Here is a 53,641-nt window from a genome sequence, read left to right on the forward strand (position 1 = left end):
CCCGAACGTCGGCGGCGACAAGACCGGCTTCTTCACCATGCCCAAGGCCAAGATCGCGGCGGCGCAGCTCGGCGGGCAGGGCATCTCGGTCGTGAAGTACTCCGACAAGAAGGACCTCGCGCTCGAATACATCAAGTGGTTCGCGCAGCCGGCGGTGCAGCAGAAGTGGTGGGACGCGGGCGGCTTCTCGTGCCACAACGCGGTGCTCTCCAAGCCCGGCTTCGACAAGAGCACCTCGTACGCGCCGGTGTTCCTCGACTCGATGAAGATCGTCAAGGACTTCTGGCAGGAACCGAGCTACGCGCAGTTGCTGCTGGCGATGCAGAAGCGCACGCATGACTACGTCGTGGCCGGCAAGGGCACGCCGCAGGAAGCGCTCGACGGCCTGCTCAAGGACTGGACCGAAGTGTTCAAGGAAGACGGGAAGATCAAGCCCTGATGCGCGGCGCCGTGCCATGTCCTTCGTCCACGTCGACAACACCGTGATGCGCGGTGCGGAGAGCGAGAGCCGCCGGCTGCCCGGCCAGGGGCTCTCTGACCGCGCGCTGGCATGGCTCTTCGTCGGCCCGACGATCCTGCTGCTGCTGGCGTTCAACATCTTTCCGCTGATCTGGACGATCTGGCTGTCGTTCACCAACTTCCGCGCCAACCGGCCGGGCGCGGACCTGCTGTGGGTGGGCATCAGCAACTACTCGCGGGTGCTCAACGACGAATCGATCTGGGAGAACATGCGCGCCACCGCGCATTTCCTCACCTGGTCGATCACGCTGCAGCTCCTGCTGGGCTTCGGCCTGGCGCTGATGCTGAACCGGCGCTTTCGCACGCACAGCTTCTGGAGCACCGCGATCCTGCTGCCGATGATGCTGGCGCCGGCCGTGGTCGGCACCTTCTGGAAGTACTTCTTCGAGCCGCAGTACGGCATCTTCAACTACATCGTCAACTTCTTCCGCGCGCCCCTCGGGCTGGCGGGCAGCTTCACGATGCTGGGGGACACGACGCTTTCGCCGTGGGCCATCGTGCTGGTCGACACCTGGATGTGGACGCCCTACGTGATGCTGTTGCTGCTGGCCGGGCTGCGGTCCATCCCGCCCTATCTGTACGAGGCCGCCGAGATCGATCGCGCGAGCGAATGGACCAAGTTCTGGCGCATCACCTTGCCGATGGTGATGCCCTTCATCATCCTCGCGGTGCTGTTCCGCGTGATCGAGAACTTCAAGATGTTCGACCTCGTGGACAACCTCACCAATGGCGGCCCGGGTTCCGTCACCGAGCTCGCATCGATCAAGCTCAAGCGCGAGGCTTTCGAGAAGTGGCGCACGGGCTACAGCTCGGCGCTGGCCATCATCCTCTTCGTGTCGATCTACGGGCTCTCGCTCGTGACGGTGCGATTCCTCGACCGGGTGAAGCAGAGATGAAAAGCGCCGTCCACTCACCGCTCGACCCGACGCCGCGCGCGAAGGCGTTCGCCGGTTTCGTTGTCGTCGCCTACGCCTTGATCTCGCTGATCCCGCTGGTGTGGATTCTCATGACCAGCTTCCGCACGCCGCAGGACTCGATCGCCTATCCGCCCCGCGTCATCACGCAGCCCTCGCTGATCGGCTACGTCAACCTGTTCACCACGCGCTCGCGCGTGAGTTCGCAGGAACTGGCCGCACTGCCGCCGCCCGCGACCTGGTACGAAGGCCTGGTGCGCGAGCAGCAGATGATCCTCGCGGGGCCTTCGCGCTTCTCGGACCGCTACCTGAACTCGGTGCTGATCGGCTTCGGATCGACGCTGCTGTCGGTGGTGCTGGGCACGCTGGCGGCCTATGCCTTCTCGCGCTTCAGGGTGCCGGGCAAGGACGACCTGCTCTTCTTCATCCTCTCGACGCGGATGATGCCGCCCATCGCGGTGGCGATACCGATCTACCTGATGTACCGCGCGGTCGGCTTCTCCGACACGCACCTGGGGTTGATCCTGCTCTACACGGTCGTCAACCTGTCGCTCGCGGTGTGGCTGCTCAAGGGCTTCATGGACGAGATCCCGCGCGAGTACGAGGAGGCGGCCATGGTCGACGGCTACACGCGCTTCCAGGCCTTCATCAAGGTGGTGCTGCCGCAGGCGGCCACCGGCATCGCGACCACGGCGATCTTCTGCCTGATCTTCGCGTGGAACGAATATGCCTTCGCGCTGCTCCTCACCAGCGGCACCGCGCAGACATCGCCGCCCTTCATCCCGACCATCATCGGCGAGGGCGGGCTCGACTGGCCGGCGATGGCGGCCGGCACCACGCTGTTCCTGCTGCCGGTGCTGGTCTTCACCATCCTGCTGCGCAAGCACCTGCTGCGCGGCATCACCTTCGGAGCGATCCGCAAATGAAGCCGTCGACAAGAAGCTGGCTGCGCCGCTCGCGCTGGGAACCCGCGAGCATGGTGCTCATCGGGCTCGGCCTGTTCATGCTGATGCAGCCGTGGTCGCTCGATGTCTACAGCTACTCCTTCGCCGTGCTGCTCGCCGGGGTGGCGGGCTACACCGTCGCCGGCAAGCTGCCCTGAGAGAAGCGCATGGCCGAGATCCGCATCGAGAAACTGCACAAGCGCTTCAGCGATTTCGTCGCCGTGCGCGATTCGACGCTGACGCTGGAGGACGGCAGGTTCGTCGTGCTGCTCGGCCCCTCGGGCTGCGGCAAGACGACCACGCTGCGCATGCTGGCGGGGCTCGAGTTCCCGACCTCGGGGTCGATCACGCTGGCGGGCCAGGACGTGACCTACCTGCGCCCGCGCGAGCGCGACATCGCGATGGTGTTCCAGCTTTTCGCGCTCTACCCGCACCTGGGGGTGCGCGGCAACCTGGAGTTCCCGCTGCGCAACGAAGGGCTGAAGCGTGCCGAGATCGACCGGCGCGTGGCCGATGCGGCGTCGATCCTGCGCATCGAGCATCTGCTCGGCGCGCGCGTCGGCGGGCTCTCCGGGGGCGATCGCCAGCGCGTTGCGCTCGGCCGCGCCATCGTGCGCCAGCCGCAGGCCTTCCTGATGGATGAGCCGCTGGGCACGCTCGACGCCGAGTTCCGCGAACTGATGTGCGTGGAACTGCGCAAGCTGCACGAGCGCCTGAAGACCACCACCGTCTTCGTCACCCACGACCAGAACGAGGCGATGGCACTGGCCGATCACATCGTCGTGATGAACCAGGGAGAGATCCTGCAGGCCGACGAGCCCGGCGCGATCTACAACTTTCCGAGCTGCATGTTCGTTGCGCGCTTCATCGGGCGGCCGCCGATGAACTTTGTGCGCATCGATGGCGCGGTGAAGGCGGGCGACCGATCGGTGTCACTGGCCGGCGCCTCGGTGGCGGTGCCGCGCGTCGAAGCCGAGGCTGCCGGGGCGGTGCTGGGCGTGCGGCCGGAACACGTCAGCGTCGGCGTGGAAGGCGACGGGCTCCCGGCCGAGGTGAGGCACGTGGAGTACTTCGGCTCGCACTGGGTTGCCGAGTTGGCGACCGCAGCAGGCGTGCTGAAAGCGGTGATCGACAAGTCGCAGCGCCTGGTGCCCGGCGACCGCGTGGCGATCGGGTTCAACGCCGAGCGGCTGGTGCTCTTCGATGCCGCGACCGAACAACTGCTCCCCAGCGCGACGACGCGCCTGCACCAGGAGGCGAAGCGCCATGGCCAGCATTGAGCTTGCGGGCATCAGCCGCTCCTTCGGCGACGTCAGGGCGGTCGCGGACCTGAGCCTTGACGTTGCGGACGGCGAATTCCTCGTGCTGCTCGGGCCGAGCGGCGCGGGCAAGACCACCACGCTGCGGCTCATCGCGGGGCTGGAGCGGCCCGATGCGGGGCGCATCCGCATGGACGGGCGCGACATCACCGACAGCCTGCCGGCCAGCCGCGACTGCGCCTTCGTCTTCCAGCAGTACTCGCTCTATCCGCACCTCACGGTGTTCGACAACCTTGCGTTCCCGCTGCGTTCGCCGTTGCGGCGCAGCGAGCCGGAGGAGGTCAGGCGCCGCGTGAACGAGGTCGCCGCGATGCTGCATATCGAGGGCAAGCTGACGCGCCGTGCGACCGAGCTCTCCGGTGGCGAGATGCAGCGCGTGGCGATCGGCCGCGCGCTGGTGCGGCGCCCGCGCGTCTTCCTGATGGACGAGCCGCTGTCGTCCCTCGACGCCCAGCTTCGCGAAGAACTGAGGGTCGAGTTGCGTCGCCTGCAGCGCAGTACCGGTGCGACCGTCGTCTACGTGACCCACGACCACGTCGAAGCCACCACCATGGCCGACCGGATCGGCATCCTGGAGCGCGGCGTGCTGCAGCAGGTGGGGACGCCGCTGGAGGTGTACGGCGATCCGCGCACCTTGCCGGTGGCGCAGCGTTTGGGCTCACCCGCCATCAACGTGCTGCCGGCGCAATGGTTTGCCGGTCGCGCGCCCGCCGGTACCGCGCATGTCGCGATCCGGCCGGAGGACGTGCGGCTGTCGCCCGACGGCGAAGCGCCGGGCTTCCAGGTCATCGAGTGCTCGCTCGTCAAGCACCAGCTCGTGGCCGAGCGGCAGGGCGTGGAGGTGCACGCCCGCGTGATGCTCGACGAGCCGCTCGCGCCGGGCTCGCAGGCGCGCTTCGGCTTTCCGGCCGAGCACTGTCTTTTCTTCGACGCGGCGGGACGCCGCATTGGAATGCCATGAACACGCAACACATCATCGGGGCGCTGGAGGCCGTGCAGGCGTCCATCCTCGCCAACGAAAGCCAGATCGAGTCGCTGGACCGCGCCATCGGCGACGGCGACCACTTCATCAACGTGCGCCGCGGCTGCGACGTGCTGATGGCGATGCGCGACGAACTGACGCCGCTGCCGCCGGCGATGGCCTTCACGAAGATCGGCATGAAGCTGCTGTCGACCATCGGTGGCGCGTCCGGCCCGCTGATATCGAGCTTCTTCATCGCCATGGGAAAGAACTTGAACGGGGTCGCGGAGCCCGATCGCCAGCAGTTCGCCGTCGCATTCGCGGCCGGCGTGGAGGCGATCAAGAGCCGTGGCAAGGCCGACGTGGGCGAGAAGACGATGCTCGATGTGCTGATCCCCGTATCGAGGCTGCTGCTGCGGCTGGCCGAGGAGGGCGCTCCGCTGCCCGAGCTGTGCGAGCAGCTCACCGCGGAAGCGCACCGGAACATGCTCGCCACGCGCGACATGACGGCCACCAAGGGCCGCGCGTCCTTTCTGGGCGAACGTGCGCTCGGCCACATCGACCCTGGATCGAAGACCTGCGAAGTCGCCATCACCGCGGTGTGCGAGACGCTCAAGGAGACCGCATGAAGAAGTTCGTCAATGACGTGGATGCCATGCTGCGCGAGTCGCTCGGCGGCATGGTGGAGGCGCATCCGCAGTTGCTGCGCGTCGAGTTCGAGCCGACCTTCGTCGCGCGGTACGAAGCCGCTGCGGGCAAGGTGGCCTTGATCTCCGGGGGCGGCTCCGGCCATGAGCCCCTGCATGCGGGCTTCGTCGGGCGCGGGATGCTCGATGCGGCCTGTCCGGGGCAGGTCTTCACCAGCCCTACGCCCGACCAGATGCTGGCCGCCGCGGCCGCGACCGAATCGGGCAAGGGCGTGCTGTTCATCGTGAAGAACTACGCCGGCGATGGCATGAACTTCCAGATGGCGAGCGAGATGCTGGAGACGGAGAACGCCACCGTGCTCGTCAACGACGACGTGGCCGTCGAGAACTCCACGCACACGACGGGCCGACGCGGCGTCGCGGGGACGCTGGTGGTCGAGAAGGCGGTCGGCGCCGCCGCCGAGCAAGGCGCAACGCTCGCCGAATGCAAGCTGCTGGGCGATCGCGTGAACGCGGCGACAGCGTCGATGGGCGTGGCCTTCACGAGCTGCACGGTGCCGGCGGCGGGACGCCCGACCTTCGACATCGGCCCCGACGAGATCGAGATCGGCGTCGGCATCCACGGCGAGCCCGGCCGCCGCCGTGCGACGCACATGCCGGCCAACGACATCGTGCGGCTGCTGATGGATGCGATCCTGGGCGACCTGAAGCCGAAGTCGGGTCGCGAGGTGCTGCTGCACGTCAACGGCTTCGGTGGAACGCCGCTGATGGAGCTCTACCTGGTGCATCACGCGGCCAGCGCGCGGTTGAAGACAGACGGGCTGGTGCCGGTGCGATCGCTGGTCGGCAACTACACGACCTCGCTCGACATGGCCGGCGCGTCGCTGACGGTGACCTTGCTCGACGACGAGCTGAAGACCTTGTGGGACGCGCCTGTGCATACGGCGGCACTGCGCTGGTAAGTCAGGCGCGTGCTTCGAACGAAGCATTTGGTCTGACTTGCACGGCATCGATCGGTCGCGTAACGTCCTGTAACTTCACGTTCGCTTCTCGACGCCGTCTTCATGATCACCACACGCCGCTTCATCCAGTCCATCGCTGCCACGCTCTGCGCGTCGGGTGCCTGGGCGCAGGATGCATCGCGCGCCCGGGCTCCGCGTAATACGTCGGCGCAGGGGTCCTGGCCCACCCAACCCGTTCGCATGCTCGTCGGATTCCCGGCGGGCGCATCGCCGGATCTCGCTGCGCGGGCCATTGCGGGGCCGCTCGCCAAGCTGCTGGGCCAGCCGGTTGTCGTCGAGAACCGGCCCGGCGCCAGCGGCAACCTCGCCGCGGACCAGGTCGCGAAGGCGCAGGACGATCACACCATCGGCGCGCTGATCAACGGCAATCTCACGATTGCGAAGCTGCTCAATCCCAACACGCCTTTCGATCCGGAGAAGGACTTCGCGCCCATCAGTCTCATCGGCACGGCGCCGCTCGTGTTGGCGGTGTCGGGCGACGCCGCGGGCGCCAATCCGGCCGAACTGCTGCTTTGGGCGCGCAACCTCAACGACGCGGGCAAGTACGGGACGCCAGGCGTGGGGACCGTCGGCCATCTCGGCATGGAACTGCTCAAGAGCCGCACCAACATCACCGCGCGGCATGTGCCGTTTCCGGGCAACCCGCAGGTCATCAACGCCATGCTCGCCGGGCAGATCCAGCTTGCGCTGTTGCCACCAGGTCTCGCGAAGCCGCATGTGAAATCGGGCAAGTTGAAGGCGGTGGGCGTGACTTCGCCGATGCGCAGTCCCTTGTTCGACGAACTGCCGACGCTGCGCGAAGCGAATGTGCGGGGCGCCGACCTGGAGATCTGGACGGCGCTGGCTGCGCCTTCGAGCTTGCCTCCGGCGGCGGTGGTCCGGCTCAATGCTGCGTTGGGGGAAGTGGTTCGCCTCGCGGAGGTTCAACAGAGCCTGCTGGCGGCCGGTTGGCAGGCGCAGGCCGGAACGCCGCAGGCGCTGGGCTATCGCATGCGCAATGACACGTCGCAACTCGGCGGCGTGATCCTCATGCGCGGTATCCGCTCGGCAGTTTGAGCCCCCCGGCTTTTCACTTCGCTTCGCTGCGTGTAACTCCAGCCCCCGAGGGGGAGGCGCGGCGCGCCTTGGGGCGGCCCGGCGGCGGCCGCATCCGCATAGCGCCCCGGCCGGCGACGACCGCGTCTTGAGCCCCCGCTAGAGCAGGCGTGAGATTTCGTTGGCTGAGGCGAGCAATGCCGGGAGCATGGTTTCCTGCATCACCTTGGCGCTGGTCCGGTTGGCCTGGCCGCTGATGTTGAGCGCGGCGACGGCGCGGCCGGAGCGGTCGACGATCGGGGCGGCGATGGAGACGAGTCCTTCTTCCAGTTCCTGGTTGACGAGGCACCAGCCTTGCCGCCGCGCCTGCGTCACCTTGGCGAAGAGGACGTCCAGATCGGTCACCGTGTGCTTGGTGAGGGCTTCGCGCGGCGACGCGGCGAGTCGTGCGCGGATCTCGTCGTCCTTCAGGTCGGACAGCAGCAGGCGGCCCATCGACGTGCAGTACGCCGGAAGGCGCGAGCCCACGCCGAGGCTGATGCGCATGATCTTGTGGGTCGGTACACGCAGTACGTAGACGATGTCCGTGGCGTCGAGGACCGCGGCGGAGCAGGACTCTTGCACCTGCTGCACGAGCGCTTCCATGACCGGCTCGGCACGGTTCCAGATCGGCATCGACGAGAGATAGGCGAAGCCCAGGTCGAGGATGCGCGGGGTCAGGCTGAAATGCTTGCCGTCGCTCTCGACATAGCCCAAAGTCTGGAGCGTGAGCAGGATGCGGCGAGCGCCGGCCCGCGTGAGGTCGCTGGCGACCGCGACCTCGCTGAGGGTCTGTCGCGGGGCGCTCGCGCTGAACGACCGGATCACTTGCAGGCCGCGCGCGAAGGACTGGACGTAGCTGTCGCCGGGCGCGGGTGAAACGTGTTGTTTCCTGTGGGTTGCCATGGGGGGTGATCTTCTCTAGAATTCATTATACGAACAACTGTTCGGCATGCGAACAAAATCGCAAGCAACATTTCAGTCGGACAATCTGCGAGCCAAGGCGTTCGGCTTTTCTTTCCTTCCCGGAGACAGATTTCATGATCAACAAGATCGCTCGTTCGGTCGCAGATGCCATGGCCGGCATCCAGGATGGCGCCACGGTGCTGATCGGCGGCTTCGGCACCGCCGGTATTCCCAACGAACTCATCGACGGCCTGATCGAACAGGGCGCCAAGGACCTCACCGTTGTCAACAACAACGCGGGCAATGCGGAGGCGGGCCTCGCGGCGCTTCTCAAGGCCGGACGCGTGCGCAAGATCATCTGCAGCTTTCCGCGCCAGGCCGACAGCTATGTGTTCGACGAGCTGTATCGCACCGGCAAGCTCGAGCTCGAGCTGGTGCCCCAGGGCAACCTGGCCGAGCGCATCCGCGCGGCGGGTGCCGGCGTCGGCGCCTTCTTCTGCCCGACCGGCTTCGGCACGCAGCTGGCGGGCGATCGCGAAACGCGCGAGATCGACGGCAAGCAGTACGTGCTGGAGTACCCGATCCGCGGCGACGTCGCGCTGATCAAGGCCGAGAAGGGCGACCGCTGGGGCAACCTCACCTACCGCAAGGCGGCGCGCAACTTCGGTCCGGTGATGGCGATGGCGTCCGACCGCACGATCGCCACCGTGCACGAGATCGTCGAACTCGGCGACATGGACCCCGAGACCATCGTGACCCCCGGCATCTTCGTCAACAGGATCGTCAAGATCGAGCGCGTCGCCACGCAGGCCGGCGGCTTCAAGAAGGCAGCATGACCATGAGCAACTACCAACGCCGCACCAAGGACCAGCTCGCCGCACGCGTCGCGCAGGACATCTTCGACGGGGCCGTCGTCAATCTCGGAATCGGCCAGCCCACGCTGGTGGCCAACCACCTGCCGGCCGGCCGCGAAGTGATCCTGCACAGCGAGAACGGCATTCTCGGCATGGGCCCCGCGCCGGCCGAAGGCCAGGAGGACTACGACCTCATCAACGCCGGCAAGCAGCCGGTCACGCTGCTGCCCGGCGGCGCGTTCTTCCACCATGCCGACAGCTTCGCGATGATGCGCGGCGGCCACCTCGACATCTGCGTGCTCGGCGCCTTCCAGGTTTCCGCCACGGGCGACCTCGCCAACTGGAGCACGGGTGAGGCAGGCGCGATTCCCGCCGTCGGCGGTGCGATGGACCTGGCCATCGGCGCCAAGCAGACCTGGGTCATGATGGATCTGCTCACCAAGAAGGGCGAAAGCAAGATCGTCGCCGAATGCACCTATCCGCTGACCGGCATCGGCTGCGTGAAGCGGGTGTATTCCGATCTCGCGACCATCGAATGCACGCCTTCGGGCCTGAAGCTCATCGACAAGGTCGAGGGCCTCGAACACGCCGAACTCGAAAAACTGGTCGGCCTGCCGATCGCCATCTGACAACGGAACCGAGACACACACCATGACCAACGAAGCCTTCATCTGCGACGCCGTTCGCACTCCCTTCGGCCGCTACGGCGGTTCGCTCTCCAGCGTGCGCGCCGACGACCTAGGCGCGGTGCCGCTCAAGGCGCTCATGGAACGCAACAAGAAGGTCGACTGGCAGGCCGTCACCGATGTGCTCTTCGGCTGCGCCAACCAGGCCGGCGAAGACAACCGCAACGTGGCCCGCATGTCCGCACTGCTCGCAGGCCTTCCGCTCGAAGTCGGCGGCGGCACCATCAACCGCCTGTGCGGTTCGGGCCTGGATGCGGTCGGCACCGCGGCACGCGCCATCAAGGCGGGCGAGAGCGGCCTGATGATCGCCGGCGGCGTCGAAAGCATGAGCCGCGCGCCCTTCGTGATGCCCAAGGCCGAAAGCGCCTTCAGCCGCAACAACGCGGTGTACGACACCACCATCGGCTGGCGCTTCGTCAACAAGCTCATGAAGGCGCAGTACGGTGTCGACTCGATGCCGGAGACGGCCGAGAACGTCGCGACCGACTACAAGATCGAGCGCGAGGCGCAGGACCGCATGGCGCTCGCTTCGCAGCAGCGCGCCGTGGCCGCGCAGAAGTCGGGCTTCTTCGATGCCGAGATCGTGCCCGTCACGGTGGCGCAGAAGAAGGGCGATCCGATCGTCGTCTCCAAGGACGAGCATCCCCGCGACACCAGCCTCGAAGCGCTCGCCAAGCTCAAGGGCGTGGTCCGTCCCGACGGCACGGTGACGGCGGGCAACGCCAGCGGCGTGAACGACGGTGCCGCTGCGCTGCTGCTGGCCGACGAGGCCAGCGCGGCCCGGCACGGCCTGACGCCGCGCGCCCGTGTGGTGGGCATGGCGACGGCCGGCGTGCCGCCGCGCATCATGGGCATCGGCCCGGCACCCGCGACCGAGAAGGTGCTGAAACTCACCGGTCTCAAGCTCGACCAGATCGACGTGATCGAACTGAACGAAGCCTTCGCGGCACAGGGCCTCGCCGTGCTGCGCCTGCTCGGCCTGAAGGACGACGACGCGCGCGTCAACATCAATGGGGGCGCGATCGCGCTGGGCCACCCGCTGGGTGCCAGCGGCGCGCGTCTTGCGACCACGGCCATCAACCAGCTGCACAAGGGCGGCGGTCGCTATGCGCTGTGCACGATGTGCATCGGCGTGGGGCAGGGCATCGCGGTCATCCTCGAGCGCGTCTGATCTCAATGACTTTCAGATCGCTATCGTCGCGTCGCCAACTCGGTCTTTCCGCCTTTGCACTGGCGGCCAGTGTCTTGCTGCCGGTCACGGCCAGCGCACAGCAATTCCCGACCAAGCCGATCCGCATCGTCGTGCCGTTCACCCCCGGTGGGGGCAACGACGTGTTCGCGCGCCAGATGGCCAAGAGCCTCGGCGAGCTTCGCAAGCAGGGCGTCGTGGTCGAGAACAAGCCCGGTGCGGGCGGCAATCTCGGCACCGAGTACGTGGTGAGAAGCGCGCCGGACGGCACGACGTTGCTGCTGGGGCATTCGGGCACTGTGTCTATCAACCCCGCGCTCTACAGCCACCTCAAGTACGACACGCAGAAGGACCTCGTGCCGGTGGCAATGTTCGCGTCGTCGGCCTTGCTGCTGGTCGTCCCGGCAAGCTCGCCGGTGAAGACGGTGGCCGATCTCGTGGCCGCCGCGAAGGCGGCGTCCGGAACCTTCAACTACGCATCCAGCGGGAGCGGCACCGGCGGTCATCTCACCGGCGAGATGCTGGGCCAGAGGAGCGGCGTGAAGATCAACCACATTCCCTACAAGGGCACGGCGCCTGCGTTGACCGATCTGGTGGGCGGCCAGGTACAGATGATGTTCAGCGTCATCCCGCCCGCGTTGGCGCTGGTCAAGAGCGGGCGCCTCCGGGCGGTGGCTGTCACTGGCAGCACGCGGCTGCCGTCGTTGCCGGACGTGCCGACCGTGGCCGAATCCGGCGTGCCGGGCCTCGCGAAGTTCGAGAGCACCTTGACCTACGGCATCCTCGCGCCGCGCGGTACGCCCGAAGCGTTCGTCAAGGAGCTGTCGGGCCAGATGCTCAAGGTCGCGGCGACCGAAGAGTTCCAGTCGAGGCTCGGCGTCGAAGGCGCAGTACCTCTCCTGGGCGGGAGCGCCGAGTACGCGGCGCTGATCCGCAAGGAGAGCGCCCAGTGGGCCGAGATCATCAAGGCCTCCGGTGCCACCGTGGAGTGAGCTTTATCTTGCTTCCGATGTGGCACCTTGCCACACGAGGGTCGCTGCGGCGAGGTCTTCGAGCGCACTGCCGACGGCCTTGAAGACGGTGCGTTCCGAAGGCGAGAGCCTGCCGGATCGATCGCCCCGGCAGAGCTGCGCCAGCGTCGCCTGAATACCGTCCGGCGTGAGCGCATTCGCGGCGAATGCATCGAGCAGGTCTCCTGCTTTGGTCGGCGCCTCTTCGGTGTCGACAAACACACGCGCATCGGCGAAACAGGAGGGATGAGCCTCCTTCATCGCAGGAGTGAAGCTGCCGATCAAGTCGAGATGCGATCCCGGTGCGAGCCACTCGCCGCGAACCAGCGGTGCGGTGGCGAGCGTGGCGCAACTCACGATGTCGGCGGTACGCACGGCTGCGGCCAAGTCTTCTACGGCCTCCGCATCCCAACCCGCGTGTTGCCATTGGGTTGCCAGCACCCGCGCGCCTTCGGGCCTGTGGTTCCAGACGTGGACTTTGCGGATCGCCCGCACGCTCGCATGTGCGGCAGGCAACAGCCGTGCGATGCGTCCTGTGCCCAGCACCAACAGCCGCTTCGCATCCGGGTGCGCCAGGAACGACGCACCCAGCGCCGAAGCCGCCGCGGTACGCCACGCGGTGATCTCGTTGCCATCGCACTGGGCCAGCGGCACGCCAGTGTGAGCGTCGTAGAGCACATAGGTCGCGTGCAACCCGGGCAGGCCGCGAGCGCCGTTGCCCGGGAAGATGTTGATGGTCTTGATGCCGAGGTAACCGGCATCGCTCCACGCGGGCATGATCAGCACGGTGCCCCGGTCTTTGCCGGATTCGACGGAATGGACGTGGCGCGGCGGCACGGTCGCTTCGCCCGCAAAGGCCTCGCGCAGGGCCGGCACGAGACGCTCGAATTTCAGGTGCGCGCGGGTCTGGTCTGCGTCGAAGATCTTCATGCGTGGACAATGTAGCTCTCCCGCAGCCGCATCCCGCTCCGTTTTGAATCTCCCCATCATCACCGACCCGCACTTCTATGCGGTCGCCATCCCTGCCGTGCTCATGCTCGGCGTCAGCAAAAGTGGTTTCGGCGCCGGCTTCGGCTCCCTCGCCGTTCCGCTGCTCGCGTTGGCCGTCACCGTGCCGCAAGCGGCGGCGATCCTGATGCCGGTGCTGCTGCTGATGGACCTGCTGGGGCTCGCCGCGTTCCGGCGCGACTTCGATCGCCGGCTTCTCCTGTTTCTCATTCCCTGTGGTCTTGTCGGTACGGTGATCGGCACCTTGTTGTTCAGGGCGCTGCCGGCGCACACGGTGGCAGGGATCGTCGGCGTGTTCACGCTGGCCTTTCTTGCGCAGCGGCTGCTGTTTCCCCCAAAGCCCGACGGCCCGCTGCCGTCGAAGGCGACCGGCGCCGTGCTGACGACGATCAGCGGCTTCACCAGCTTCATCGCGCATGCGGGCGGGCCGCCGGTCAATGCCTACGTCATTCCGCTGCGGCTCGCACCCGTCCCCTACACGGCGACGATGGCGTACTTCTTCTTCGTGGTGAACCTGAGCAAGTGGGTGCCGTATGCGTGGCTGGGCCTGCTGGACTGGCGGAACATGGCGACGTCCCTCGTGCTCCTGCCGATTGCGCCGCTGGGCGTATGGGTCGGCATCCGCATCGCTCGTCGCATCGATCCCGTCTGGTTCTATCGTTTCGTCTACCTCGGCATGCTGTTGACGGGCCTCAAGCTCAGCTGGGATGGATTCGTTGCCTGAGCTCGGGGCGATGTAATGCAAATATCTACGATTGCCGTGCCCCTTGCGGGTGTGCAGAATTTCGGCATGTCCGTACCGTCGACGACACCCGCAACTCTCGAGGACGAAGAGCTCCAAAGCCTCGCGTCGGAGTGGCGCATTCGCGCCATGCGGGGTGACCAACTCGCCCATCGCATGGCCCAGGCGCTCGAAGCGGAGCAGCGCCGCCGCATCCGCGACACCGGCTTGCAGACCCTTGCACCGGCAGCTTCGCCGGGACCCTCGCCATGGTGGAAGTTTTGGTGAACGTGATTTCCATCGATTTCGGGATCGGCCTGGCCCTGCTGAGTCTCTTCGGCGCGACTTTTCTTTCCAACCTGCTGGCACGTCGACGCGACAAGGCCCGCGAGTTCGATCCGCTCACGCGCGAGGCGCGGGACCTCCTGTTGCGGGAGCGCGCGGCGCCGGTTCCGCTGTGTCCCACGCTCCGTCCCGAACACTGGGCCCGTCTGGAGGCCGCGCAGCCCAACTGGCGCCGCAAGGGCTTCGATGCCGCGCGCGCCCGCTACAACGAGGCGCGCAACGCGTTCTCGCGCCACGACTTCAACGGCGAGCTCTACTACCCGGACCCGAACCTCATCGTCGGCGCTGCGCACGAAGTGCTGGTGCTGACCGAGCGCTTCTAGCTCGTTCGCCAATCCTGTCGCTAGTGATAGATCTTCTGCAGCAGGCGGATCAGCGTTTCGCGCTCGCGTGAGGTGAGCCGCGCGCTGGCATCCGCTTCGAGTTGCACCACTGTCAGCTCCGCCTCGCGCACCAGTTCCTCTCCGGCCGGCGTCAGGTGCAGGCCGATCGCGCGACCGTCATGCGGGTGGGGGCGGCGCTCGATCAGTCCGCGTCCGTCCATGGCGGCGATCAGGCTCACGAGGTTGGGCGGCAGGATGTCCAGCGTGGAGCAGAGTTGGCGGGACGTGGCGCCCGGGTTGTGCGCCAGCAGCGACAGCACCGAGAAGTCGACCTGCTTGAGGCCGTACGCGGCCATGCGTTCCGAGAACACCTCGCTGATGATCAGCCAGGCCCTGCGGGCGTTGTAGCCGACCAGCGTTTCGAGCACTCGGGTGTCGAGCCGCTCGGAACGGGGCGCCTGTGCATGGGCGGCGGGAATGGTCTTCTTGCGGGAAACTGCCATGCCCCCGAGCGTAACTGTGTTCGGGCGCGCCGGCAGCCCCTCAAACGGAGGATTGCGCGACGACGGCCTCGCAGGCCCGCTTGACGATGCCGAGCCGCATCTCGAACTCCGGCAAGGCCCAGCGCCGGAAGGCCGCGGCGGGCACCGACCATCGCGGGTTTCCGGGCGCCGCGTGTTCGATGCGCGCCCAGGCCCAGGCGAGCAGGGTGATCATCACCACGCGCAGGTAGTCGTCGGCGACCTCATACGGCAGCGCCGTATCGGCTTGCGCGGCCACGGCGATCGTGGTGGTGAGATAGCGCAGTTGCGCCAGTCGGCGCTGCACGTCGGCGTCGATGTCGCGCGAGGCGTCGAGTTCGTCCCGCAGCTCGATCAGCACGCCCGACATGCCGGCGCCGCCATCGGCCAGCACCTTGCGCACCAGCAGGTCGATGGCCTGGATCTCGTTCGTGCCCTCGTAGATCATCGTCACGCGCGAATCGCGCACGACCTGCTCGATGCCCGATTCGCGCACGTACCCATGGCCGCCGAAGACCTGCAAGCACTCGCTCGCACCCAGGAAAGCCTGCTGCGAGCAGGCGGCCTTCAACACGGGCGTGATGAGCGCACACCACCGCTGGGCGCGCTCGCGCACCTTCGCGTCGGGATCATGCCGTGCGACGTCGAGCTGGACGGCGGTGCGGTAGGCGATGACCCGGGAACCATCGATCCACGCACGTTGCGTATCCAGGATCCGGCGGATGGCCGGGTGCTCGGCGACGAGGTCGGAAGTTTCAGCGCCCCGGCTTTCAGGAGTCGGGCCGGGCGCACGCATCTGGCGCCGCTCGTGCGCATAGGCGTCGGCCTTCTGCCAGGCCGCGTCGAGCAGGCCGATGCCTTGCAGCGCGACATGCAGGCGCGCCGCGTTCATCATCACGAACATTGCGGCGAGGCCGCGGTTCGGTTCGCCGACCAGCCAGCCGCTGGCGTCGTCGAAGCGCATCACGCAGGTCGGGCTGCCATGCAGGCCCATCTTCTCCTCGATGCGCTCGCAATGCACCGCATTGCGCGATCCGTCGGGCAGTACCTTGGGCACGAGGACCAGCGACAGGCCCTTGGGGCCGGCCGGCGCGTCCGGCAGCCGGCAGAGGACCAGGTGAACGATGTTGTCGGTGAGGTCGTGCTCGCCGCCCGAGATGAAGATCTTGCCGCCGGCGACACGGAAGCTGCCGTCGGCCTGTGCGACGGCCCGGGTGCGCACCTGGCCCAGGTCGCTGCCGGCATGGGCTTCGGTCAGGCACATGGTCGCCAGCCATTCGCCGGTGGCGATCTTCGACAGGTAGCGCTGTTTCAGTTCGTCGCTGCCGTGATGCCTGAGGCATTCGTAGGCGCCATGCAGCAGCCCCGGCGCCATGGTGAGTCCGTGATTCGCCGCGCTGAGCCATTCGAAGAGAACGGCTTCGAGCATGGCGGGCAGACCTTGGCCGCCGTCTTCGGTGGCGGCGGAGAGCGCGGGCCAGCCGCCGTCGACGAAGGCACGGTAGGCCTCCCGAAAGCCCGGCGGCGTGACGACCTTGCCGTCGGCGAAGCGGCAGCCGACCTCGTCGCCGGCCCGATTGACCGGCGCGATCACTTCGCCGACGAACCTGGCCGCCTCGTCGAAGACCTGCGCCTGCAGCGCCTCGTCGACCTCCGCGAACGGCGGCAGGGCCTGCAGGCGCGGGACGACGCCGAGCACCGTGTTCAACACGAAGCGCACGTCATCGGGGCGGGGCTGGTAGTTCATCGCGAACGGGCGCGTGTCAGGACTCGGCCGTGAAGCCGATCTTCTTGACCAGGGGGCCCCAGCGCTCGTACTCGCTCTGGATCGACTTCTTCATTTCCTCGGGCGTCGAGCCGCTCGCGACCAGCCCGACGGCGAGGAGGCCTTCGATGATGGCCGGGTCCTTCAGTGCCGTGGTGATCGCCGCGTTGGCGGCGCTGACCACGCTGGCGGGCGTCTTCGCAGGCGCGACGAATCCGAACCATTCCTCGGCGACGATCTCGGGGAAGCCTTGCTCTGCAAACGTCGGCACATCGGGGAAGTAGGGCGGCCGCTTGTTGCCCGACGTGGCGAGCACGCGCAGCTTGCCCGCCTTCGCGAAGGGGAGATAGTCGCCGGACGTCGTCATGCTCGAAGCAATCTGGCCGCCGACCACGTCGTTGACCGCCGGCAGCGAACCGCGATAGGGGACGTGCTTGAGTTCCGTGCCGCTGTTGATGCCCAGCAGCGCGCCCAGGAAGTGCGGTGTCGAGCCCGCGCCCGGCGAACCGTAGCTGGCATCCTTGGGATTGGCCTTGGCCCACGCGATGTAGTCCTTCAGCGTCTTCACTTCCGCCGGAACCATCGGGCCGACGGCCAGGCCGTGCGTCATGACGGCGCCGATCGAGACCGGCGCGAAGTCGCTGATCGCGTAGTTGAGCTTGGTGTAAATGTGCGGATAGGTCGACAGGGCCGAGGCCTGGCAGACCGCGAGGACCGATCCATCGGCGGGCGAGCCCTTGAGCGCTTCGAGGGCGATGCGGCCGCCCGCGCCGGGTCGGTTGTCGACCACTGCCGCGTTCTTGGTGAACGCCGTGTTGCCGAGCTTGTCGCCGACACGCCGTGCGACGCTGTCGCCCGCGCTTCCGGCCGGGAAGCCGTACAGGATCTTCACCTGGTTGAGCGCTTCCGCGAGGGCGGCGAGCGGATGCAGCGCACCGAGGGCGGCAGCGGCGCCAAGGGTCTGGACGAAATGTCGTCGGGTGGTCATGTCTTGTCTCCTCAGGTCGTCATTGAATGGATGCGGGGGCTCAGCGCGGCGCCATGCGCAGTGCGCCGTCGAGCCGGATCACCTCGCCGTTGAGGTGGCCGTTGGTCACGATGTGGCAGGCCAGTTCGGCGAATTCCGAAGGCTTGCCCAGGCGTGGCGGGAAGGGGATCGACGCGGCCAGCGACTGCTGGATGGGCTCCGGCAGTTCCTTGAGCAGCGGCGTGGCGAACAGGCCCGGCGCGATGGTGCACACGCGGATGCCGTGCTGCGCGAGGTCGCGCGCCATCGGCAATGTCATGCCGACCAAGCCGCCCTTCGAAGCGCTGTAGGCCTGCTGGCCGACCTGGCCATCGAAGGCCGCCACCGACGCGGTGAACATCATCACGCCGCGCTCGCCGCCTTCGTTTGGATCGAGCTTCGCGCAGCGCGCCGCATAGAGGCGACTGATGTTGTAGGCGCCGATGAGGTTGACGTTGACCACGCGCACGAAGTCTTCCAGCGGCGCGGGGTTGCCGTCCTTGCCGACGATGCGCTTGGCGCTGCCGATGCCGGCGACGTTCATCAGGATGCGCGCGGGGCCGTGTGCGGCTTCCGCCTTGTCGAGCGCCGCCGTGACGCTGTCGGCCTGCGTGATGTCGCAGATGCAGGCGATGCCGCCGATGTCCGCGGCGACCTTTTCGGCCAGCGAGGCATTGACGTCGAGCACGGTGACCTTGGCGCCCAGCCGCGCGAGTTCTCGCGCCGTCGCTTCGCCGAGGCCGGATGCGCCGCCGGTGACGAGTGCGGCTTGTCCTTGGATGTTCATGGCTTGTGTCTCCTGGGGTGGGTTATCGGGGCTTCAGCGTGAAGGGAAGCGCGTCGGCGTGCAGAGCGTCGGCCAGCGCGGCACGGTGCTTGAGCACGGCGCGCTGGTTGATGGATCCCTTGTCCGTCACTTCGCCCTTGTCGATCGAGGGCGGCTCGGAAACGATGTGTGCGCGCGCGATGCGGTTGGCGCTGCCGGTGCTCGATGTTGCGAGCGTGTCGAGCATTTGCTGGATCTGCGCCTGCACGGGCGGGCTCTCCACCACGTCCTTCATCGCCGCATCGGGTCCGAGGCCGGCGAGCGAGCGCACGGCCTGCGTCGGGAAGATCAGCGCGCCGACTTCCTTGAGGTTGATGCCGGTCAGGACCACGTCCTGCACGTAGGGCGCGCCGGCCGCGATGATCTTCGCACGCAGCGGACCCACGCTCACGAAGGTGCCGGTTGCCAGTTTGAAGTCTTCCGCGATGCGGCCATCGAAGCGCAGGCCCCGGTGGATGTCCTTGTCGTCGATCCACTGCACCGCATCGCCGGTGCAGAGAAAGCCTTCCTCGTCGAAGGCCTCGCGCGTGGCTTCGGGTGCGCGCCAGTATCCGGGCGTGACGTTGGGGCCGCGATAGCGCACCTCGGTCTTGCCGTCGACGTCGACCAGCTTCAACGTCATGCCCGGCGTCGGAACGCCGACATCCCCGGCGCGCACGTTCGGGCTGTTGATGAACATCGCGGAGGGGCCCGATTCCGTCATGCCCAGGCCGGTCGCCATGACGATGCGCTCGCCGATCTCGGCTTCCTGGATGGAATGCAGCAGGTCCCAGATGGGCTGGGCCAGGCCGGCGCCCGAGTAGAAGAACATGCGGACGCGTGAGAGCAGCGTCTTGCGCAATTGCGCGTCGGTCTGCATCGCTTGCGCGATCGCTTCGAAGCCGGTCGGCACGTTGAAGTAGACGGTGGGCGCGATCTCGCGCAGGTTGCGCAAGGTTTCCGCCATGCCGCCCGGCGTCGGCTTGCCGTCGTCGATGTAGAGCGTGCCGCCGTGGTAGATCGTGATGCCGACGTTGTGGTTGCTGCCGAAGGTGTGATTCCACGGCAGCCAGTCGATGAGCACCGGCGGCTCCTCGGCCAGGGCGGGCAGCGACTGGGCGATCTGCACCTGGTTGGCGCACCACATGCGCTGCGTGTTGATGACCGCCTTGGGCATCTTGGTGGAGCCCGAGGTGAACAGGAACTTGGTGATCGTGTCGGGGCCGGTCGCCGCCATGGCGGCATCGACCGCAGGCGTCGCTGGCGTGGCGAGGAGGCGGTCGAACGCGGTGAGCGTGCGCCCCGCGAGATCGGGCGAGGTCGTCCCCGTATCGCCTTCGCCACCGTGGCCACGCTGCACGACCACCTCGACATCGTCCGGCACGACGGCGGCAATGGCACGGCCGAAGCGTGCGGCGTCGCTGGCGAACACGAGCCCCGGCGTCAGGGTGTCGAAGACGTGGCGCAGCTTGTCGTAGTCCTGGCTGACGGTGGAGTAGGCGGGCGATGCCGGGCAATAGGGAACGCCGGCATAGATGCAGCCGAGCGACAGCAGCGCATGCTCGAGGCTGTTTTCGCTCAGGATCATCACCGGACGCTCGGCGCTCAGGCCGCGGTCGAGCAGCGCTTGGCCGATGCGGCGTGCGCCCTGCAACGCCTCCGAGTAAGTGAGGTGCTGCCAGTCGCCCGTGCTGCCGTCCGGCAATTGCTCGCGGCGCGCCATGAAGCTCCGGTCCGGCGCGACCTGCGCCCAGTGCATCAGGCGGTCGGTGATGCGCTCGGCGTAGTCGCCCATCGGCAAGGTGGCTTGCAGGTAGCGGACGCCGGACGCGCCTTCGCGCAGGTCGACGTGACGCACGCCGAAGTCCAGGGGGCGATAGCGGGGCGCGGCGTCGGTGCGGATGGCTTGCATGGGGTCCTCGGATGTCGGAAGGGTCAGGATTTCTGAACCTTGGCGGCCTTGCCCTCGAGGAACGCGCGAACGCGTTCCTTGGCGTCGGGAGCGCTTTGTGCAATGCCGGCCATGAGCGCTTCCGTGAAGAAGCCGTGATCGGCCGGCTGTTCGGCGATGCGTGGCAGGGCATGCATCAGCGCGTAGTTGGTCAGCGGTGCGTTGGTCGCCACGCGCTTGGCGAGTTCGACCGCCTTGTCGAACGCGCTGCCTTCGGGGACCAGGTATTGCGCGAACCCGGCGCGTTCACCGTCTTCGGCGTTGTAGACGCGGCCGGTCATCATCATGTCGGTCATGCGGGCGGCGCCGATGAGCTTGGGAATGCGGACCGAACCGCCGCCGCCGACGAAGATGCCGCGGGAGCCTTCCGGCAGCGCGTAGAACGTGGTCGCATCGGCCACCCGGATGTGGCAGGCGCTGGCGAGTTCCAGGCCGCCGCCGACCACCGCGCCGTGGAGCGCGGCAATCACCGGTACCGGGCCGTACTGGACGAGGTCGAGCGCCGCGTGCCACATGCGCGAATGCTGCAGGCCCTGGCCGGCGTCGCGCTCCTGGAGTTCGGAAAGGTCCAGGCCGGCGCAGAAGTGCGGGCCCTCGCCGTCGATCACCGCGGCCCGCACCGTCGAGGGCAGGTTTTCGAAGGTGTTGCGCAGCGCGAGGATCAACGCATCCGACAACGCGTTGCGCTTGGCGCCGCGTGTGAGGCGGATGATGGCGATGTCGCCCTGGAGTTCGAGCTGGAGGTCGGTATGGGTCATGATTGCATTCCGGAGTACGATCGATTATGGTTATAGAAAATAATCAATTCAAGCCGCGCGACAGGATGCGGCATGAGGACTTACCCTAAGCCACAAACCGCCCGGAGACAAATGCCATGGACCACCAGAACCTGATCGCGATCGACACCCACACGCATGCGGAGGTGAGCTGCTGGAACCCCTTCGACAACTACGGCGAGGAATACGACCGTGCTGCCGACAAGTACTTCCGGTCCAGCCGCCGCCCGACGATCCAGGAAAGCATCGACTACTACCGCGAGCGCAAGATCGGCCTGGTGATGTTCATGGTCGATGCCGAGTCGAACATGGGCCGTCGCCGCATCCCCAACGAGGAGATCGCCGAGGCCGCGCAGAAGAACCCCGACATCATGATCGCCTTTGCAAGCATCGACCCGCACAAGGGCAAGATGGGCGCGCGCGAGGCGCGGCGGCTGATCGAGGAGCACGGCGTCAAGGGCTTCAAGTTCCACCCGACGGTGCAGGGCTTCCACCCCTACGACAAGATGGCGTGGCCCATCTACGAGGTGATCAACGAATACGGGCTTCCGGCCGTGTTCCACACCGGCCATAGCGGCATCGGCTCGGGCATGCGCTGCGGCGGCGGCCTGCGTCTCGAATACAGCAACCCGATGCACCTGGACGACGTCGCCATCGACTTCCCCGACATGCAGATCGTGATGGCGCATCCGAGCTTTCCGTGGCAGGACGAGGCGCTGAGCGTGGCGACGCACAAGCCCAATGTCTGGATCGACCTGTCGGGCTGGAGCCCCAAGTACTTTCCGAAGCAGCTCGTGCAGTACGCCAACACCTTGCTGAAGGACCGCGTGCTGTTCGCGAGCGACTACCCGCTGATCACGCCCGACCGCTGGCTCAAGGATTTCGAGGATGCGGGCTTCAAGCCCGATGTGGTGCCTGGCATCCTCAAGGGCAACGCGGTGCGCCTGCTGAAGCTCGACCAATAGGTCCGCGCCGGCGCGCTACGGCGTCTTTTCCTCCTCGACCCGATCCCATTCCAGGCGGGAGCGCAGGCGCCGCTCCTCGCGCTCGCGCGCGATCTGTTCCTGGAACTGCTGCCGGCCTTCCTTGGCGACCGCGATCAGCTTGGCGCGGTCCTTGTAGTGCGGATAGGTCTCGTACATCAGCTCGATGTTGCGACGCCGGAAGCGCATCGCCGTTTCGCGCGCCTCGTGCGCGGACCAGCCGAGCCCTTCGAGCACCGAGCGGCCGCTGCGCAGCGAGGATTCAAACACCTCGCGCTCGATGAACTCGACCTTGCGATCGAGCAACTGGAAAAGGTGCGCCACGTTGCGTGCGCGCGCGACGATCCTGGCGTTCGGGAAGTGCACGCGCGCCAGGTCCACGATCTCGAGCGATTGCTCCATGTCGTCGACCGCGATCACCAGCACCTTGGCAGTCCCGGCGCCGGCGGTGCGCAGGAGGTCGAGCCGCGTCGCATCGCCATAGAAGACCCGGAAGCCGAACTCGCGCAGGCTCTCGATGGTGTCCGGATCGTGGTCCAGAACGGTGATCTTGAGGCCCTGCGCGCTCAGCATGCGACCGATGATCTGCCCGTAGCGCCCGAAGCCGCAGATGACGACCTTGGCATCCTGCTGTTCGGAGATTTCTTCCATGGTCGTGGGCTCGTCTGCGCTGTAGCGCGGGAGGACCCACTTGTCGATGGCGACCAGCAGCAATGGCGAGATCAGCATCGACAACGCGACTGCCCCGATCAGGAAGGACGCGACGCCGTGCGGCAGCACATTCGGCCCGGCAGCCTGGAACACGACGAACGCGAACTCGCCGCCCTGCGCCAGGAGCAGCGTGAACACCGGTCGCTGCTGGTAGGGAATCCCCATCGCCTTCGCCAGGGCGTAGATCACGATGAACTTGAAGACCATGAAGCCGATGACGACCATCGCCATCAACAGGGGCTGGGCAAGCAGCACGCCGAAATCGATGCTCATCCCGACGGCGATGAAGAAGAGCCCGAGCAGCAGGCCCTTGAAGGGTTCGATGTCGGTCTCGAGTTCGCGCCGGTATTCGCTCTCGGCCAGCAGCACTCCGGCAAGAAAGGCCCCCAGCGCCATCGACAGCCCGATGAACTGCATCAGCGCGGCAATGGCGACGACCAGCAAGAGGGCGGCAGCGGTGAATATCTCGGGCGTGTTGCTGCGTGCGATCCAGCGGAATACGGGGCGAAGGGCAAGTCGCCCGCCGAGCACGATGCCACCGATGACAGCGACGATCTTCAGGCCCTCGAACGCACGCGCGGCGCCGCTCATCTCGGCGCCCGCGTCGCCGCCGATTGCCAGCAGCGGCAGCAGCGCCAGGATCGGAATCGCCGCCACGTCCTGGAACAGCAGGATCGAGAAGCCGGCCTGGCCGGTGGATGTGAGGAGCAGGTTGCGTTCGCCGAGCACCTGCAGCGCGATCGCCGTCGACGACAGCGCCAGTCCCAGCGCGGCGACCAACGCGACGCGCCAGTCCGCACCCGCCACCCAGCCGACCAGAAACAGCACCGCGGCACAGGCCAGCACCTGCGCGGAACCCCAGCCGAAGATCGGCTGGCGCAGGCTCCACAGTCGCTTGGGTTCCAGTTCGAGGCCGACCAGGAACAGCATGAGCACCACGCCGAACTCGGCGAAGTGCAGGATGTCCTCGACGTTGGTGACCAGCCCGAGCCCCCACGGCCCGATGGCAATGCCGGCAGCGAGATACCCGATGATCGAGCCGAGCCCGAGCGCCTTCGACAGCGGCACCACCAGCACCGCCGCGCCGAGATAGATCAGGGAATTGACGAGCCAGGCCGGCGCGTGTGACATGGTCAGGCCTCCTCGTGGGTGAGCGGCCTGTCCACCTTGGGGACTTCGCAACTGACGCAGGTGTCCAGGTCTTCGAGTTCGGGCCAGTTCGGGTAGGTGGAGAGCCGGTCCTTGAAGACGTCGACGTGCGCCGTGACTTCGCTGGCAGGGGCGCTGCGCGCACCATGGAACAGCAGTGGCGGGAGAAAGCGCATGCCGCAGAGCGCGGCCGTTTGCTCGTAGGGCGGAAGGAAAGCGTCGAAGAAATACCGGTTGTAGCCCTGCGGGTGGTAGCTCGCCTCGGGCCCGCCGGTGGTGGCGGCCAGCCAGAAATCCTTGCCCTCCAGGGCGCTTCCCCCGGTGCCGTAGGCCCATCCATAACCGAGCACCTCGTCGATCCAGAGCTTCTGCAGCGCCGGCATCGAGTACCACTGGATCGGGTGCAGCAGGACGAGCAGGTCGGCGCGGGCCAGGCGCTTCTGCTCTGCCTCGACGTCGATCGCGTAGTCGGGATACGTGTCGTAGAGGTCGTTCACGTCGACGCGGGACACCGCCTGTGCCGCTTTCAGCAACTGGGCGTTGACGCGCGAGTCCCGCCAGTGCGGATGCGCGGCGACGAGGTAGATCCGAGGGGCGCTTTCCGTGCTTGTTGTTGTCGGCATGCTGCGAACATAGCGCACTCCGCGCGCGGCTACCATGGCGGCTGTTTTCAGCCTCGAGGAGCCTCACATGCCGGTGGTCCTGGTCGCCAACCCCAAGGGCGGAGTCGGAAAATCCACGCTTGCAACCAACATCGCGGGCTATTTCGCGAGCCGCGGTCATGCGGTGATGCTGGGCGACGTCGACCGCCAGCAGTCGTCGCGGTTGTGGCTCAACCTGCGAACGCCCCAGGCGCGCGCGATCCGGACCTGGGATGCCTCCGAGGACGGCAACGTCGTGCGGCCGCCGCGCGGAACGACCCACGCGGTCATCGACACGCCGGCCGGCCTGCACGGCTCGCGCTTCAAGGACGTGGTCGCGCTGGCCGACAAGGTGCTCGTGCCCTTGCAGCCCAGCATCTTCGACATCTATGCGACGCGCGATTTCCTCGACAAGCTGCTGTCGCACCGCCATGCCGACAAGACGCAGGTGGCCCTTGTCGGCATGCGCGTCGACGCCCGCACGCTGGCAGCCGACCGCCTGCGCGAATTCGTCTCCGGCCTCGACGTGCCGGTACTGGGGGAGCTTCGGGACACGCAGAACTACGTTCAGCTCGCCGCCCGGGGGCTCACGCTGTTCGACATCGCGCCCGGCCGCGTGCAGCGCGATCTGGAGCAATGGGAGCCGATCCGCCAGTGGCTCGACGCCTAGGTTTTCCCCTAGGCCGCATGTCGCGGCGTCGACAGGTGCCGTGACGGCGCGTCGATAAAGTGAATCGCATGAAAAAGACCTTCCAGACCCTCCAGGATCTGGCCGCATGCGTCGGCCAGGAAGTCGCGGTGAGCGACTGGATCACCATCACGCAGGAGCAGGTCAACCAGTTCGCCGAGGCGACCGGCGATCACCAGTGGATTCACGTGGATGTCGAAAAGGCGAAGGCCGGCCCTTTCGGCGCGCCGATCGCCCATGGCTTCCTGACCTTGTCGCTGTTGCCGCGGATCTACGAAACGGCCATGAGCGTCGTCGAGTCGCGCATGGGGGTGAACTACGGGTTGAACCGGGTCCGGTTCATGGCGCCGGTGCCGGTCGGTGGGCGTGTGCGTGGGCGCATGAAGCTGCTGACCTCGGAGACGATTCCCAACGAAGGCTTCCAGATGACCTGGGAGACCACGATCGAACTCGAAGGTTCGCCCAAGCCGGCCTGTGTCGCCGAATCGGTCGTCCGCAGGTTCAGGTAGCTCGCCCCCAGGCTTCGCGCACTTCGTGTCGCTCCGCCTACCCCCTGCCGGGGGCACCACCGGTGGACCGGCGGAGCCGGATCCTCGGTGGTTTGCGAAGGGCTGCTGTCTGTCGTTAGCGGAAGGCGTTTTGGCGCCAGGCTTCGAAGACGGTGACGGCTACGGCGTTCGAGAGGTTGAGACTGCGTTGGCCTTCGCGCATGGGCAGCCGGAGGCGTTGGGGTGGATCGAAGCTTTCCCGAAGTTCGGGCGCCAAGCCTCTCGTTTCCGAGCCGAAGACGAGCCAGTCGCCGGCTTTGAAGGTGACGTCGTGGACGGCCCGTGTGCCGCGTGTGGTGAGCGCGAACATCCGGTCGGGCGGTGGGTGCTGGGTGGCGAGCAGGGTGGGCCAGTCGGGGTGGCGCAGGACTTGGGCGTATTCGTGATAGTCCAAGCCCGCCCGGCGCAGGAGGCGGTCGTCCATCGAGAAGCCGAGGGGCTCGACCAGATGCAGGGTGCAGCCCGTGTTGGCGGCCAGCCGGATGACGTTGCCGGTGTTGGGCGGGATCTCGGGTTCGACGAGGACGATGTGAAACATGGCGCCGATTGTCGACCTGTCGACGACCTCAGGCGGGTGCCTCGGTACGCGCGAGCACGATCGCCGTGACGTGCGCTGCGCCGCCGGCGCGCAGGACGTCGGCCACAGTGAAAAGGGAAGCGCCGCTCGTCATCACGTCGTCGACCAGCACGATGCGACGCTGGCGGACGTCCGCGACGCGCAGCGGCTCGAGGGCAAATGCTCCCCGAAGGTTGCGCAGCCGTTCGGCGCGGGTGAGTCCGCTTTGCGCCGTGGTTTCCCGGATTCTCAGCAGCAGGGTGGCATCGATTTTCCCGGGCGCCAGTCGTCTTGCGAGTTCGTGCGCCTGGTTGAAGCCCCGTTCGCGCAGCCGGGCCGACGACAGGGGCATTGGCAGGACGAGGTCCGCCTGCTCGATCGCAGGCTCGACCCAGGGCGCGCTGCGCAGCAGGGTCGCGAGAGGCCCGGCCCGGCCTGCGTCACCGCGGAACTTGAACTCGGCGATGCATTCCGGCCATGGCCAGACGTAGGCGCATGCCGCGAGGCAGGCATCGAGCGGCGGCGGATTCCGCACGCACTCGCCGCAGCGCGAGACGCCGTCGGGTATCTGCAACGCGCAGGTCTTGCAGCGCGACGTCGGCGGTGCAAAGCGCGCCACGCAGGCGTCGCACACCGGCTGCGCGGGCCAGGCCCGGCAGACGACGCACTGGCTCGGCAGGCGGTTGAGGAGGCCGGTGAAAGGCCGTTCGATCCAGCGGCTGAACATCCCTCAATATACTGAGCGGCCCATGTCCACCGCGCCTTCACACCGCCCGCCGACCATCGACGCAACGGCGGCTGCGCGCTGGGGGCGCCTTGCGCCGGAATCGGCTTCCCCCTGGCTGCACGAGGAAATCGGCCGCCGGATGGAGGACCGGTTGCAATGGATCAAGGCCAAGCCGCGCCATTGGGCCGATTGGTCGCCGCTGCGGGGCGGCCTGGAAGCCCACGCGCTGGTCGCGCGGCGCTACCGCGATGCCGCCTCGTTCGTGATCGAGACGGAGGCCGCCTTGGTCCCCCCGACCGGCAAGGCGCTCGCGGCGCCATGGTGGTCGGCCCGGCGATGGCAGGGCCCGCAGCCGAGCTTCGACGCGCCGCCAGAAGACGGCGTTGACCTGCTCTGGGCCAATATGGCACTCCACATGGCCGCCGACCCGGAGGCGCTGATCGGGCAGTGGCACCGGCGGGTCGCGACCGATGGCTTCCTGATGTTCTCGTGCTTCGGCCCCGACACCCTGATGGAACTCCGGGCGCTGTACCGGCGCCTCGGCTGGACGCCGGCCAGCCACGAGTTCACCGACATGCACGACTGGGGCGACATGCTGGTCCATGCCGGCTTCGCGGAGCCGGTGATGGACATGGAACGCATCGTGCTCACCTGGGCCGATGCCGACGCCGCCCTTGCCGAGTTGCGCAGCCTCGGTCGCAACCTCCATCCCGGTCGATTTCCGGCGCTGCGCGGCAGGGGTTGGGGCCGCGCGCTCGCCAAGGCGCTTCCCGAGCTTGCGCCGGCCGAGGAGGGCGGCGGCCGCATCGGGCTGACCTTCGAGGTGATCTATGGCCATGCCTTCAAGCCGACCCCGCGGGTGGCCCTTTCCGCCGAAAGCGCCGTGTCCCTGCGCGAGATGCGATCAATGCTTCAGCGGGGCCGCCCGGGCGCATGAGTCGGTGTTGCATGACCCGCTACAATCCGGCGCTGCGTGAACTCCCGGGTATTGTCCCGTGATCGAGGCCTGTCGGACATGGGTTTGACAGCGATCGACGCACCGATTTGCTGAACTCGCCCGTGTCGAATTCCGTGTTTCGTTTTGCCACCGTTTCAGGCCAGAGCATCCATTGGTTCCTGAAGCGCAACTGCTCGGTCACGCCGAGCCAGCTTGGCTGGCTCTACGCGTCGCTCTGCGTCGTTTCTCTTGGCATCGGAACCGTCTTCTGGCTGAACGGCGCACGACTCGTGCTGCCGTTTGCCTGGCTCGAACTCGCCGGGGTGGGGTTCGCATTCGTGCTCTATGCACGGCATGCGACCGACGGCGAAAAGATCGCCCTGCAGGGTGGGCGATTGGTGGTCGAGCTCGAGAACGGCGGGCACTATGAACGCACGGAATTCTTGCCGCACCAGGTGCGGGTCGAGCCACAGGACAGCGATCGCTCGCTGATCGAGGTCTCGGGTCAGGGTCGTTCGGTCAGGGTGGGGCGCTATGTGCGCCCGGAGTTGCGCGCGGCGCTGGCGCGCGAGATTCGCATGGCATTGCGCAGTGCCTGAGGGGGCAGGCGCAATGTGTCACCGTGGGGACCGGTGGGTTAACAGGAAAATGAAGAAGTGAACACGATGAAGAGCAATTGGCGCAACAAGATCTGGCCGGCGAATCTGCTGCTGGCTGCCGGCGCGGCGTTCAGCGGCGCGGCACACGCAGTCAATGACCTGCCCGGCGGGCCGTCCGTGCGTCAGTTGAATCTTCCCATCGGTGTCACCAAGATCTCGCAGGAGCAGCATTTCCTGCACACCGTGATGCTCGTGCTGTGCACGGTGATCTTCGTCGCGGTGTTCGCCGTCATGTTCTATTCGATCTGGAAGCACCGCAAGTCGGTCGGCCACAAGGCGGCCAACTTCCACGAATCGGTGGTGGTCGAGGTCATCTGGACCATCGTGCCTTTCATCATCGTCATCCTGATGGCCCTCCCGGCCACCCGGGTGCTGGTGGCCCAGAAGGACACCACCAACTCCGACCTGACGATCAAGACCACCGGCTACCAGTGGAAGTGGGGCTACGACTACCTGAAGGGCGAAGGCGAGGGCCTTTCCTTCATCTCTACGCTCGACAGCTCCCACCGCGCGATGTCCGATGCCGGCGCCCACGGCAACGTGCCCGACGACTACCTGCTCAAGGTCGACAACCCGCTGGTCGTGCCGGTCGACACCAAGGTCCGGATCATCACCACGGCCAACGACGTGATCCACGCCTTTGCCGTGCCGCAACTCGGCGTCAAGCAGGACGCGATCCCCGGCTTCGTCCGCGACACCTGGTTCCGCGCCGAAAAGGTGGGCGACTACTACGGCCAGTGCCAGGAGCTCTGCGGCAAGGAACACGCCTTCATGCCGATCCACGTGAAGGTGGTCTCCAAGGCCGACTACACCGCCTGGGTGGATGGCAAGCGCAAGGAGGCGGCCGCCAAGCAGGACGATCCGAACAAGGTCTGGACGCTGCCGGAAATCCTGGCGCGCGGCGAGAAGGTCTACGCGGCCAACTGCGCGGCCTGCCACCAGGCCAACGGCAAGGGCGCGGGCCCGATCAAGCCGCTCGACGGCTCGGCGACCGTGCTCAACGCAGACCACAAGCTGCAGCTCCACGTGGTGCTCAATGGCCAGAACAACGGCGCCATGCCTTCCTGGAAGCAACTGAGCGACACCGACATCGCCGCCGTGGTGACCTTCACCAAGAACAGCTGGTCGAACAAGACGGGCCAACTGGTGCAGCCGGCCGAGGTGCTGGCGGAGCGCGGCAAGTAAGCCGGCGCGCCCCACGACGAAGAGTTTGCAAGGAATATCAAGATGAGCGCAGTCCTCGACCCCCACGGCACCGCACACGGCCACGGCGACCATGCCCACGACGACCACCATCACGCGCCGACCGGCTGGCGTCGCTGGGTGTTCGCGACCAACCACAAGGACATCGGTACGCTGTACTTGCTGTTCTCCTTCACCATGCTGATGGTTGGCGGCGTTCTGGCGCTGCTGATCCGCGCCGAGCTGTTCCAGCCCGGACTCCAACTGGTCAACCCCGAACTGTTCAACCAGTTCACGACCATGCACGGCCTGATCATGGTGTTTGGCGCGATCATGCCGGCCTTCGTGGGCTTCGCGAACTGGATGATCCCGATGCAGATCGGCGCATCCGACATGGCCTTCGCGCGCATGAACAACTTCAGCTTCTGGCTGCTGATCCCGGCGGCGCTGATGCTGGTGGGTTCGTTCTTCATGCCCGGCGGCGCGCCCGCCGCGGGCTGGACGCTCTACGCGCCGCTCACGCTGCAGATGGGCCCCTCGATGGACGCCGGCATCTTCGCGATGCACATCATGGGCGCGTCGTCGATCATGGGCTCGATCAACATCATCGTCACCATCCTCAACATGCGCGCCCCCGGCATGACGCTGATGAAGATGCCGATGTTCTGCTGGACCTGGCTCATCACCGCCTACCTGCTGATCGCCGTGATGCCGGTGCTCGCAGGCGCCATCACGATGACGCTGACCGACCGCCATTTCGGCACCAGCTTCTTCAACCCGGCCGGCGGCGGCGACCCGGTGATGTACCAACACATCTTCTGGTTCTTCGGCCACCCCGAGGTCTACATCATGATCTTGCCGGCCTTCGGCATCATCAGCCAGATCGTCCCGGCCTTCGCGCGCAAGAAGCTCTTCGGCTACGCCTCGATGGTGTATGCGACCTCGTCGATCGCGATCCTGTCCTTCATCGTGTGGGCGCACCACATGTTCACGACCGGCATGCCGCTCACTGGCCAGCTGTTCTTCATGTACGCGACGATGCTGATCGCCGTGCCGACGGCCGTGAAGATCTTCAACTGGATCGCGACCATGTGGCAGGGCTCGATGACCTTCGAGACGCCGATGCTGTTCGCCGTGGGCTTCATCTTCGTGTTCACCATGGGCGGCTTCACCGGCCTGATCCTGGCGGTCGCGCCGATCGACACGCAGCTGCAGGACACCTACTACGTGGTGGCCCACTTCCACTATGTGCTCGTGGCGGGTTCGCTGTACGCCATGTTCGCCGGGTACTACTACTGGTCGCCGAAATGGACCGGCGTGATGTACAACGAGACGCGCGGCAAGGTGCACTTCTGGTGGTCGCTGATCGCCTTCAACGTGACCTTCTTCCCGATGCACTTCCTGGGCCTGGCCGGCATGCCGCGTCGCTATGCCGACTACCCGATGCAGTTCGCGGACTTCAACGCCATTGCCACGGTGGGCGCCTTCGCCTTCGGTCTCGCACAGGTCTACTTCTTCTTCTTCATCGTTCTCCCCACCATGATGGGCAAGGGCGAAAAGGCCTCGCAGAAGCCGTGGGAAGCCGCGGAAGGGCTCGAATGGGAAGTGCCTTCGCCGGCGCCGTTCCACACTTTCGAGACGCCGCCGAAGCTGGATGCCACCGCCACCAAGGTGATCGGCTGAAGCGCATCACGCCATGACACCCGAACAGAAAAGGAACAATCGGCGCATGGGGCTCACGCTGGCCTCCATCGCGCTGCTGTTCTTCATTGGCTTCATCATTCGCATGGTCTGGTTCGGGCGATAGGCACACCATGGGCATCGGTCAACGCATCCGTCGCGAGAACGTCCGCATGGTCGGCAAGCTGGCCGTCGTTGCGGCCGGGATGTTCGGCTTCGGCTATGCCCTGGTGCCGATGTACCGCGCGATCTGCGAGATGACCGGCATCAACATCCTCGCCCTGTCGGAACTCGAGGTGCCCGGTGGCGCGTCGGGCGGCAAGAACGTCCGGCTGCCCGACAACACGCAGGTGGACATGAGCCGCACGATCACCGTCGAGTTCGACGCGAACGTGCGCGGGCTCTGGGACTTCAAGCCCGAGCAGCGGTCGATGCAGGTGCATCCAGGCCAGCTCAACACGGTGATGTACGAGTTCCAGAACGTGCAGAACCGCCGGATGGCCGCGCAGGCGATCCCGAGCTACGCGCCGCAGCAGGCCGCGCCGTACTTCAACAAGCTCGAATGCTTCTGCTTCAACCAGTACACCCTGGACCCGGGCGAGAAGAAGCAGTGGCCGGTCGCGTTCGTGATCGATCCGAAGATCTCGAAGGACGTCAAGACGATCACGCTGTCCTACACCTTCTTCGAGGTGGGCGGCAAGACGCCCCCGGCACCGGTGGCTGCCAATTCGGCCGTAGTGCCGGCTGCGACGGAGCCGCGCTCGTGAACGCGCGCGAAGCACCGAACAAGGGATCGCTCTGGCGGACGGTGAGGGCCGTCGGCTGGTCGTTTTTCGGCGTGCGCAAGAACAGCGCCTTTCAGGACGATGTCTCCAAGCTCAACCCGCTGCACATCATTGCGGTCGCGTTCGTGGCGGTGGTCATCTTCGTCGTCGGCCTGATCCTGCTCGTGCGCTGGGTCGTCGCGCCCTGAAGAACGTTGCATAGAATTTGAATCGAGAAGAAAACCAGGACCTGATATGAGTTCAACGACCCACGGCACAACGCCTTACTACTTCGTGCCCGGGCCATCGGCCTACCCGGTCATGGCGGCGACCGGCCTGCTTTTCGTCATCTTCGGAGCGGCCCAGTGGATCAACGGCCATCAGTGGGGCGCCTGGTCGCTGCTGCTGGGCATGGTGGTTTGGCTCGGCACGCTGTTCGTCTGGTTCCGCCAGTCGATCGGCGAAAGCGAAAGCGGCCAGTACGGACACAAGGTCGACCTCTCGTTCCGCTGGAGCATGAGCTGGTTCATCTTCTCGGAAGTCATGTTCTTCGGCGCGTTCTTCACCGCGCTGTGGTGGGCACGCACCCATGCGCTTCCGGCGCTGGGGAGCCTCGACAACGCGATCCTCTGGCCCGATTTCAAGGCCGTGTGGCCGACGGTGGCTGCCGGGGTGACCGGTTCGCCGGCCGACATCGTCGAGCCTTTCCAGACGGTCGGACCGTTCTGGCTGCCGACGATCAACACCGCGCTGCTGCTAAGCTCCGGCGTCACCCTCACGATCGCGCACCACGCGCTGCGTGCAGGCCATCGTGCGCAGACCGTGCGCTTCATGTGGCTCACCGTGCTGCTCGGCCTGACCTTCCTGTTCGTGCAGGGCTACGAGTACCACCACCTGTACACCGAGCTGAACCTCAAGCTCAGCTCCGGCACCTACGGCTCGACCTTCTTCATGCTGACCGGTTTTCACGGCCTGCACGTGTTCATCGGCATGCTGATGCTGTTCTTCATCACGCTGCGGATTCGCAAGGGCCACTTCACGCCGGAGCGTCATTTCGGCTTCGAAGGTGCGGCCTGGTACTGGCACTTCGTCGACGTGGTGTGGCTTGGCCTCTACTTCACGGTCTATTGGCTTTGACCCTCAGCGACGGCAAAACAAAAAAGCGCCGCAAGGCGCTTTTTTCATCGATCTCGTGGAACGAGCACCACCTACTTGCCGACCGGCAGGCCCCCTGGCTGGATGTAGCCGAGCTTCCACGCCACCAGAACGCACAGGAACAAAATCACCGAGAGGCCAATCCGAACAGTGAGCGCGCGCACCATGCCGCCACTTTTGGCGCGGCCGTTGCGCCCGTCCTTCAGCATGAAGAACAGCGCAAACCCGAGACTCGCCAGGATGCCCAGGAAGGCGAGGGCGACAAAGTATTTCATGACCCACATTATCGGCCGCCAGGGCCGCAACTTGGTTTGAACGCCGACGCCATGGCCGTTTCGCGGGGCTCGCGCGGCGGGCGCTTCTGGCTCGTCACCGCGGTGGCCTTGATCACTGTCGCGGCGACCATTTCGCTTGGCCGCTGGCAACTCTCGCGGGCGGCGCAGAAGGAGGCCATCCAGGCCGAGATCGACGCGCAGAAGAACCTGCCGCCGCTCGACCAGAAGGCTTTCCTGGCGCTGGACAAGCCCGAAGCCACCCTGCATCGACCGGTGCGTCTCCGCGGGCTCTGGCTGAAGCCGCATACGGTCTATCTCGACAACCGGCAGATGCACGGAGTGCCGGGCTTCTATGTGCTGACCCCCTTCGCCCTCGAAGGCACCAACCAGACCGTGCTGATCCAGCGCGGCTGGATCCAGCGGAATTTCACCGAGCGGACGCAACTGCAGCCTGTCGAGACGCCTTCCGGCCTCGTCGAAGTGACCGGGCGGATCGCCCCGCCACCCGCGCACCTGCTGGAATTGGGCAAGGCGGATGCCGCAGCGTCAACGCCGGCGCCCGCGGGGTCTTCGCTCATCCGGCAGAATCTCGACCTTGAAGCGTTTCGCGCCGAGACTGGTCTGCCACTGCGGACCGAAGTCTCCTTGCAGCAGACCGGTCCGGCCTCGGAGGGCCTGCAGCGAGACTGGCCGGCTCCCGCGCTGGGTGTCGAAAAGCACTACGGCTATGCATTCCAGTGGTTCGGGCTGTCGGCCCTCGTCCTCATCCTCTATGTCTGGTTCCAACTCATCGCCCCCTACCGCCGCGCACGCGCTGCACGCCGTGGCTGACGAGCCGCTCGGGCTGACCGTGCACTCGATGCCGTCGCCGCGCCAGGCGATGGCGGGGTCCGAAGGCCGGCGGACGGTGACGGGCCGCTGGAAAATGATCATCGTGCTGCTGTGTTGCGCCGCACCGGTGATCGCCTCCTACTTCACCTACTACGTGATCCGCCCCGAGGGCCGCAGCGTCTACGGGGAACTCATCGATCCGCAGCGTCCGGTGCCGAACATCACCGGGGCGCTGCGCGACGGCAAGCCCATCCAGCTCTCGTCCCTCAAGGGGCAGTGGCTGCTGGTCACCGTGGGAAACGCGGGTTGCGACACCCTCTGCGAGCAACAGCTCTATCTGCAGCGCCAGCTTCGTGAAAGCCTGGGGCGCGAAAAGGACCGGATCGACCGCGTCTGGATCGTCAGCGATGCCGCGTCGGTGCCGGAGCGCCTCGACAACGGCCTTCGCGGCGCCACGGTGGTGCGGGTGCCGGCAGCGCAGATCGAGCAGTGGCTGGCGCCGAGCGCGGGACATGCATTGGCCGAACACCTCTTCGTGGTCGACCCCATGGGCAACTGGATGATGCGTTTCCCTGCCCGCATGGACACCGCCGGCGCAAGTCGCGCCAAGCGCGATCTCGATCGCCTGCTGCGCGCGTCCGCCTCCTGGGACGAGCCGGGCCGCTGACATCGCCATGGATACGACATCGCTCTACGACCTCACGCCGATCGCCTGGCTGATGGCGGTCGGCGTGCTGATTGCCCTGGGGCCGCTGCTCTGGGTCTGGCGGCGCAATGCCGGCAGCGGCGCGGCGCGTCGGCTGCATGCACTGACGGTGCTCACGCTTTTCCTGACCTTCGACCTGACCTTGTTCGGCGCCTTCACGCGCCTGACCGATTCGGGGCTCGGCTGTCCCGACTGGCCTGGCTGCTACGGCAACGCCAGCCCGCTCGGCGCGCGCCACGACATCGCGATGGCCCAGGCCGCGCAGCCGACCGGCCCAGTCACGCACAGCAAGGCGTGGGTCGAAATGGTTCATCGCTACCTGGCGACCGGCGTGGGTGTCCTCATCCTCGCACTGGCCATTGCGACGTTGATCGCACGGCGTCGCCAGCGCACTGCCGATCACGTGGGCGAGAAGCCTCTCAGCGCGTGGTGGCCTGCCGCCACGCTGGTGTGGGTTTGCCTGCAAGGCGCGTTCGGTGCCATGACGGTGACCTGGAGGCTGTACCCCGCGATCGTCACCCTGCATCTGATGGGTGCCGTCGTGCTGCTGGCGCTGCTGTGCATCCAGGCCGTGCGGTATCAGCAAGCGGCGGCACAACGCGTCGCCGCGGCCGTGCCTTCCGCGCTGCGTGCCCTCCTGCTGGCGACGACAGCGCTTCTCGCGCTGCAGATTGCGCTCGGCGGCTGGGTCAGCACCAACTATGCGGTGCTGGCCTGCACGCAATTCCCGACCTGCCAGGGCAGCTGGTGGCCTCCCATGAACTTCTCGCAGGGCTTTGAGATCTGGCGGCAACTCGGCGAGACGGCGGGCGGTGCGCCCATCGATTTCGCGGCGCTGACCGCCATCCACTACGCGCATCGGCTGATGGCGTATGTCGTATTCGTCGCCATCGGCGCGCTGGCCTGGCGCCTGCGCGGCGTCGCGGCCCTGCGCGCGCAGGCACGATGGCTCGGCAGCCTCGCATTGCTCCAGCTTGCGACCGGACTGGGCAACGTCCTCCTGGGTTGGCCGCTCGCGGCGGCGGTGCTGCACACCGGCGGCGCCGCAGCGCTTGCCGTGGTCCTTGTCTGGACGATCTGCGAAAGCCGGCGTGAGCGCGTTCCGGCGATCGCCGCCACCGCCGTGCGCAACAACCGGATGGAGGCCGCATGAGCGCACCCGCTTCCGTCCACAACCCGACGACCGCCAGCGTCCTGCGCCAGTTCTACGCGCTGACCAAGCCGCGGGTGGTCCAACTGATCGTCTTCTGCGCTTTGATCGGCATGGTGCTGGCGGTGCCCGGCGTGCCGACGCTGGCCGACCTGCAGCAGGGCGCGCTGGCCTGCGTCGGCATCTGGCTGGTCGCGGGTGCGGCCGCGGCGTTCAACTGCCTGGTCGAAAAGGGCATCGACGCCAAGATGAAGCGGACCGCCTGGCGCCCGACGGCCCGCGGGCAACTGAGCGACCGGCAGGCGCTGATCTTCTCGGCGGCGCTCTGCGCGGTCGGTTCGGCGGTGCTGTGGTTCGCGGTGAACCCGCTGACCATGTGGCTGACCTTCGCCACCTTTGTCGGCTACGCGGTGGTCTACACCGTGATCCTGAAGCCGCTCACGCCCCAGAACATCGTCATCGGCGGTGCGTCCGGCGCGATGCCCCCGGTGCTGGGCTGGGCGGCGATGACGGGCGACGTCGGCCCCGAGGCGCTGATTCTTTTCCTCATCATCTTCCTATGGACGCCGCCGCATTTCTGGGCGCTGGCGCTCTATCGGGTCGAGGACTACCGCAAGGCGGGTCTTCCGATGTTGCCGGTGACGCACGGCAATGAATTCACGCGGCTGCAGGTGTTGCTCTACACCTTCATCCTGTTCGCCGCCTGCCTGATGCCCTTCATCTACGGCATGAGCGGCTGGCTCTATCTTGTCGTCGCCATCGGCGTGAGCATCGGCTTCACCGGCTATGCCTTCGCGCTGTGGAGAAACTATTCCGACGCCCTGGCGCGCAAGACTTTCCGTTTTTCACTGATCCACCTGAGCGTGCTGTTCGCGGCCCTGCTGGTCGATCACTACCTCCGATGAAGCAATTGATGAACAAGCGGCAAGCGCTCCGGCGAATGGTGAAGGTCGCGGCCTGGGCTGGCGTTGCAGCCGCTGCGGGCGTGAATCTCGCGGGCTGCTCCGAGTCCAAGCCGAGCTTCAATGCGGTCGACATCACGGGGGCGGACTACGCCAGGGACTTCTCGCTGACCGATGCAGACGGTCGCGTGCGCACGATGGCCGACTTCAAGGGCAAGGCCGTCGTGCTGTTCTTCGGCTATGCGCAGTGCCCCGACGTCTGCCCGACGACCATGTCCGAAATGGCGCAGGTCAAGCAGCAACTGGGCGCGGACGCCGACAAGTTGCAGGTCCTGTTCGTCACCGTCGACCCGGCGCGCGACACGCCGGAAGTGATGAAGGCCTACATGGGGGCGTTCGACCCGTCGTTCGTCGCGCTGATCCCCACGTCCGACCAACTCGCGGCGCTGGCGAAGGACTTCAAGGTCTATTACAAGAAGGTCGACGGCAAGACGCCCACAAGCTATTCGATGGACCACTCCGCGGCCAGCTTTGTCTACGACCCGCAGGGTCGCGTGCGGCTCTATGCGCGCTACGGCGGCGGGGTGCCGGCGATGGTGTCGGACATCAAGGCGCTGCTGAAGTCCTGAGCCGGGTGCCGTGGGCAGCGTCGACCACCTGAGACAGCGCAAGGGCGCATTCCGCATGGCGCTCATTCCTCCGGAAGTGCTGAATGCGCTGAACGACGGGTTGCTCGACACCGTGAATCTCAACGAGTTCCTCGCGCTCGAATTGCCGCGTCTTGCGCGCAGCGTGGCCTCGCATATCGGGCTCGACCCGGACAGCGAGCGACTGATCGATACCTTCGCGATGCTCACGGCGTTCAAGCCAATGCAACGCCACGGCCACATCGCCCGTGCCCTCTACGACCTGACCGCGCAGCATCCCGAACGCGACGCCGTGGCCCATCGCCTGGCCACCCATCCCAGCGACGTCGCGCGCTGCTGGGCGACGCACTGGATCGCCATGTCGGGCCTTGCCCTGCCCGCGCAACTTGCCGCGGTCCGCCGATTTGCCGCGGATCCGCATTTCGGCGTGCGTGAGATGGCCTGGATGGCCGTGCGGGACGCGACGATGCGCTCGCTCGACGACGCGTTGGCGCTTCTCGGCCCGTGGGTGCTGGATCCGGATCCGAACATCCGCCGCTTTGCCAGTGAACTCACGCGCCCGCGGGGCGTGTGGTGCGCGCAGATCGAGCAACTGAAGGCCGAGCCGTGGCGGGCCGTGGGATTGTTGGAACCCTTGCGTGCGGACCCCAGCCGGTATGTCCAGAACTCGGTGGCCAACTGGCTCAACGATGCGAGCCGGACCCAGCCAGTCTGGGTCGAAGCGACGTGCGATCGCTGGCTGGCGGAGAGCAGCGCCCCCGAGACACGCTACATCGTGCGGCGGGCACTGCGAACGCTGTCGAAGCAGACGGCGGAGGCGCCCTGAAAACAAAAAGCCCGGCACGAGGCCGGGCTGTTCGGGTGCGGAGGCGACTCAAGCGTATTCGGCCAGTGCCTTTTTCATCTTCTTCATTGCCGCCACTTCGATCTGGCGGATGCGTTCGGCGCTCACACCGTAGACCGCAGCCAGGTCGTGAAGCGTCATGCCGCCCGAGCCATCGTCATTGACCTTGAGCCAACGCTCTTCGACGATGCGACGGCTGCGATCGTCCAACGCCTCCAGGGCGGTCGAGATGCCGTCCGTCGAGAGACGATCGCGCTGCTGCGATTCGAGTTGCGCGGTCGGCTCTTGGGTGGCGTCCGCCAAGTAGGCGATGGGCCCGAAGCCTTCGTCGCCGTCGTCGGACGGGCTGGGGTCGAGCAGCACGTCGCCGCCGGAGAGGCGTGTTTCCATCTCCAGCACTTCTTCGGGCTTCACGTTCAGCCGGGTCGCCATCTGCGATACCTCGTCCGGGCTCAGTGTGTCGCGGTGCGTGCCGCCGTCGGCTGCGGCCGAATCGGCCTTGAAGCCCTGCTTCATCGAGCGCAGGTTGAAGAAGAGCTTGCGCTGGGCCTTGGTCGTCGCGACCTTGACCATCCGCCAGTTCTTGAGGATGTACTCGTGGATCTCGGCCTTGATCCAGTGCATGGCGTAGCTCACCAGCCGCACGCCCTGGTCGGGGTCGAAACGTTTCACGGCCTTCATCAGGCCGACATTGCCCTCCTGGATGAGGTCGCCATGCGGGAGCCCGTAGCCCAGGTATTGGCGGGAGATGGATACGACGAGCCGCAGGTGCGAGAGGATCAGCGCACTGGCGGCTTCAAGGTCATTGTTGTCGCGCAACTTGCGCGCGAAACCCTGCTCTTCCTCGAGCGTCAGCAGTGGCAACCGGTTGGCTGCCGAGATGTAGGCGTCCAGGTTACCCAGCGGGGGGACCATCGACCAGGGATTGGCGACGGCCAACTGGTTGGCAGAGGCTCCAGACAGTGTTGTCATTCGGGAAACTCCTTCGTTCTTGGCCATATTAGCACTCGGTTAGAGCGAGTGCTAAGGTAAGGGTTCCCACCTATTTCTATCGGGTTGATAGGCGCAGTACATGGGTCGGCGCCGCGAAAGGCGGCACCGCCTGCTACCACCTCATGCCGAGCCGCAGGAAGATTCTGGACAGGACGAACAGCGGCCCGACCCACAGGTATTGGATGTCCTCGAAGAACGAAGGTTTCTTCCCTTCGATCTTGTGGCCGATGAACTGGAATACCCATGCCACCACAAAAATAGCGGCTGAAACCGGAAAAACAAGGTCGCCCAGCGCATGCACCGCCGCCAGGAGCGCGACCGTTCCCACGAGCATGGTGATCAGGAAGGCGGGCGAATGCAGCGTCGCGTAGTACACGAGGCTCGCCGCCACGAATGCATAGGCCGCCCATGGGTGCAGGGCGAAAAGCAGCCCGACGATGCTGAGCATGATCGCCGGGATCGCCACCATGTGGATCGCCTCGTTGGTGGGATTCCGGTGGCTTTCGCCGTAGTGCGCAAGCAGGCGATCCACCTTCCTGTCGCTGCCAGCCAGCGGTGCGGCCGTCGTGTTCATCTTGTCTCCTCGGCTTGTTTTGGCGCCGAAGATGATGCCAGATCGCCGTGGGCGCGTCGCGCGGATCGACTACCCCAACAGGGCCTGCGCAAACTCCCGGGCGTTGAAGGTCTCGAGATCCTCGAGCTTCTCACCCACGCCGATGAAATAGACGGGAACCGGCCGCTCGCGGGCAATGGCGCACAGCACGCCGCCCTTGGCCGTGCCGTCGAGCTTGGTGACGACCAGGCCCGTCAACCCCAGGGCTTCGTCGAAGGACCTGACCTGCGCCAGCGCGTTCTGCCCCGTATTGCCGTCGATCACCAGCAGGACCTCATGCGGCGCCGTCGCATCCGCCCGCGTGACGACGCGCTTGATCTTCTTGAGTTCGTCCATCAGGTGGATCTGCGTCGGCAATCTGCCGGCCGTGTCGACGAGCACGACGTCCTTGCCGCGCGCCTTGCCTGCGTTGACTGCGTCGAAGCTCACGGCGGCCGGATCGCCGCCTTCCTGGCTGACGATTTCCACGGTATTGCGATCAGCCCAGACCAGCAACTGCTCGCGCGCAGCCGCCCGGAAGGTGTCGGCGGCCGCCAGGAGCACGGAGGCGCCTTCGTTTGCCAGGTGCTTGGTAAGCTTGCCGATCGAAGTCGTCTTGCCCGCGCCGTTGACGCCGGCCACCATGATCACGGTCGGTGTGTGTTGCCCGATCACGAGCGACTTTTCCAGCGGGCGAAGCAGGTCCGCGATCGCGTCGACGAGCAGCACCTTCACTTGCGCGGCATCGGTGGCCATGTTGCTCTTGACTCGACGACGGAGGTCGTCGAGGAGCTGTTCCGTCGCCTTGACGCCCGTATCGGCCATCAGGAGGGCTTCTTCGAGCTCTTCATACAGAGCATCGTCGATCTGGGCGTTGACGAAGACGGCGGTGATGCTGTTGCCGGTCTTGCGCAGGCCGTTCTTGAGCTTGCCGAGCCAGCCGCTGCGTTCGGGCACGGGCGGCTGGACGAGGGCTGAAGCGGGCGCCACCACCGGGGCGGGTGCAGCTACCGGTTCCGGCGCCGGCGTGGCTGCCGCTGCCGGCGCGAATGTCGCAGGCGCGGCCACAGGCGCCTGAGGTGAGAGGGGCGGGCTCGCCGGGGCCGGCGGCGGCTCTGCAACCGTCGGTTTGGTGCCGAACCAGGTGGAGGGTGAAAAGACCGACTTGGCCTGCGCGGGCGGCGTCTCCGCAGGCGCCTCGGCCGCCGGAACCGCGGGTGACGGAAGCGGCACCTGCCCTTCGGAAGGCGGTTTTTTCTTGAAGAAACTGAACATTGCGTGGTTTTTACAATCCGAGCCATTCTATGAAACACCCCTCGCCACGCCGCGCTGCGTCTGGTGCGGTGCTGGCCTCGGTGCTGTTCGCGCCCTGGGCCCTGCCCGCCCTTGCACAAACTCCTCCCTCGTCGCCGCCCCTTTCCGCGGCTGCAGCAACCGCCCCGGTCCCCGCCGAACAGTTCACGCTCGCCAACGGGATGACCCTGATCGTGAAGCCCGACCGCCGCGCGCCGACCGCGGTCCAGATGCTCTGGGTTCGCGTCGGCTCAATGGACGAGGTCGACGGCACCTCGGGCGTCGCCCACGTGCTGGAGCACATGATGTTCAAGGGCACCAAGGACCTGAAGCCGGGCGAGTTCTCCCGCCGCGTTGCCGCATTGGGCGGGCGCGAAAACGCCTTCACCACGCGCGACTACACCGGTTACTACCAGCAGATCCCCGCGGACAAGCTGGAGCAGGTGATGAAGCTCGAATCCGACCGCTTCGCCAACAACCAGTGGGCCGACGACGAGTTCAAGCGCGAGATCGAGGTGGTCAAGGAAGAGCGCCGCATGCGCACCGACGACCAGCCGCGCGCCTTGCTCGGCGAACAGCAGAACGCCGCCGTCTTCACCGCCTCGCCCTATCACCGCCCGGTGGTCGGCTGGATGAGCGATCTCGATGCGATGACGCCGGACGACGCCCGCGCCTTCTTCAAGCGCTGGTATGCGCCAGCCAATGCGGCACTCGTCGTCGCGGGCGATGTCGATGTCGCCAAGGTGCGGGCTTGGGCCGAGAAGTATTACGGTTCCATCCCTGCGCGCGCCGTCCCGGAGCGCAAGCCGCGTATTGAACCGGCGCAGCGCGGCATCCGCCGCGTCGAGTTCAAGGCCCCGGCGGAGCAAGCCTATGTCTCGCTCGCGTACCGCGTGCCCCAGATCGATCCCGCGGACAAGTTCGGCGGCGATATCGACCCCTACGCGCTGGTGGTGCTGGCTGCGGTGCTCGACGGCTATCCGGGCGCACGGCTCGATCGCGCCTTGACGCAGGGCCCCGATCGCGTGGCCGATTCGGCGGGCGCCTACTCGGGCTTCGTCGGTCGCGGCCCGCAATTGTTCGTGCTCGAGGGCGTCCCCGCGGCCGGCAAGAGCTCCGCTGCGGTCGAAGCCGCGCTGCGCGCCGAGGTGGCGAAGATTGCCCGCGACGGCATCGGCGAAGCCGAACTGGCCCGCGTGAAGACGCAATGGGTTGCCAGCGAGACTTACAAGCTCGATTCCGTGATGGCGCAGGCGCGCGAACTCGGAGCCAACTGGGTGCAGGGCCTGCCGCTCGACGCGAGCGCCCGCATCATCGACCGGCTCCAGGGCGTGACGGCGGCACAGGTTCAGGCCGTGGCCGCCAGGTACTTCGGCGATGACCAGTTGACCGCCGCCGCGCTGCATCCCCTGCCACCTGACACCACCCGCCGTCCGCGCGGCTTCGCAGCGCCCGCCGGCGACCTGCGCTGAACGAAGGCTGAAGTTCCATGTCCACCCCATTCCACATCCGACGCACCGCGCGTCGCGCCATCCTCGCCGTAGCCACGGTGGTTTTCGGCGCCTTCGCCCATGCGGGCATCCCGATCCAGCATTGGACGCAGCCGAGCGGCGCCAACGTCTATCTCGCCATCACCAATGCGCTTCCCATCGTCGATGTGCAGATCGACTTCGACGCGGGCGCCCGGCGCGATCCCCCCGCCCAGGCGGGCCTGGCCGGCGTGACCGCGGGCATGGTCGAAAAAGGCATCCGCGCCAGCGGCAGCGACCCGGCCATGGACCAGAACGCCCTTGGCGAAGCCTGGGCCGATCTCGGCGCGAACTTCGACGTGAGCGGCGGGGCCGAGCGCACCAGCTTCACCTTGCGCACGCTCGCCGACCCGGTGCTGCTCGACAAGGCAGTCCGGCTCGCAGCGCGCGAGATCGGCGAGCCGGCCTTTCCCGAGGACGTCTGGAAGCGGGAACGGGAACGCCTGAACGCGGCCATCCGGGAAGCCAACACGAAGCCGGCCACGATCGCGGAAAAAGCGTTCTCCAAGGCGGTCTACGGAACGCATCCCTACGGCATGGACACCACTGAAGCGACCCTGGCGCAGATCGACGTCGCCACGATGCGCCAGCGTTACGAGCGGCTCATCGTTCCGTGCCGCGCCAAGGTGAGCATCGTCGGCGCGGTGACGCGCGAGCGGGCCGACGAGATCGCGACGGCCCTGCTGTCCCGGCTGCCTTCATCGCCCTCCGCATGCGCGGCGCTGCCGCCGGTGCCAGAGGTCGCGCCGCTCACCGCCGCGAAGGAAGAGCGGATTCCGCACGATTCCGCGCAGGCGCACGTGATCATCGGCCAGCCCGGCTACCGCCGCGCCGATCCGGACCACTTCGCGCTCAACCTCGGCAACTACGTCCTCGGCGGCGGCGGCTTCGTATCGCGGCTGACGGAACAGGTGCGCGAGAAGCGCGGGCTGGCCTACAGCGTCTACAGCACGTTCTCCCCGGGCCTGCATGCGGGTGCGTTCCGCATCGGCTTCCAGACGCGTCCGGACCAGGCCGACGACGCGGTGAAGGTGTCGCGCGAAGTGCTCGCGAAGTTCGTCGCCGAGGGCCCGACCGATGCCGAGCTGAAGGCGGCCAAGGACAACCTCATCGGCGGCTTTCCGCTCCTGCTCGACAGCAATCGCAAGCTGCTGGGCAACGTCGCCAACATCGCCTGGAACGACCTGCCGCTCGACTACCTCGACACCTGGACCGCCCGCATGAACGCTGTCACGGCGGCCGACATCAAGGCCGCATACGGGCGCAAGCTGCAGCCGGACCGCATGGTGACTGTCGTGGTCGGCGACAAGCCGAAGCCCTGAACCCCGCGCAGGTGCCGTTAAGCTCGGGGCGTGAAACCAACGCCCCGCAAACCTGCCACCTCCGCACCGGCCAAGCTGGCCAAGGCGCCCCATTTCGTACGGATCATCGGCGGCCAATGGAAGCGCACCCGCCTGGCCGTCGCCGACAAGCCCGGCTTGCGCCCCACGCCGGACCGTGTGCGCGAAACGCTGTTCAATTGGCTGGCGAGCCTGGCGGGTGCCGGCGGCGGTGAAATCCCGGCCTGGCACTGCGTCGATGCCTTCGCGGGCACGGGCGCGCTCGGGCTCGAAGCCGCGTCACGCGGGGCCGCATCGGTCCTGCTGTGCGAGCAGGATCCGGCCCTCGTCGCGCAATTGCAGTCGCTCAAGACCAAGCTCGCCGCCGACGCCGTGCGCGTGGAGCGCGGCAATGGCGTCACCGCGCTGGATCGCACACCGGCAGGCAGCCTGCATGCCGTCTTTCTCGACCCGCCCTTCGAGAACACCGCGCTGTATGTGCCCGCGCTGCGCGCCGCCGCGCGTGCCCTGCGACCCGACGGCGTGGTCTACCTCGAAGCTGCGCGCCTGTGGAGCGATGACGAACTGGCCACACTGGGCCTGATCGGCTACCGCTACCTGAAGGCGGGCGCCGTGCATGCGCATCTTCTCCAACGCGCGCCGGAGGCGGCTGCATAATCCGCCGAACTTGACCGCAGCGACTGAACCAGGAGAAAGCACCATGTCCAGCAACGTGATCGCGGTTTATCCCGGCACCTTCGACCCCATCACGCTGGGTCACGAAGACGTGGTGCGGCGTGCGACCCAGCTGTTCTCACGGGTAATCGTCGCCGTGGCGGCGGGCCATCACAAGAAGGCGCTCTTCACGCTCCAGGAGCGGATCGAGATGGCGCGGGATGCTGTCAAGCCCTTCAGCGACCAGGTCACGGTCGAGAGCTTCTCGGGCCTGCTGCGCGACTTCGTCGTGGCGCGTGGTGGCAAGGCCATGGTGCGCGGCCTGCGCGCCGTGACCGACTTCGACTACGAATTCCAGCTGGCCGGCATGAATCGATCGCTGATGCCGGATGTCGAAACCGTCTTTCTCACGCCCAGCGACAAGTACCAGTTCATCTCCAGCACCTTCGTCCGTGAAATCGCGATGCTGGGCGGCGAAGTCGACAAGTTCGTCTCGCCGAAGGTGCAGGACAGCCTGATGACCAAAGTGCGCAGCCTCGGCAGGGAATGACGGTCGCAGGCTCGTCGCCCCGCCTCCATTCCCTCGGCGAGGCCGCCCTCCTGTGCGAACTGCCCGCGCCGGCGACTCTGGCGCAGCAGCAACAGGTCTGGGCGCTCGCGACCGAAGCCCTGCAATGGCGCGGCATCCAGGAAGTGCTGCCGGGCATGAACAACCTGACCCTGCTTTTCGACCCCTCGCAGATCGATGGCGTCGAACTCGAGATGCAGGTGCTCTCCGCATGGCCCCAGCTTGCGGCAGCGCCGATCCAGGGTCGCCACATTGAGATTCCGGTGGCGTACGGCGGCGAGGCCGGCCCCGACCTTGCCGATGTCGCCGCCCACACGGGCCTGACGCCGGCCGAAGTGGTCCGGCGCCACAGCGAGGGCGACTACGTGGTCTACCTGCTGGGCTTCCTGCCCGGCTTCGCTTTCATGGGCGGCCTGCCCCCGGAACTGGCGACGCCCCGGCGCGCCGAGCCGCGCGTGGCGGTGCCCGCGCGCTCTGTGGGGATCGGCGGCGAGCAGACGGGCATCTATCCGCTGGTTTCGCCGGGCGGTTGGCAGCTGATCGGGCGCACCTCGCTGGAATTGTTCGACCCGGGCGCGGCGGAGCCAACCTTGTTGCGTCCGGGCGATCACGTGCGCTTCGTCGTGGAAAGCATGGAACTGTGATGGCGGGTCGCGCGAGCCTGACGGTGCTGCGACCGGGCATGATGGCCTCGGTGCAGGACGCGGGGCGCTACGGCCACCGCCAACTCGGCATCTGCCCGGGCGGCGCGCTCGATACGCTGGCACTGGCGCTGGCCAACCGGCTCGTGGGCAACGCCGACGGCGCGGCCGGCCTGGAACTCACCATGGGGGCGTGCGAGCTTCGTTTCGAAGCTGACACGCGCATCGCCTTCGCCGGCGACGACTTCGATGCGCGCCTGGACGGCGTGCCGCTGTGGCCCTGCTGGAGCGTGCCGGTGCGTGCCGGGCAGACGCTCAAGCTGGGGCGTGCCAATCGCTCGAAGACCAAGGTGGGATTGCGCACCTGGCTGGCGATCGCCGGAGGCATCGATGTTCCCGTGATCCTCGGCTCACGCAGCACGGACCTGAAGGCCGGCTTCGGCGGACATGCGGGCCGAGCCCTGAAAGCGGGCGATTCGTTGATGCTGGGGCCTTCCATGCTGAGCACCACCCAGCTGTCGCGCGGGCCGTTCGGCTTGCGGATGCCCGAGTGGCGTTTCCATCCGTCCGACCGGGCGATCGTCCTGCGGGTCATGCCCGGCCCCGAGTTCGAGCAGTTCACGGTGGCGTCGCGCGAGCTCCTGTGGCGCGAACCCTGGCGCATCACGCCGCGGAGCAACCGCATGGGCAGCCGGCTGGAAGGCCCCGAACTCAAGCGCAGGCGCAGCGTGGACATGCTCTCGTCGGCCGTGATCCCCGGCACGATCCAGGTGCCGCCTTCGGGCCAGCCGATCATCCTGATGGGCGACGCGCAGACCACCGGCGGCTATCCCCGCATCGGCGTGGTCATCCGGGCCGATCTCTGGAAGCTCGCGCAGGCACCGCTCAACGGCCTGTTGCGCCTCGAGCAGGTCGATGCCGCGGCGGCGATCGCGGCGTGGGCCGGGCAGCGGCGCTACCTCGGGCAGGTGGCACAAGGCCTTGCGTCCGCAGGATGGATCGCACCGGCGCAGAATGCCGCGGAAGGAGAAACCCATGCAGATTGACCTCAACGCCGACCTCGGCGAAGGCTGCGACAACGACGAGGCCCTGCTCGGCCTCGTGAGCTCGGCTAACATCGCCTGCGGCTGGCATGCCGGCGACGCGAACACCATGCGCCAGTGCGTGCGCTGGGCCATCGACAACGGCGTGGCGATCGGCGCGCACCCGAGCTTCCCCGATCGCGAGAACTTCGGCCGCAGCACGATGAACCTGCCGCCCGAGGAGATTGTTTCGGGCGTGCTCTACCAGGTCGGCGCGCTCGCGGCGATCGTCAAGGCAGAAGGCGGCACGCTCGCCCACGTCAAGCCCCATGGCGCGCTCTACAACCAGGCCGTGAAGGACCCGGTGCTTGCTGAAGCCATCTGCGAGGCGGTGCGCCGCTTCGACCCCGGGCTCCGCCTCTTCGGCCTCGCCGGCAGCGGCATGATCGGCGCCGCCGAGCGCGCGGGACTCAAGCCGGTCGAGGAAGTGTTCGCCGATCGCGGCTATCAGCCCGACGGCAGCCTCGTGCCGCGCAGCCAGCCCGGCGCACTGATCGAGGACGAGGAACAGTCGCTGGCGCAGACGCTGTCGCTGGTGCGCGATCACAAGGTGACTGCGATCGATGGCAGCGTGGTCGCCGTCAACGCGCAGACCGTGTGCCTTCACGGCGACGGCGCGCATGCACTGGCCTTTGCGCGCCGCATCCGCGAGCGCCTCGCGGCCGAAGGAATCGCCGTGGCGGCGATGGCATGAAGAACGCCGTCGGATCATGAATGTCCTGCTGACGGGTTTCGAGCCCTTCGACAAGGAGGCGATCAATCCCTCCTGGGAGGCCGTGCGTGCGCTCGACGGCTGGCGCTGCGACGGCGCATTCGTCCATGCGCGGCGCGTGTCCTGCGTGTTCGGCGCCGCGCTGCGCGAGCTCGATGCGGCGATCGACGAGCTGCAGCCGCAACTGGTGCTGGCCATCGGCCAGGCCGGCGGGCGCAGCGAGATCACGCCCGAGCGGGTGGCGATCAACATCGACGACGGCCGCATCTGCGACAACGCCGGCCGCCAGCCGATCGACGAGCCCGTGGTGGCCGGCGCGCCGGCCGCCTACTTTGCCAGCCTGCCGATCAAGGCCATGGTGCGCGACCTGCGCGCCGCTGGCATTCCGGCTTCCGTGTCGAACACGGCCGGCACCTTCGTGTGCAATCACATTTTCTTCGGCCTGATGCACCGCATCGCGACGCGGCCGGTGCCGGGCATGCGCGGTGGCTTCATCCACATTCCCTATCTGCCCGAGCAGGTGGCTCGCCTTCCGGGCATGCCGAGCATGGCGCTGGAGACGGTGGTTGCCGCGCTGCGCATTGCCATCAGGACGTCGCTGACCGTTCGCGAGGACGTGCGTGAAGTGGGCGGCCAACTGCACTGACCCGGCGCAGGGTCATGCGGCCGCCGGAAAACGCTTCAGCCAATCGGCGAGCGTGGTGTTGACGGGTTCGGGCTTTTCCATCGTGAGCATGTGACCGCACTGGGCGACCCACACGAGTTCGGCATGCGGCATCAGCGTCGCGATCTCGCGCGAGCATTCCGGTGGCGTGAGGCGGTCGCCTTCGCCGCACATCACGAGCACGGGGCAGTTCAGGCGGGCCAGGTGCGGCCTTGCATCGGGCCGCTCCATGAGGGCACGGTTCTGACGGATCAGTTGCGCCGCGCCGGCGTCGAGCACCAGGTCGACGTAGCGCTTGATCAACGCCGCATCGCCCGCCTGGGCAGGATGGAAGGCGAATCCGGCGTTGAGTTCGATCACGTCGCGCGCCTCGCCGCGCTCGAAAAGCTCGATCGCCGATTCGCGCAGCTCGTACATGTCGGGCGTTTCCGGGCGGGCATTGGTGCCGAGCAGGGCCAGGCCGACGACGCGTTCGGGCGCCTGCCGCGCGGCTTCCATCGCGATCATTCCGCCCATCGACGCACCGCACAGGATCAGCGGTCCGTCGTGTTCGTGCAGCAGGGCGGTGGCCATGGCCTCGATGCAGTCATGCCGCATATGGACATCGCTCACGCGGACTTCGAGGGCGGAGGGGAGGGCGGGCAATTGCGCCTCCCAGAGGCGCTCGTCGCAGGCGAGGCCGGGCAGCAGGACAAGCGTAGGCATCGGCGGATTCTCGTCGAAGCGCCGGCCACACGAAGTTGTCAACGTCGGGGGCGACAATCGAGGGCATGGCTACCGAATTGATCCTGATCCGCCACGGCGAAACCGACTGGAACCGGGAACTGCGCTTCCAGGGCCACATCGACGTTCCTCTCAATGACCTGGGCCACGAGCAGGCGCGCCGGCTCGGGCTCCGGATGGCGGGCGAGTCTGTGCAGCACCTCGTCAGCAGCGACCTCATGCGCGCGCAACAGACCGCCGCGCCGGCTTCGAGGCAGCTCGAACTGGAGATCGTCACCTCCGCCGCGCTGCGGGAGCAGAACTTCGGCGTGGTCGACGGCATGCGCGCCGACGAGATCCAGGACCTGCATCCGCGCGCATGGGAGGACTGGCTCCAGTTCCGCGAGGACCACGCGATGCCCGAGGGCGAATCGCCGCGCGAGTTCCACACCCGGATCATCGAGGCGCTCGGCCGCATCGCCGTCGCGCATGCAGGGCAGACCGTGCTGGTGGTGACGCACGGCGGCGTCCTCGACATGGTGTGGCGCACGGTTCACGGCCTCGGCCTCAACGGACCCCGGCAGAGCGACATCCCGAACGCGGGCTTCAACCGCATCCGCGTTGCCGATTCGGCGTCGCCTTCGGTGATCGAGATACTCGACTGGGCCGACATCCGCCATCTGGCCGACCTGCCGGCGCAACCGACCTACGACCAGCGACGGCATCTCAGGAAATAGCCGGCGCGAATCGCAAGATTCATCAAGCGCGCAGCAATGAAGATCAAGCGCGCACGCACCGGCGGCTGCATCATCGGCACGTGCATGACAGCCGAGGGATGCCGATGGATTACGCGACTGCCACCGATCTCGCCGCCCATCTCCGTGAAGGGCGAGTCTCCTCCGTCGAACTGCTGAGGCGCTCGATCGAGCGTATCGAGAAGTTCGATCCGCAGATTAACGCCGTGGTTACGCGCGATTTCGAGCGTGCGCGGTCGGCCGCCGCGGTAGCCGATGCGGCGCTGGCGCGTGGCGAGCGACGGCCGCTCCTAGGCGTGCCCGTGACCGTGAAGGACGCCTTCAACGTGGCCGGACTGCCGACGACCTGGGGCATCCCAGGGACGGAAAACGCGCGCGCTACCCAGGATGCCGTCGTGGTTCGTCGCCTGAAAGCGGCGGGCGCCATCGTGATCGGCAAGACCAATGTCGCGATGCATCTGGCGGACTGGCAGAGCGCGAACCCGGTGTTCGGCACGACGAACAACCCCTGGGACCTGGCCCGCACGCCGGGCGGTTCGTCCGGCGGCAGTGCGGCCGCGCTGGCGGCGGGCTACGTGCCGCTGGAGTTCGGCACGGACCTCGGCGGCTCGTTGCGCGTGCCGGCGCATTGCTGCGGCATCTTCGCGCACAAGCCATCGCATGGTCTGGTTCCGATGCGCGGTTGCGCGCCACCGGGCACACCGGAGCTGTCCGTCGCGGCGCAGGTCGACCTTGCGGTGGCGGGCCCGATGGCACGCAGTGCCGCCGACCTGGCGCTTGCACTCGATATCGTCGCGGGGCCGGACGATGCGGACGCGGTCGCGGTCGCGTACAGGCTCGTCCTGCCGCCCGCGCGGCAGACAGCGCTGGAAGCGTTCCGGGTGCTGGTGCTCGACACGCATCCGATGGTGCCCACGTCCAAAGCCGTGCGCGGGTCGTTGCGCCGCGTGGGCGACGACCTGGCGCGCTTGGGCTGCCGGGTCGAAGATGCGAGCCCGCTCTTGCCGGACCTCGAACGCGTGGCAACGCTCTGGGGGCAGTTGATGTGGGCGCTGATCAGCGCCGACATGCCGGGCGTGCCCGGGGTCGACCATCGTGCATGGATCCAGGCGGACCGTGCGCGCATGGGCATCGCGCATCAGTGGCGGGCGTTCTTCGAGTCGTGGGACGTGATCCTGTGCCCCGTCATGCCGACGCCCGCCTTCCTGCACGACCATGGGGACATGGAGGCCCGTCGGCTGCGCGTCGACGACCGGGAGATTCCGTACAAGGATCAATCTGCGTGGTCCAGCATCGCCACACTCACCGGACTGCCCTCGACCGCCATGCCGATCGGGCTCAGTGACGAGGGGCTGCCGATCGGCATGCAGGTCATCGGGCCGCGGCTCGAAGACCGCACGCCCCTTGCCTTCGCGCAGGCCATGGAGCAAGCGTTCGGCGGCTTCGTGGTGCCGCCGGCGTTCCGCGACTGATCTCCCCATAATGAGCGTCCCACAGGAGACGCATCGATGGCACAGATGTCCGCGCAAGAGGTCGAGCACTACCGGGCCGAAGGCTGGGTGATTCCGAGATTCCAGCTCCCGCCTGCACGCGTGGCGGCGATGCGCGACGCGCTGGATGCACTGATCCGCGACAACCCAGGCGTGCGTCCGGAAAAGCTCGTTTCAGCCCACATCGAGGGCGACAACGGCGAGGGCGTCCGCGGCAGCCGTCAGTTTCTTGAACTGGCAAAGGATCCGGAGATCGTCGAACTCGTTTCCGGTGTGGTCGGGGACGACGTGATCCTCTGGGGTTGCCATGTCTTCTGCAAGCCGCCGGAAGAAGGGTACGAGACACCCTGGCATCAGGACGGCCACTACTGGCCGATCCGTCCGCTGGCCAACTGCACCGTCTGGGTCGCGCTGGAGGAGTCGACGGCCGAGAACGGATGCCTGCGGGTCATCCCTCGGTCCCACCGTGCGCAGGAACTGCACGAGCACCTGCATGAGGACCGCACCGACCTCACCCTGAACCAGCGCATGGCCGAGGGCACTTTCGACGAAGCGGCCGCCGTCGACCTCGAACTGCAACCGGGCCAGATGTCGCTGCACGACGTCTACATGATCCATGGCGCCCGGGCCAATACGTCCGCCAAGCGCCGCACCGGCGTGGCGCTGCGCTACATGCCGTCGACCTCGGTGTTCGAGCGCGATTTGCGGCCTGCCGACGGCAAGACCGGCGTGGCGGTCAATTTTGCGCAGCGTCCCCTCTGGCTGCTGAAGGGCGTCGACCGAAGCGGCCGGAACGACTTCGAAATCGGCCATCGACGGTAGCGCTACCGTCACGCCTAGAATGTGCCGATGAGCAAAGACGGCACTCCCGCTCGCCGCACCCGCCGGGGCAGCGGGGCGGTCACCCTGCACGACGTGGCGAAGCTCGCCGGCGTGGCGCCCATCACCGCATCGCGCGCGCTGAGTTCGCCCACGCAGGTCTCGGCCGACGTTCTCAGGCGGGTGACCGACGCCGTCGGGCGGACCGGTTACGTCCGCAACGTGCTCGCAGGCGGTCTGGCGTCCACGCGCAGCCGGCTGGTCGCGGCGGTGGTTCCGACGATCTCCGGGCCCGTCTTCCTGCAGACGGTGCAATCGCTGACAGAGGCGCTCGCCGAGCGCGGCTATCAGCTGATGCTGGGCCAGAGCGGCTATGTGGATTCGCGCGAGGACGCATTGCTCGAGGCCATCATCGGCCGACGGCCCGACGGCATCGTGCTGACCGGCATCATCCATTCGCCCGAGGGCCGCAGGCGCCTGGTGGCCGCCGGGATTCCGGTGGTCGAGACCTGGGATCTCACGCCGACGCCGCTCGACATGCTCGTGGGCTTTTCCCACCCGGACGTGGGGCGTGCCGTGGTCGACTTTCTGCGCCGGAAAGGGCGACGGCGCCTCGCTGTCGTGGCGGGCGACGACGAGCGTTCGCGGCGGCGCCACCAGGCGTTCCGCGAGGCCGCGCTGGCTGCCGGTCTGCCCGATGTGCCCATCCTCCAGCTGCCCGCGCCGACCACGCTGAAGAGCGGGCGCGCCGCGCTGGCCGAACTGCTGAGGGACCAGCCGGAGGTCGATGCGGTGTTCTGCAGCTC

Annotated in this window: 62 protein-coding genes (2 of these 62 running past the window's edge); 45 read left to right on the forward strand and 17 right to left on the reverse strand. The window is 67.0% G+C overall.

Features of this window, described 5'->3' with window-relative positions; translation table 11 throughout:
- From ACSFBL_RS12420 to ACSFBL_RS12460, 9 genes are all read left to right on the forward strand, one after another.
- Positions 1-439, forward strand: partial view of an ABC transporter substrate-binding protein gene (locus tag ACSFBL_RS12420; RefSeq protein WP_435516088.1) — the final stretch only. 899 nt of this gene lie to the left of the window's left edge; 439 of the gene's 1,338 nt are visible here — the last part of the coding sequence; its start codon lies off the left edge, out of view; the stop codon is at positions 437-439.
- Between the two features lie 16 nt (positions 440-455).
- The gene (locus tag ACSFBL_RS12425; protein ID WP_435516089.1) at positions 456-1,415 is read left to right on the forward strand and encodes a carbohydrate ABC transporter permease; all 960 of its coding nucleotides are present in this window, start codon (positions 456-458) and stop codon (positions 1,413-1,415) included.
- Positions 1,412-2,359, forward strand: coding sequence for a carbohydrate ABC transporter permease (locus ACSFBL_RS12430; RefSeq protein WP_435516090.1), 948 nt, complete (start codon positions 1,412-1,414; stop codon positions 2,357-2,359). The genes ACSFBL_RS12425 and ACSFBL_RS12430 overlap by 4 nt, the downstream gene beginning before the upstream one ends.
- Positions 2,356-2,535 (forward strand): hypothetical protein, encoded by a 180-nt coding sequence (locus tag ACSFBL_RS12435; protein ID WP_435516091.1) that lies wholly within the window; start codon positions 2,356-2,358, stop codon positions 2,533-2,535. Before ACSFBL_RS12430 ends, ACSFBL_RS12435 begins: the two co-directional genes overlap by 4 nt.
- 9 nt (positions 2,536-2,544) lie before the next feature.
- Positions 2,545-3,657 (forward strand): ABC transporter ATP-binding protein, encoded by a 1,113-nt coding sequence (locus ACSFBL_RS12440; protein WP_435516092.1) that lies wholly within the window; start codon positions 2,545-2,547, stop codon positions 3,655-3,657.
- The gene (locus ACSFBL_RS12445; protein ID WP_435516093.1) at positions 3,644-4,657 is read left to right on the forward strand and encodes an ABC transporter ATP-binding protein; all 1,014 of its coding nucleotides are present in this window, start codon (positions 3,644-3,646) and stop codon (positions 4,655-4,657) included. The genes ACSFBL_RS12440 and ACSFBL_RS12445 overlap by 14 nt, the downstream gene beginning before the upstream one ends.
- A complete protein-coding gene (gene dhaL / locus ACSFBL_RS12450) occupies positions 4,654-5,286 on the forward strand; it encodes a dihydroxyacetone kinase subunit DhaL (protein WP_435516094.1) in 633 nt (210 codons plus the stop codon). Before ACSFBL_RS12445 ends, dhaL begins: the two co-directional genes overlap by 4 nt.
- The gene (gene dhaK / locus ACSFBL_RS12455) at positions 5,283-6,266 is read left to right on the forward strand and encodes a dihydroxyacetone kinase subunit DhaK (RefSeq protein ID WP_435516095.1); all 984 of its coding nucleotides are present in this window, start codon (positions 5,283-5,285) and stop codon (positions 6,264-6,266) included. Before dhaL ends, dhaK begins: the two co-directional genes overlap by 4 nt.
- 102 nt (positions 6,267-6,368) lie before the next feature.
- Entirely contained in the window at positions 6,369-7,382 is a 1,014-nt protein-coding gene (locus ACSFBL_RS12460) for a Bug family tripartite tricarboxylate transporter substrate binding protein (protein WP_435516096.1), read from the forward strand.
- 138 nt (positions 7,383-7,520) lie between these two features.
- Here the strand turns inward: ACSFBL_RS12460 and ACSFBL_RS12465 are convergent, their stop codons facing one another.
- Positions 7,521-8,306 carry an IclR family transcriptional regulator domain-containing protein gene (locus ACSFBL_RS12465; RefSeq protein ID WP_435516097.1) on the reverse strand — a complete coding sequence of 262 codons (786 nt, stop codon included), beginning with the start codon at positions 8,304-8,306 and terminating at the stop codon, positions 7,521-7,523.
- A gap of 134 nt (positions 8,307-8,440) precedes the next feature.
- Between ACSFBL_RS12465 and ACSFBL_RS12470 the strand changes: the two genes are divergently transcribed.
- The 4 genes from ACSFBL_RS12470 to ACSFBL_RS12485 are packed head-to-tail and all read left to right on the forward strand — an operon-like array spanning position 8,441 to position 12,027.
- Positions 8,441-9,142, forward strand: a complete 702-nt coding sequence (locus tag ACSFBL_RS12470; protein WP_435516098.1) for a 3-oxoacid CoA-transferase subunit A — start codon at positions 8,441-8,443, stop codon at positions 9,140-9,142.
- 2 nt (positions 9,143-9,144) lie between these two features.
- Positions 9,145-9,789: a 3-oxoacid CoA-transferase subunit B gene (locus ACSFBL_RS12475; protein ID WP_435516099.1), complete on the forward strand. Its 645-nt coding sequence runs from the start codon at positions 9,145-9,147 to the stop codon at positions 9,787-9,789.
- 22 nt (positions 9,790-9,811) lie between these two features.
- Positions 9,812-11,017 carry a 3-oxoadipyl-CoA thiolase gene (gene pcaF, locus ACSFBL_RS12480; protein WP_435516100.1) on the forward strand — a complete coding sequence of 402 codons (1,206 nt, stop codon included), beginning with the start codon at positions 9,812-9,814 and terminating at the stop codon, positions 11,015-11,017.
- 5 nt (positions 11,018-11,022) lie between these two features.
- On the forward strand, positions 11,023-12,027 hold the full coding sequence (locus tag ACSFBL_RS12485) for a Bug family tripartite tricarboxylate transporter substrate binding protein (RefSeq protein ID WP_435516101.1): 1,005 nt from the start codon (positions 11,023-11,025) through the stop codon (positions 12,025-12,027).
- A gap of 3 nt (positions 12,028-12,030) precedes the next feature.
- On the opposite strand, the gene lhpI is transcribed toward ACSFBL_RS12485, so the two are convergent.
- Entirely contained in the window at positions 12,031-12,975 is a 945-nt protein-coding gene (lhpI, locus tag ACSFBL_RS12490) for a bifunctional Delta(1)-pyrroline-2-carboxylate/Delta(1)-piperideine-2-carboxylate reductase (RefSeq protein WP_435516102.1), read from the reverse strand.
- 43 nt (positions 12,976-13,018) lie between these two features.
- On the opposite strand from lhpI, the gene ACSFBL_RS12495 reads away from it, so the two are divergent.
- The 3 genes from ACSFBL_RS12495 (at position 13,019) to ACSFBL_RS12505 (ending at position 14,442) form a co-directional block, all read left to right on the forward strand.
- Positions 13,019-13,777: a sulfite exporter TauE/SafE family protein gene (locus ACSFBL_RS12495; RefSeq protein ID WP_435516103.1), complete on the forward strand. Its 759-nt coding sequence runs from the start codon at positions 13,019-13,021 to the stop codon at positions 13,775-13,777.
- A gap of 66 nt (positions 13,778-13,843) precedes the next feature.
- Positions 13,844-14,062 (forward strand): hypothetical protein, encoded by a 219-nt coding sequence (locus tag ACSFBL_RS12500; RefSeq protein WP_435516104.1) that lies wholly within the window; start codon positions 13,844-13,846, stop codon positions 14,060-14,062.
- On the forward strand, positions 14,059-14,442 hold the full coding sequence (locus tag ACSFBL_RS12505; protein ID WP_435516105.1) for a hypothetical protein: 384 nt from the start codon (positions 14,059-14,061) through the stop codon (positions 14,440-14,442). The genes ACSFBL_RS12500 and ACSFBL_RS12505 overlap by 4 nt, the downstream gene beginning before the upstream one ends.
- Positions 14,443-14,462: 20 nt before the next feature.
- Here ACSFBL_RS12505 and ACSFBL_RS12510 read toward each other — a convergent pair whose 3' ends face one another.
- From ACSFBL_RS12510 to ACSFBL_RS12535, 6 genes are read right to left on the reverse strand one after another with little or no spacing between them, the layout of a single operon-like run.
- Entirely contained in the window at positions 14,463-14,945 is a 483-nt protein-coding gene (locus ACSFBL_RS12510) for a MarR family winged helix-turn-helix transcriptional regulator (protein ID WP_435516106.1), read from the reverse strand.
- A 40-nt stretch (positions 14,946-14,985) separates the two neighbouring features.
- Positions 14,986-16,710 carry an acyl-CoA dehydrogenase family protein gene (locus tag ACSFBL_RS12515; protein ID WP_435516107.1) on the reverse strand — a complete coding sequence of 575 codons (1,725 nt, stop codon included), beginning with the start codon at positions 16,708-16,710 and terminating at the stop codon, positions 14,986-14,988.
- Positions 16,711-16,726: 16 nt separating this feature from the next.
- Positions 16,727-17,716, reverse strand: coding sequence for a Bug family tripartite tricarboxylate transporter substrate binding protein (locus ACSFBL_RS12520; protein WP_435516108.1), 990 nt, complete (start codon positions 17,714-17,716; stop codon positions 16,727-16,729).
- Positions 17,717-17,756: 40 nt separating this feature from the next.
- Positions 17,757-18,521, reverse strand: a complete 765-nt coding sequence (locus tag ACSFBL_RS12525; protein WP_435516109.1) for an SDR family NAD(P)-dependent oxidoreductase — start codon at positions 18,519-18,521, stop codon at positions 17,757-17,759.
- A gap of 22 nt (positions 18,522-18,543) precedes the next feature.
- Positions 18,544-20,451, reverse strand: a complete 1,908-nt coding sequence (locus ACSFBL_RS12530) for a feruloyl-CoA synthase (RefSeq protein WP_435516110.1) — start codon at positions 20,449-20,451, stop codon at positions 18,544-18,546.
- Positions 20,452-20,474: 23 nt separating this feature from the next.
- Positions 20,475-21,248 carry a crotonase/enoyl-CoA hydratase family protein gene (locus ACSFBL_RS12535; protein WP_435516111.1) on the reverse strand — a complete coding sequence of 258 codons (774 nt, stop codon included), beginning with the start codon at positions 21,246-21,248 and terminating at the stop codon, positions 20,475-20,477.
- A gap of 116 nt (positions 21,249-21,364) precedes the next feature.
- Here ACSFBL_RS12535 and ACSFBL_RS12540 point away from each other — a divergent pair, with 116 nt between their 5' ends.
- Positions 21,365-22,231 (forward strand): amidohydrolase family protein, encoded by an 867-nt coding sequence (locus ACSFBL_RS12540; RefSeq protein ID WP_435516112.1) that lies wholly within the window; start codon positions 21,365-21,367, stop codon positions 22,229-22,231.
- 15 nt (positions 22,232-22,246) lie between these two features.
- Here ACSFBL_RS12540 and kefC read toward each other — a convergent pair whose 3' ends face one another.
- Positions 22,247-24,091 carry a glutathione-regulated potassium-efflux system protein KefC gene (gene kefC / locus ACSFBL_RS12545; protein WP_435516113.1) on the reverse strand — a complete coding sequence of 615 codons (1,845 nt, stop codon included), beginning with the start codon at positions 24,089-24,091 and terminating at the stop codon, positions 22,247-22,249.
- A 2-nt stretch (positions 24,092-24,093) separates the two neighbouring features.
- The gene (gene kefF / locus ACSFBL_RS12550; protein WP_435516114.1) at positions 24,094-24,732 is read right to left on the reverse strand and encodes a glutathione-regulated potassium-efflux system oxidoreductase KefF; all 639 of its coding nucleotides are present in this window, start codon (positions 24,730-24,732) and stop codon (positions 24,094-24,096) included.
- Positions 24,733-24,799: 67 nt separating this feature from the next.
- On the opposite strand from kefF, the gene ACSFBL_RS12555 reads away from it, so the two are divergent.
- The gene (locus ACSFBL_RS12555) at positions 24,800-25,420 is read left to right on the forward strand and encodes a nucleotide-binding protein (protein WP_435516115.1); all 621 of its coding nucleotides are present in this window, start codon (positions 24,800-24,802) and stop codon (positions 25,418-25,420) included.
- 68 nt (positions 25,421-25,488) lie between these two features.
- Complete coding sequence (locus tag ACSFBL_RS12560; RefSeq protein WP_435516116.1) at positions 25,489-25,947, forward strand: MaoC family dehydratase; 459 nt, start codon at positions 25,489-25,491, stop codon at positions 25,945-25,947.
- A gap of 115 nt (positions 25,948-26,062) precedes the next feature.
- On the opposite strand, the gene ACSFBL_RS12565 is transcribed toward ACSFBL_RS12560, so the two are convergent.
- On the reverse strand, positions 26,063-26,524 hold the full coding sequence (locus tag ACSFBL_RS12565) for a tRNA (cytidine(34)-2'-O)-methyltransferase (RefSeq protein WP_435516117.1): 462 nt from the start codon (positions 26,522-26,524) through the stop codon (positions 26,063-26,065).
- A gap of 28 nt (positions 26,525-26,552) precedes the next feature.
- On the reverse strand, positions 26,553-27,269 hold the full coding sequence (locus ACSFBL_RS12570; protein WP_435516118.1) for a ComF family protein: 717 nt from the start codon (positions 27,267-27,269) through the stop codon (positions 26,553-26,555).
- Between the two features lie 22 nt (positions 27,270-27,291).
- Here ACSFBL_RS12570 and ACSFBL_RS12575 point away from each other — a divergent pair, with 22 nt between their 5' ends.
- The 8 genes from ACSFBL_RS12575 to ACSFBL_RS12610 all read left to right on the forward strand — a co-directional run bounded on the left by ACSFBL_RS12575 (position 27,292) and on the right by ACSFBL_RS12610 (position 33,628).
- Positions 27,292-28,206, forward strand: coding sequence for a methyltransferase domain-containing protein (locus tag ACSFBL_RS12575; protein ID WP_435516119.1), 915 nt, complete (start codon positions 27,292-27,294; stop codon positions 28,204-28,206).
- A gap of 122 nt (positions 28,207-28,328) precedes the next feature.
- The gene (locus ACSFBL_RS12580; RefSeq protein WP_028249432.1) at positions 28,329-28,805 is read left to right on the forward strand and encodes a DUF2244 domain-containing protein; all 477 of its coding nucleotides are present in this window, start codon (positions 28,329-28,331) and stop codon (positions 28,803-28,805) included.
- A 66-nt stretch (positions 28,806-28,871) separates the two neighbouring features.
- Positions 28,872-30,050, forward strand: coding sequence for a cytochrome c oxidase subunit II (coxB, locus tag ACSFBL_RS12585; RefSeq protein WP_435516120.1), 1,179 nt, complete (start codon positions 28,872-28,874; stop codon positions 30,048-30,050).
- 42 nt (positions 30,051-30,092) lie between these two features.
- Entirely contained in the window at positions 30,093-31,730 is a 1,638-nt protein-coding gene (gene ctaD, locus ACSFBL_RS12590; protein WP_435516121.1) for a cytochrome c oxidase subunit I, read from the forward strand.
- 13 nt (positions 31,731-31,743) lie between these two features.
- Positions 31,744-31,854: a cytochrome oxidase small assembly protein gene (locus ACSFBL_RS12595; protein WP_435516122.1), complete on the forward strand. Its 111-nt coding sequence runs from the start codon at positions 31,744-31,746 to the stop codon at positions 31,852-31,854.
- 7 nt (positions 31,855-31,861) lie between these two features.
- Positions 31,862-32,494, forward strand: a complete 633-nt coding sequence (locus ACSFBL_RS12600) for a cytochrome c oxidase assembly protein (RefSeq protein WP_435516123.1) — start codon at positions 31,862-31,864, stop codon at positions 32,492-32,494.
- Positions 32,491-32,700 carry a DUF2970 domain-containing protein gene (locus ACSFBL_RS12605; protein ID WP_435516124.1) on the forward strand — a complete coding sequence of 70 codons (210 nt, stop codon included), beginning with the start codon at positions 32,491-32,493 and terminating at the stop codon, positions 32,698-32,700. Before ACSFBL_RS12600 ends, ACSFBL_RS12605 begins: the two co-directional genes overlap by 4 nt.
- 46 nt (positions 32,701-32,746) lie before the next feature.
- Positions 32,747-33,628: a cytochrome c oxidase subunit 3 gene (locus tag ACSFBL_RS12610; protein WP_435516125.1), complete on the forward strand. Its 882-nt coding sequence runs from the start codon at positions 32,747-32,749 to the stop codon at positions 33,626-33,628.
- Positions 33,629-33,699: 71 nt separating this feature from the next.
- On the opposite strand, the gene ACSFBL_RS12615 is transcribed toward ACSFBL_RS12610, so the two are convergent.
- Positions 33,700-33,930 (reverse strand): twin transmembrane helix small protein, encoded by a 231-nt coding sequence (locus tag ACSFBL_RS12615; RefSeq protein WP_435516126.1) that lies wholly within the window; start codon positions 33,928-33,930, stop codon positions 33,700-33,702.
- Between the two features lie 42 nt (positions 33,931-33,972).
- On the opposite strand from ACSFBL_RS12615, the gene ACSFBL_RS12620 reads away from it, so the two are divergent.
- The 6 genes from ACSFBL_RS12620 to ACSFBL_RS12645 are packed head-to-tail and all read left to right on the forward strand — an operon-like array spanning position 33,973 to position 38,983.
- Positions 33,973-34,752: an SURF1 family protein gene (locus ACSFBL_RS12620; RefSeq protein ID WP_435516127.1), complete on the forward strand. Its 780-nt coding sequence runs from the start codon at positions 33,973-33,975 to the stop codon at positions 34,750-34,752.
- Entirely contained in the window at positions 34,694-35,419 is a 726-nt protein-coding gene (locus ACSFBL_RS12625; protein WP_435516128.1) for an SCO family protein, read from the forward strand. Before ACSFBL_RS12620 ends, ACSFBL_RS12625 begins: the two co-directional genes overlap by 59 nt.
- Positions 35,420-35,426: 7 nt before the next feature.
- Positions 35,427-36,611 carry a COX15/CtaA family protein gene (locus ACSFBL_RS12630; RefSeq protein WP_435516129.1) on the forward strand — a complete coding sequence of 395 codons (1,185 nt, stop codon included), beginning with the start codon at positions 35,427-35,429 and terminating at the stop codon, positions 36,609-36,611.
- On the forward strand, positions 36,608-37,513 hold the full coding sequence (gene cyoE, locus ACSFBL_RS12635; protein ID WP_435516130.1) for a heme o synthase: 906 nt from the start codon (positions 36,608-36,610) through the stop codon (positions 37,511-37,513). Before ACSFBL_RS12630 ends, cyoE begins: the two co-directional genes overlap by 4 nt.
- Positions 37,514-37,521: 8 nt before the next feature.
- Entirely contained in the window at positions 37,522-38,139 is a 618-nt protein-coding gene (locus ACSFBL_RS12640) for an SCO family protein (protein ID WP_435516131.1), read from the forward strand.
- 10 nt (positions 38,140-38,149) lie between these two features.
- On the forward strand, positions 38,150-38,983 hold the full coding sequence (locus ACSFBL_RS12645) for a DNA alkylation repair protein (protein WP_435516132.1): 834 nt from the start codon (positions 38,150-38,152) through the stop codon (positions 38,981-38,983).
- Positions 38,984-39,031: 48 nt separating this feature from the next.
- Here ACSFBL_RS12645 and rpoH read toward each other — a convergent pair whose 3' ends face one another.
- The 3 genes from rpoH to ftsY form a co-directional block, all read right to left on the reverse strand.
- Positions 39,032-39,973 (reverse strand): RNA polymerase sigma factor RpoH, encoded by a 942-nt coding sequence (rpoH, locus tag ACSFBL_RS12650; RefSeq protein ID WP_435516133.1) that lies wholly within the window; start codon positions 39,971-39,973, stop codon positions 39,032-39,034.
- Between the two features lie 133 nt (positions 39,974-40,106).
- Positions 40,107-40,568 carry an Mpo1 family 2-hydroxy fatty acid dioxygenase gene (locus ACSFBL_RS12655; protein ID WP_435516134.1) on the reverse strand — a complete coding sequence of 154 codons (462 nt, stop codon included), beginning with the start codon at positions 40,566-40,568 and terminating at the stop codon, positions 40,107-40,109.
- A gap of 69 nt (positions 40,569-40,637) precedes the next feature.
- Positions 40,638-41,861 (reverse strand): signal recognition particle-docking protein FtsY, encoded by a 1,224-nt coding sequence (gene ftsY / locus ACSFBL_RS12660; protein WP_435516135.1) that lies wholly within the window; start codon positions 41,859-41,861, stop codon positions 40,638-40,640.
- 29 nt (positions 41,862-41,890) lie between these two features.
- On the opposite strand from ftsY, the gene ACSFBL_RS12665 reads away from it, so the two are divergent.
- Genes ACSFBL_RS12665 through pcp form a run of 8 tightly spaced genes read left to right on the forward strand, consistent with a single transcriptional unit; the run spans position 41,891 to position 49,051 of the window.
- Positions 41,891-43,351 (forward strand): M16 family metallopeptidase, encoded by a 1,461-nt coding sequence (locus ACSFBL_RS12665; protein ID WP_435516136.1) that lies wholly within the window; start codon positions 41,891-41,893, stop codon positions 43,349-43,351.
- A gap of 17 nt (positions 43,352-43,368) precedes the next feature.
- Complete coding sequence (locus tag ACSFBL_RS12670) at positions 43,369-44,730, forward strand: M16 family metallopeptidase (protein ID WP_435516137.1); 1,362 nt, start codon at positions 43,369-43,371, stop codon at positions 44,728-44,730.
- A 30-nt stretch (positions 44,731-44,760) separates the two neighbouring features.
- Positions 44,761-45,405: an RsmD family RNA methyltransferase gene (locus ACSFBL_RS12675; protein WP_435516138.1), complete on the forward strand. Its 645-nt coding sequence runs from the start codon at positions 44,761-44,763 to the stop codon at positions 45,403-45,405.
- A 43-nt stretch (positions 45,406-45,448) separates the two neighbouring features.
- Positions 45,449-45,952: a pantetheine-phosphate adenylyltransferase gene (coaD, locus tag ACSFBL_RS12680; protein ID WP_435516139.1), complete on the forward strand. Its 504-nt coding sequence runs from the start codon at positions 45,449-45,451 to the stop codon at positions 45,950-45,952.
- Entirely contained in the window at positions 45,949-46,614 is a 666-nt protein-coding gene (gene pxpB, locus ACSFBL_RS12685; RefSeq protein ID WP_435516140.1) for a 5-oxoprolinase subunit PxpB, read from the forward strand. Before coaD ends, pxpB begins: the two co-directional genes overlap by 4 nt.
- Positions 46,614-47,657, forward strand: coding sequence for a 5-oxoprolinase subunit C family protein (locus tag ACSFBL_RS12690; RefSeq protein ID WP_435516141.1), 1,044 nt, complete (start codon positions 46,614-46,616; stop codon positions 47,655-47,657). The genes pxpB and ACSFBL_RS12690 overlap by 1 nt, the downstream gene beginning before the upstream one ends.
- Complete coding sequence (gene pxpA / locus ACSFBL_RS12695) at positions 47,647-48,387, forward strand: 5-oxoprolinase subunit PxpA (protein WP_435516142.1); 741 nt, start codon at positions 47,647-47,649, stop codon at positions 48,385-48,387. The genes ACSFBL_RS12690 and pxpA overlap by 11 nt, the downstream gene beginning before the upstream one ends.
- 13 nt (positions 48,388-48,400) lie before the next feature.
- Entirely contained in the window at positions 48,401-49,051 is a 651-nt protein-coding gene (gene pcp / locus ACSFBL_RS12700) for a pyroglutamyl-peptidase I (RefSeq protein WP_435516496.1), read from the forward strand.
- A 12-nt stretch (positions 49,052-49,063) separates the two neighbouring features.
- On the opposite strand, the gene ACSFBL_RS12705 is transcribed toward pcp, so the two are convergent.
- On the reverse strand, positions 49,064-49,774 hold the full coding sequence (locus tag ACSFBL_RS12705; RefSeq protein WP_435516143.1) for an alpha/beta fold hydrolase: 711 nt from the start codon (positions 49,772-49,774) through the stop codon (positions 49,064-49,066).
- A gap of 65 nt (positions 49,775-49,839) precedes the next feature.
- Between ACSFBL_RS12705 and ACSFBL_RS12710 the strand changes: the two genes are divergently transcribed.
- The 4 genes from ACSFBL_RS12710 to ACSFBL_RS12725 all read left to right on the forward strand — a co-directional run.
- Entirely contained in the window at positions 49,840-50,508 is a 669-nt protein-coding gene (locus ACSFBL_RS12710; RefSeq protein WP_435516144.1) for a histidine phosphatase family protein, read from the forward strand.
- 104 nt (positions 50,509-50,612) lie between these two features.
- Entirely contained in the window at positions 50,613-51,998 is a 1,386-nt protein-coding gene (locus ACSFBL_RS12715; protein WP_435516145.1) for an amidase family protein, read from the forward strand.
- Positions 51,999-52,034: 36 nt separating this feature from the next.
- Positions 52,035-52,838 carry a phytanoyl-CoA dioxygenase family protein gene (locus tag ACSFBL_RS12720; RefSeq protein WP_435516146.1) on the forward strand — a complete coding sequence of 268 codons (804 nt, stop codon included), beginning with the start codon at positions 52,035-52,037 and terminating at the stop codon, positions 52,836-52,838.
- 27 nt (positions 52,839-52,865) lie between these two features.
- Positions 52,866-53,641, forward strand: partial view of a LacI family DNA-binding transcriptional regulator gene (locus ACSFBL_RS12725; RefSeq protein ID WP_435516147.1) — the 5' portion only. It continues 256 nt past the right edge of the window; only the first 776 of its 1,032 coding nucleotides appear in the window; its start codon is at positions 52,866-52,868; its stop codon lies beyond the right edge, outside the window.

Source organism: Variovorax glacialis, from assembly GCF_051216375.1.
GTDB lineage: Bacteria > Pseudomonadota > Gammaproteobacteria > Burkholderiales > Burkholderiaceae_C > Variovorax.

Excerpts from the sequence above, each read along its gene's own strand:
- ACSFBL_RS12655 (WP_435516134.1), bottom strand. The coding sequence starts at position 40,568 with ATGAACACGACGGCCGCACCGCTGGCTGGCAGCGACAGGAAGGTGGAT.
- ACSFBL_RS12620 (WP_435516127.1), top strand. The coding sequence starts at position 33,973 with ATGGCCGTTTCGCGGGGCTCGCGCGGCGGGCGCTTCTGGCTCGTCACC.
- ACSFBL_RS12670 (WP_435516137.1), top strand. The coding sequence starts at position 43,369 with ATGTCCACCCCATTCCACATCCGACGCACCGCGCGTCGCGCCATCCTC.
- ACSFBL_RS12485 (WP_435516101.1), top strand. The coding sequence starts at position 11,023 with ATGACTTTCAGATCGCTATCGTCGCGTCGCCAACTCGGTCTTTCCGCC.
- ACSFBL_RS12540 (WP_435516112.1), top strand. The coding sequence starts at position 21,365 with ATGGACCACCAGAACCTGATCGCGATCGACACCCACACGCATGCGGAG.
- kefC (WP_435516113.1), bottom strand. The coding sequence starts at position 24,091 with ATGTCACACGCGCCGGCCTGGCTCGTCAATTCCCTGATCTATCTCGGC.
- coaD (WP_435516139.1), top strand. The coding sequence starts at position 45,449 with ATGTCCAGCAACGTGATCGCGGTTTATCCCGGCACCTTCGACCCCATC.
- ACSFBL_RS12705 (WP_435516143.1), bottom strand. The coding sequence starts at position 49,774 with ATGCCTACGCTTGTCCTGCTGCCCGGCCTCGCCTGCGACGAGCGCCTC.
- ACSFBL_RS12435 (WP_435516091.1), top strand. The coding sequence starts at position 2,356 with ATGAAGCCGTCGACAAGAAGCTGGCTGCGCCGCTCGCGCTGGGAACCC.
- ACSFBL_RS12665 (WP_435516136.1), top strand. The coding sequence starts at position 41,891 with ATGAAACACCCCTCGCCACGCCGCGCTGCGTCTGGTGCGGTGCTGGCC.
- dhaL (WP_435516094.1), top strand. The coding sequence starts at position 4,654 with ATGAACACGCAACACATCATCGGGGCGCTGGAGGCCGTGCAGGCGTCC.
- ACSFBL_RS12525 (WP_435516109.1), bottom strand. The coding sequence starts at position 18,521 with ATGAACATCCAAGGACAAGCCGCACTCGTCACCGGCGGCGCATCCGGC.
- ACSFBL_RS12460 (WP_435516096.1), top strand. The coding sequence starts at position 6,369 with ATGATCACCACACGCCGCTTCATCCAGTCCATCGCTGCCACGCTCTGC.
- ACSFBL_RS12710 (WP_435516144.1), top strand. The coding sequence starts at position 49,840 with ATGGCTACCGAATTGATCCTGATCCGCCACGGCGAAACCGACTGGAAC.
- pxpA (WP_435516142.1), top strand. The coding sequence starts at position 47,647 with ATGCAGATTGACCTCAACGCCGACCTCGGCGAAGGCTGCGACAACGAC.
- dhaK (WP_435516095.1), top strand. The coding sequence starts at position 5,283 with ATGAAGAAGTTCGTCAATGACGTGGATGCCATGCTGCGCGAGTCGCTC.
- rpoH (WP_435516133.1), bottom strand. The coding sequence starts at position 39,973 with ATGACAACACTGTCTGGAGCCTCTGCCAACCAGTTGGCCGTCGCCAAT.
- pxpB (WP_435516140.1), top strand. The coding sequence starts at position 45,949 with ATGACGGTCGCAGGCTCGTCGCCCCGCCTCCATTCCCTCGGCGAGGCC.
- ACSFBL_RS12690 (WP_435516141.1), top strand. The coding sequence starts at position 46,614 with ATGGCGGGTCGCGCGAGCCTGACGGTGCTGCGACCGGGCATGATGGCC.
- ACSFBL_RS12445 (WP_435516093.1), top strand. The coding sequence starts at position 3,644 with ATGGCCAGCATTGAGCTTGCGGGCATCAGCCGCTCCTTCGGCGACGTC.
- ACSFBL_RS12425 (WP_435516089.1), top strand. The coding sequence starts at position 456 with ATGTCCTTCGTCCACGTCGACAACACCGTGATGCGCGGTGCGGAGAGC.
- coxB (WP_435516120.1), top strand. The coding sequence starts at position 28,872 with ATGAAGAGCAATTGGCGCAACAAGATCTGGCCGGCGAATCTGCTGCTG.
- lhpI (WP_435516102.1), bottom strand. The coding sequence starts at position 12,975 with ATGAAGATCTTCGACGCAGACCAGACCCGCGCGCACCTGAAATTCGAG.
- ACSFBL_RS12535 (WP_435516111.1), bottom strand. The coding sequence starts at position 21,248 with ATGACCCATACCGACCTCCAGCTCGAACTCCAGGGCGACATCGCCATC.
- ACSFBL_RS12630 (WP_435516129.1), top strand. The coding sequence starts at position 35,427 with ATGGATACGACATCGCTCTACGACCTCACGCCGATCGCCTGGCTGATG.
- ACSFBL_RS12560 (WP_435516116.1), top strand. The coding sequence starts at position 25,489 with ATGAAAAAGACCTTCCAGACCCTCCAGGATCTGGCCGCATGCGTCGGC.
- ACSFBL_RS12600 (WP_435516123.1), top strand. The coding sequence starts at position 31,862 with ATGGGCATCGGTCAACGCATCCGTCGCGAGAACGTCCGCATGGTCGGC.
- cyoE (WP_435516130.1), top strand. The coding sequence starts at position 36,608 with ATGAGCGCACCCGCTTCCGTCCACAACCCGACGACCGCCAGCGTCCTG.
- ACSFBL_RS12555 (WP_435516115.1), top strand. The coding sequence starts at position 24,800 with ATGCCGGTGGTCCTGGTCGCCAACCCCAAGGGCGGAGTCGGAAAATCC.
- ACSFBL_RS12715 (WP_435516145.1), top strand. The coding sequence starts at position 50,613 with ATGGATTACGCGACTGCCACCGATCTCGCCGCCCATCTCCGTGAAGGG.
- kefF (WP_435516114.1), bottom strand. The coding sequence starts at position 24,732 with ATGCCGACAACAACAAGCACGGAAAGCGCCCCTCGGATCTACCTCGTC.
- ACSFBL_RS12640 (WP_435516131.1), top strand. The coding sequence starts at position 37,522 with ATGAACAAGCGGCAAGCGCTCCGGCGAATGGTGAAGGTCGCGGCCTGG.
- ACSFBL_RS12440 (WP_435516092.1), top strand. The coding sequence starts at position 2,545 with ATGGCCGAGATCCGCATCGAGAAACTGCACAAGCGCTTCAGCGATTTC.
- ACSFBL_RS12515 (WP_435516107.1), bottom strand. The coding sequence starts at position 16,710 with ATGAACTACCAGCCCCGCCCCGATGACGTGCGCTTCGTGTTGAACACG.
- ACSFBL_RS12625 (WP_435516128.1), top strand. The coding sequence starts at position 34,694 with ATGTCTGGTTCCAACTCATCGCCCCCTACCGCCGCGCACGCGCTGCAC.
- ACSFBL_RS12530 (WP_435516110.1), bottom strand. The coding sequence starts at position 20,451 with ATGCAAGCCATCCGCACCGACGCCGCGCCCCGCTATCGCCCCCTGGAC.
- ACSFBL_RS12510 (WP_435516106.1), bottom strand. The coding sequence starts at position 14,945 with ATGGCAGTTTCCCGCAAGAAGACCATTCCCGCCGCCCATGCACAGGCG.
- ACSFBL_RS12615 (WP_435516126.1), bottom strand. The coding sequence starts at position 33,930 with ATGTGGGTCATGAAATACTTTGTCGCCCTCGCCTTCCTGGGCATCCTG.
- ACSFBL_RS12465 (WP_435516097.1), bottom strand. The coding sequence starts at position 8,306 with ATGGCAACCCACAGGAAACAACACGTTTCACCCGCGCCCGGCGACAGC.
- ctaD (WP_435516121.1), top strand. The coding sequence starts at position 30,093 with ATGAGCGCAGTCCTCGACCCCCACGGCACCGCACACGGCCACGGCGAC.
- ACSFBL_RS12470 (WP_435516098.1), top strand. The coding sequence starts at position 8,441 with ATGATCAACAAGATCGCTCGTTCGGTCGCAGATGCCATGGCCGGCATC.
- ACSFBL_RS12570 (WP_435516118.1), bottom strand. The coding sequence starts at position 27,269 with ATGTTCAGCCGCTGGATCGAACGGCCTTTCACCGGCCTCCTCAACCGC.
- ACSFBL_RS12500 (WP_435516104.1), top strand. The coding sequence starts at position 13,844 with ATGTCCGTACCGTCGACGACACCCGCAACTCTCGAGGACGAAGAGCTC.
- ACSFBL_RS12565 (WP_435516117.1), bottom strand. The coding sequence starts at position 26,524 with ATGTTTCACATCGTCCTCGTCGAACCCGAGATCCCGCCCAACACCGGC.
- ACSFBL_RS12595 (WP_435516122.1), top strand. The coding sequence starts at position 31,744 with ATGACACCCGAACAGAAAAGGAACAATCGGCGCATGGGGCTCACGCTG.
- ACSFBL_RS12475 (WP_435516099.1), top strand. The coding sequence starts at position 9,145 with ATGAGCAACTACCAACGCCGCACCAAGGACCAGCTCGCCGCACGCGTC.
- ACSFBL_RS12610 (WP_435516125.1), top strand. The coding sequence starts at position 32,747 with ATGAGTTCAACGACCCACGGCACAACGCCTTACTACTTCGTGCCCGGG.
- ftsY (WP_435516135.1), bottom strand. The coding sequence starts at position 41,861 with ATGTTCAGTTTCTTCAAGAAAAAACCGCCTTCCGAAGGGCAGGTGCCG.
- ACSFBL_RS12575 (WP_435516119.1), top strand. The coding sequence starts at position 27,292 with ATGTCCACCGCGCCTTCACACCGCCCGCCGACCATCGACGCAACGGCG.
- ACSFBL_RS12520 (WP_435516108.1), bottom strand. The coding sequence starts at position 17,716 with ATGACCACCCGACGACATTTCGTCCAGACCCTTGGCGCCGCTGCCGCC.
- pcaF (WP_435516100.1), top strand. The coding sequence starts at position 9,812 with ATGACCAACGAAGCCTTCATCTGCGACGCCGTTCGCACTCCCTTCGGC.
- ACSFBL_RS12720 (WP_435516146.1), top strand. The coding sequence starts at position 52,035 with ATGGCACAGATGTCCGCGCAAGAGGTCGAGCACTACCGGGCCGAAGGC.
- ACSFBL_RS12430 (WP_435516090.1), top strand. The coding sequence starts at position 1,412 with ATGAAAAGCGCCGTCCACTCACCGCTCGACCCGACGCCGCGCGCGAAG.